The organism is Chitinophaga lutea, assembly GCF_003813775.1.
GTDB lineage: Bacteria > Bacteroidota > Bacteroidia > Chitinophagales > Chitinophagaceae > Chitinophaga > Chitinophaga lutea.
This window is the reverse complement of sequence record NZ_RPDH01000003.1, coordinates 115343-173013: the sequence shown is the minus strand read 5'-3', so window position 1 is coordinate 173013 and position 57671 is coordinate 115343. Positions and strand designations below refer to the sequence as shown.

At 57.0% G+C, this 57671-nt stretch carries 44 protein-coding genes (2 of these 44 running past the window's edge); 20 read left to right on the top strand and 24 right to left on the bottom strand.

What is annotated here, in order from left to right; genetic code table 11:
• The 8 genes from EGT74_RS23765 to EGT74_RS23730 all read right to left on the bottom strand — a co-directional run.
• Positions 1-798: the 5' end (the start) of a TonB-dependent receptor gene (locus tag EGT74_RS23765; RefSeq protein ID WP_123849116.1), read on the bottom strand. 2586 nt of this gene lie to the left of the window's left edge; only the first 798 of its 3384 coding nucleotides appear in the window; its start codon is at positions 796-798; its stop codon lies beyond the left edge, outside the window.
• Between the two features lie 123 nt (positions 799-921).
• Positions 922-2049 (bottom strand): FecR family protein, encoded by a 1128-nt coding sequence (locus EGT74_RS23760; protein ID WP_123849115.1) that lies wholly within the window; start codon positions 2047-2049, stop codon positions 922-924.
• A 78-nt stretch (positions 2050-2127) separates the two neighbouring features.
• Positions 2128-2718 (bottom strand): RNA polymerase sigma factor, encoded by a 591-nt coding sequence (locus EGT74_RS23755; RefSeq protein ID WP_123849114.1) that lies wholly within the window; start codon positions 2716-2718, stop codon positions 2128-2130.
• 192 nt (positions 2719-2910) lie between these two features.
• Entirely contained in the window at positions 2911-4545 is a 1635-nt protein-coding gene (locus EGT74_RS23750; protein ID WP_123849113.1) for an acyl-CoA dehydrogenase family protein, read from the bottom strand.
• A 151-nt stretch (positions 4546-4696) separates the two neighbouring features.
• Positions 4697-7780, bottom strand: coding sequence for a non-ribosomal peptide synthetase family protein (locus EGT74_RS23745; RefSeq protein WP_123849112.1), 3084 nt, complete (start codon positions 7778-7780; stop codon positions 4697-4699).
• A gap of 559 nt (positions 7781-8339) precedes the next feature.
• Positions 8340-9695, bottom strand: coding sequence for a DegT/DnrJ/EryC1/StrS family aminotransferase (locus tag EGT74_RS23740; RefSeq protein WP_123849111.1), 1356 nt, complete (start codon positions 9693-9695; stop codon positions 8340-8342).
• 36 nt (positions 9696-9731) lie between these two features.
• Entirely contained in the window at positions 9732-10508 is a 777-nt protein-coding gene (locus EGT74_RS23735) for an amidohydrolase family protein (RefSeq protein ID WP_123849110.1), read from the bottom strand.
• The gene (locus tag EGT74_RS23730; protein WP_246008293.1) at positions 10498-11430 is read right to left on the bottom strand and encodes an amidohydrolase family protein; all 933 of its coding nucleotides are present in this window, start codon (positions 11428-11430) and stop codon (positions 10498-10500) included. Before EGT74_RS23730 ends, EGT74_RS23735 begins: the two co-directional genes overlap by 11 nt.
• Positions 11431-11888: 458 nt before the next feature.
• Here EGT74_RS23730 and EGT74_RS23725 point away from each other — a divergent pair, with 458 nt between their 5' ends.
• From EGT74_RS23725 to EGT74_RS23645, 17 genes are read left to right on the top strand one after another with little or no spacing between them, the layout of a single operon-like run.
• A complete protein-coding gene (locus EGT74_RS23725; protein WP_123849109.1) occupies positions 11889-12158 on the top strand; it encodes a PAAR domain-containing protein in 270 nt (89 codons plus the stop codon).
• A gap of 6 nt (positions 12159-12164) precedes the next feature.
• Positions 12165-12707 carry a DUF4255 domain-containing protein gene (locus tag EGT74_RS23720; protein ID WP_123849108.1) on the top strand — a complete coding sequence of 181 codons (543 nt, stop codon included), beginning with the start codon at positions 12165-12167 and terminating at the stop codon, positions 12705-12707.
• On the top strand, positions 12707-13261 hold the full coding sequence (locus EGT74_RS23715; protein WP_123849107.1) for a hypothetical protein: 555 nt from the start codon (positions 12707-12709) through the stop codon (positions 13259-13261). Before EGT74_RS23720 ends, EGT74_RS23715 begins: the two co-directional genes overlap by 1 nt.
• 33 nt (positions 13262-13294) lie before the next feature.
• Entirely contained in the window at positions 13295-15220 is a 1926-nt protein-coding gene (locus EGT74_RS23710; protein ID WP_123849106.1) for a phage tail sheath C-terminal domain-containing protein, read from the top strand.
• 29 nt (positions 15221-15249) lie between these two features.
• Complete coding sequence (locus EGT74_RS23705; RefSeq protein WP_123849105.1) at positions 15250-15681, top strand: phage tail protein; 432 nt, start codon at positions 15250-15252, stop codon at positions 15679-15681.
• 11 nt (positions 15682-15692) lie between these two features.
• Positions 15693-16136: a phage tail protein gene (locus EGT74_RS23700; protein WP_123849104.1), complete on the top strand. Its 444-nt coding sequence runs from the start codon at positions 15693-15695 to the stop codon at positions 16134-16136.
• Between the two features lie 10 nt (positions 16137-16146).
• On the top strand, positions 16147-16338 hold the full coding sequence (locus tag EGT74_RS23695) for a DUF5908 family protein (RefSeq protein WP_123849103.1): 192 nt from the start codon (positions 16147-16149) through the stop codon (positions 16336-16338).
• Between the two features lie 21 nt (positions 16339-16359).
• Positions 16360-17043 carry a CIS tube protein gene (locus EGT74_RS23690; RefSeq protein ID WP_123849102.1) on the top strand — a complete coding sequence of 228 codons (684 nt, stop codon included), beginning with the start codon at positions 16360-16362 and terminating at the stop codon, positions 17041-17043.
• On the top strand, positions 17036-18772 hold the full coding sequence (vgrG, locus tag EGT74_RS23685; RefSeq protein ID WP_123849101.1) for a type VI secretion system tip protein VgrG: 1737 nt from the start codon (positions 17036-17038) through the stop codon (positions 18770-18772). The genes EGT74_RS23690 and vgrG overlap by 8 nt, the downstream gene beginning before the upstream one ends.
• Before the next feature lie 6 nt (positions 18773-18778).
• Entirely contained in the window at positions 18779-19225 is a 447-nt protein-coding gene (locus tag EGT74_RS23680; RefSeq protein ID WP_123849100.1) for a GPW/gp25 family protein, read from the top strand.
• A gap of 9 nt (positions 19226-19234) precedes the next feature.
• Positions 19235-22777 carry a baseplate J/gp47 family protein gene (locus EGT74_RS23675; protein WP_123849099.1) on the top strand — a complete coding sequence of 1181 codons (3543 nt, stop codon included), beginning with the start codon at positions 19235-19237 and terminating at the stop codon, positions 22775-22777.
• Positions 22778-22795: 18 nt separating this feature from the next.
• Positions 22796-26065 (top strand): hypothetical protein, encoded by a 3270-nt coding sequence (locus EGT74_RS23670; protein WP_123849098.1) that lies wholly within the window; start codon positions 22796-22798, stop codon positions 26063-26065.
• A 35-nt stretch (positions 26066-26100) separates the two neighbouring features.
• Positions 26101-29325 carry a hypothetical protein gene (locus EGT74_RS23665; RefSeq protein ID WP_123849097.1) on the top strand — a complete coding sequence of 1075 codons (3225 nt, stop codon included), beginning with the start codon at positions 26101-26103 and terminating at the stop codon, positions 29323-29325.
• Positions 29325-30773 carry a contractile injection system tape measure protein gene (locus EGT74_RS23660; protein ID WP_123849096.1) on the top strand — a complete coding sequence of 483 codons (1449 nt, stop codon included), beginning with the start codon at positions 29325-29327 and terminating at the stop codon, positions 30771-30773. The genes EGT74_RS23665 and EGT74_RS23660 overlap by 1 nt, the downstream gene beginning before the upstream one ends.
• 19 nt (positions 30774-30792) lie before the next feature.
• Positions 30793-34353 (top strand): eCIS core domain-containing protein, encoded by a 3561-nt coding sequence (locus tag EGT74_RS23655; protein WP_123849095.1) that lies wholly within the window; start codon positions 30793-30795, stop codon positions 34351-34353.
• Positions 34354-34358: 5 nt separating this feature from the next.
• Complete coding sequence (locus EGT74_RS23650) at positions 34359-34913, top strand: T6SS immunity protein Tdi1 domain-containing protein (RefSeq protein ID WP_123849094.1); 555 nt, start codon at positions 34359-34361, stop codon at positions 34911-34913.
• A 1-nt stretch (position 34914) separates the two neighbouring features.
• On the top strand, positions 34915-36231 hold the full coding sequence (locus tag EGT74_RS23645; RefSeq protein ID WP_123849093.1) for an ATP-binding protein: 1317 nt from the start codon (positions 34915-34917) through the stop codon (positions 36229-36231).
• 3 nt (positions 36232-36234) lie between these two features.
• On the opposite strand, the gene EGT74_RS23640 is transcribed toward EGT74_RS23645, so the two are convergent.
• The gene (locus tag EGT74_RS23640) at positions 36235-37902 is read right to left on the bottom strand and encodes a serine hydrolase domain-containing protein (protein ID WP_123849092.1); all 1668 of its coding nucleotides are present in this window, start codon (positions 37900-37902) and stop codon (positions 36235-36237) included.
• Positions 37903-37932: 30 nt separating this feature from the next.
• Positions 37933-39366 (bottom strand): serine hydrolase, encoded by a 1434-nt coding sequence (locus EGT74_RS23635; RefSeq protein WP_123849091.1) that lies wholly within the window; start codon positions 39364-39366, stop codon positions 37933-37935.
• Between the two features lie 99 nt (positions 39367-39465).
• Between EGT74_RS23635 and EGT74_RS23630 the strand changes: the two genes are divergently transcribed.
• Together EGT74_RS23630 and EGT74_RS23625 are read left to right on the top strand one after the other, a co-directional pair.
• A complete protein-coding gene (locus EGT74_RS23630) occupies positions 39466-39978 on the top strand; it encodes a methyltransferase domain-containing protein (protein ID WP_123849090.1) in 513 nt (170 codons plus the stop codon).
• Between the two features lie 43 nt (positions 39979-40021).
• Positions 40022-40744, top strand: a complete 723-nt coding sequence (locus EGT74_RS23625; RefSeq protein ID WP_123849089.1) for a DUF4197 domain-containing protein — start codon at positions 40022-40024, stop codon at positions 40742-40744.
• Between the two features lie 53 nt (positions 40745-40797).
• Here EGT74_RS23625 and EGT74_RS23620 read toward each other — a convergent pair whose 3' ends face one another.
• From EGT74_RS23620 to EGT74_RS23565, 12 genes are all read right to left on the bottom strand, one after another.
• Entirely contained in the window at positions 40798-41661 is an 864-nt protein-coding gene (locus EGT74_RS23620; protein WP_123849088.1) for a DUF4886 domain-containing protein, read from the bottom strand.
• A 110-nt stretch (positions 41662-41771) separates the two neighbouring features.
• Positions 41772-42323, bottom strand: a complete 552-nt coding sequence (locus EGT74_RS23615) for a DUF3347 domain-containing protein (protein ID WP_123849087.1) — start codon at positions 42321-42323, stop codon at positions 41772-41774.
• Between the two features lie 20 nt (positions 42324-42343).
• Positions 42344-43558, bottom strand: a complete 1215-nt coding sequence (locus tag EGT74_RS23610) for an efflux RND transporter periplasmic adaptor subunit (protein ID WP_123849086.1) — start codon at positions 43556-43558, stop codon at positions 42344-42346.
• Positions 43558-44745 (bottom strand): efflux RND transporter periplasmic adaptor subunit, encoded by a 1188-nt coding sequence (locus EGT74_RS23605; protein ID WP_123849085.1) that lies wholly within the window; start codon positions 44743-44745, stop codon positions 43558-43560. The genes EGT74_RS23610 and EGT74_RS23605 overlap by 1 nt, the downstream gene beginning before the upstream one ends.
• Entirely contained in the window at positions 44723-45976 is a 1254-nt protein-coding gene (locus EGT74_RS23600; RefSeq protein ID WP_123849084.1) for a TolC family protein, read from the bottom strand. Before EGT74_RS23600 ends, EGT74_RS23605 begins: the two co-directional genes overlap by 23 nt.
• On the bottom strand, positions 45960-47894 hold the full coding sequence (locus EGT74_RS27285; protein ID WP_123849083.1) for an efflux RND transporter permease subunit: 1935 nt from the start codon (positions 47892-47894) through the stop codon (positions 45960-45962). The genes EGT74_RS23600 and EGT74_RS27285 overlap by 17 nt, the downstream gene beginning before the upstream one ends.
• A gap of 1 nt (position 47895) precedes the next feature.
• Complete coding sequence (locus EGT74_RS27280) at positions 47896-49185, bottom strand: efflux RND transporter permease subunit (protein ID WP_123849082.1); 1290 nt, start codon at positions 49183-49185, stop codon at positions 47896-47898.
• Between the two features lie 127 nt (positions 49186-49312).
• The gene (locus tag EGT74_RS23585; RefSeq protein ID WP_123849081.1) at positions 49313-49690 is read right to left on the bottom strand and encodes an HYC_CC_PP family protein; all 378 of its coding nucleotides are present in this window, start codon (positions 49688-49690) and stop codon (positions 49313-49315) included.
• A gap of 115 nt (positions 49691-49805) precedes the next feature.
• Positions 49806-50018, bottom strand: coding sequence for a heavy-metal-associated domain-containing protein (locus tag EGT74_RS23580; RefSeq protein ID WP_123849080.1), 213 nt, complete (start codon positions 50016-50018; stop codon positions 49806-49808).
• Between the two features lie 91 nt (positions 50019-50109).
• The gene (locus EGT74_RS23575; RefSeq protein ID WP_123849079.1) at positions 50110-51126 is read right to left on the bottom strand and encodes an iron-sulfur cluster-binding domain-containing protein; all 1017 of its coding nucleotides are present in this window, start codon (positions 51124-51126) and stop codon (positions 50110-50112) included.
• A 4-nt stretch (positions 51127-51130) separates the two neighbouring features.
• Positions 51131-53386: a heavy metal translocating P-type ATPase gene (locus tag EGT74_RS23570; RefSeq protein ID WP_123849078.1), complete on the bottom strand. Its 2256-nt coding sequence runs from the start codon at positions 53384-53386 to the stop codon at positions 51131-51133.
• 77 nt (positions 53387-53463) lie between these two features.
• Positions 53464-54039 carry an AraC family transcriptional regulator gene (locus EGT74_RS23565; protein WP_123849077.1) on the bottom strand — a complete coding sequence of 192 codons (576 nt, stop codon included), beginning with the start codon at positions 54037-54039 and terminating at the stop codon, positions 53464-53466.
• A gap of 159 nt (positions 54040-54198) precedes the next feature.
• Here EGT74_RS23565 and EGT74_RS23560 point away from each other — a divergent pair, with 159 nt between their 5' ends.
• Positions 54199-55209: a helix-turn-helix domain-containing protein gene (locus tag EGT74_RS23560; protein ID WP_158618280.1), complete on the top strand. Its 1011-nt coding sequence runs from the start codon at positions 54199-54201 to the stop codon at positions 55207-55209.
• A 57-nt stretch (positions 55210-55266) separates the two neighbouring features.
• Here the strand turns inward: EGT74_RS23560 and EGT74_RS23555 are convergent, their stop codons facing one another.
• Both EGT74_RS23555 and EGT74_RS23550 read right to left on the bottom strand, forming a co-directional pair.
• Positions 55267-57249, bottom strand: a complete 1983-nt coding sequence (locus EGT74_RS23555) for an FAD-dependent oxidoreductase (protein ID WP_123849075.1) — start codon at positions 57247-57249, stop codon at positions 55267-55269.
• Positions 57250-57277: 28 nt separating this feature from the next.
• Positions 57278-57671: the 3' portion of an SGNH/GDSL hydrolase family protein gene (locus EGT74_RS23550; RefSeq protein WP_123849074.1), read on the bottom strand. Its footprint extends 323 nt past the window's final position; only the last 394 of its 717 coding nucleotides appear in the window; its start codon lies beyond the right edge, outside the window; the stop codon is at positions 57278-57280.

Sequence of the window (57671 nt, the reverse complement as noted above, 5' to 3'; positions counted from 1 at the left end):
GATCACGTACAGCGGCGAATTATCCTGCGTAACGGAGTTATTACCCCTGATCACGATTTTGGTGGCCGCGCCCGGCTGGCCGTCGGCGGAGCTCACCTGCACACCTGCCACGCGGCCGGCAAGGGCTTCCTCGAACGAACGCACGGGCGCTTTATGAAAATCCGCCATCTTCACCGATGCGATCGAGCCGGTGAGATCCCTTCGCCGCACTTCGCCATACCCGGTTACCACTACTTCGCGGATGGATTCGGGGGCGGGCGTGATTTTCACGAGCACTTCGGCGCCCGCCACCGTCACTTCTTTTTTTTCGTACCCCATGAAACTCACCATGATCACGGCGCCCTTCGACGCGACAATCTTGAAGCGGCCATTGTTATCCGTCACGGCGCGGGCTTCGCTGCCTTTCACCATCACGGATACACCCGGCACGGCCTCGCCCGTTTTATCATCCTCCACCCTGCCGGTAATGGTACTGTCTGCCCGTTGCGGCGGTTCGGCGGTTTCTTTTTTGCGGATTACGATCATCCGCTCGTCGATGTAAAAACTGAGCGGCAAACCGGCCAGGCATTGCTGCATGGCCTGCTGCACCGTGGCGTTCTTCACCTGCAGGTCCACCTTGTCTACCCGGCTGATCAGGTCTTTGTCGTACATGAAGTCGTACCCGCTCTGCGCGCGGATGAGCTTCAGTATTTTTTCCAGCGGCGCATTCTTTTCGTTGATGGTAATGTTTTGCGCATAACCGGAAGCGGCCGCGCTTTGCAGGGCGGCGGCCAGCAGCGCTGACAGCACCCATTTCATAACAGGCGGAAACCTCCAGGCATGGCATAGCCGTTTACCTGTTGCGGTAATTTCTGAGAACATTCAATTGCGGTATTTTAGTTGATAAATGCTCCGGCTGGAGCGCGTTGGTAATTTCCTGGCTTATCTGATCACTTTAACCGTTCTTCCTTCTACTGTAAATTTCACGTTGCCCGTTACTTCGAGCATTTTCAGCACTTCGCGGATGTTCCTGTTTCTCGACACTTCGCCGCCGATGCGGAACCGGCGCGGCTCGGTTTCATAAACCACATCCACGTCGTACCAGCGCGAGATCATGCGCATCACCGTTTTGAAGTCCTGCCCGGAAAAGATGAACTCCCCGTTTTTCCAGGCCGTTTCCACGGCTGTTTCCGCTTCGCGCACGCTGGTATTCCCGTTGTGCAATACGGCCTGCTGGCCGGGCCTGAGCGTGCTGCCGTTGACTTTTACGGCACCCTGCACCAGGGTGGTCTTTACATCCGGCTCGTCGTTGTATGCATTGATATTAAAAGCCGTGCCCAGCACCTCCACGGTATTGGCCTGGCTGATCACTTTAAACGGTCTGGCCGCGTCTTTGGCTACTTCGAAATATGCTTCCCCGCTGAGTTCCACGCGCCGCTCCGCCAACCCGGCAAACGAAGGCGGGAAAGTAAGCCTGGATGCGGCATTCAGCCACACGCGCGTACCATCGGGCAGATCTATCCGGTAATGCCCGCCCCTTGGCGTGCTGATCGTATTGGGTTTGGCGGTACCGGCAGCGGCACCCTCCTGTTCGTACAACAGCTGCCCTTCCTGTGTTTTCGATATGCGGGCACCGCCCTGTTGGGCGATCTCTCCGTTGGCGGCATCATTCAGCGAAATCACATCGCCATTGCCGAGCGTCAGCACGGCTTTGTTACTGCCGGGCAGCACCTGTGCGGGCGGCGTAACAGTAACTATTGCCGGAGAAGAAGTCGTCGCCCGGCCCAGGTAAAACATCAGTCCGCCCCCTACCGCCAGCAATACCGCCACTGCGGCAGCCACCCTGTACCAGGTGAGGCGGCGCACCCGCCCGCTCCGTTGCGGAAGGCCGGCCCTTTCGAGGGTGCCCGCCCAGAGCTCCGCGCCGAGATGCTCGAAGTCGCCCTCGCCGGACAGCTGTTTTTTAGCCGCTTCGGTCTCGTACCAGCGTTCTACCATGGCGCGCTCGGGGCCTGTGGCCGTGCCGTCGAGATATTTTTTCAGAAGTTCAGCTGCCTGTTGTTCGTTCATGGGTAGATGGTCCGGAGGACTGCTTTAGAAATAAGACAAATGGAAATCATGGAGGGAGTACCCGCGGAGAAAAAAAATTTATCCGCGCATGCTGGCCAGTATCACGATGGTCATGGCGCCGGCATCTTTCAGGTTCAGGCGAATCTGTTGCAGGGATTTATACATCTGCTTTTTTACGGTTTTATCCGAGATGCCCAGGCGCAGGGCGATCTCCTTGTAACTCAGGTTTTCTTTCCGGCTCAGCTCGAACACTTCTTTCATGCGCGGCGGCAGGGCCTGTATTTCCCGTTCGATGGCCGCGGCCAGGTCTTTTTCATCCAGCCGTTCGAGGGTGGCGGTGCTGTGATCGGCGGCGAAACCCGCCAGGCTGCTCAGGTAAGCGCTCTGGTATTTGTTCTTCCGGATGAGGTTGAGCACTTTGTGCCGCGCCGATACATACAGGTATCCGGAGAGGTTGGTATACGGCTGTTCCCTTTTTACCCAGATTTCGCTGAACACCTCCTGCAACACGTCTTTGGCTTCCTCTTCATCCTGCAGCATCTTGTACACGTGCCCGTAAATGACCCGCCAGTAACGGTCGTAGATCTGCGCAAAAGCAGACTGGTCGCCAGACTTCAACAAGTCTGCCAACGCCGTATCCGATAATGTGCTGTATGGCTGATCCATCATATGGTTGATAAAATTGCGGTGATGTAGCTGGCTGGTACCTGCAATATTAAAAAATTGTTTTGGTTCGCGGTAGTGGAAAATAATGTGACGGCAGCGTACGGTTGTTTAGTTGGCATGGCAGCTATCCCGGGTATTTCAATGCTTTCTCATAACGTGTATGCCCCCTTAAAAATTATCCTGCCGCGCATTCGCTCAGCCGTTAAAACACCTTCCCGTTATTTCATCCGCCAGCCGTTCGTCCATCAGCGTGCCCCAGCTCAGGTTACGCTGATCGGCGAGCCTCGCCGAACAGAACATTTCGGCAACGGCCACGGGCGCCGTGTCAAAGAGGGCGATGGCCTGGAGGCACAGCGCTATCTTTTCCGTGATGATACGGGCGCGGTATTCGAATTCCTCCGGCTGCGACAGCAGCTGCTGCAGCTGGCGCAATTGTCCGTCGAGCGCGTTGTGCCGGCCTTTGGCCGCATGCAGGTGGTTCATCAGCGCTTCCACCGCGGCGGGTTCCTTGCGCATCGCGCGCAGCACATCCAGCGCCTGTATGTTTCCCGAGCCTTCCCAGATCGCATTCACCGGCACGTCGCGATAGAGCCGCGGCATGATGGATTCTTCCACGTAACCATTGCCGCCGGTGCATTCGAGCGCTTCCCCGAGCACGAGCACCGCTCTTTTGGTATTCCAGAATTTCCCTACGGCGGTGGCGATGCGGGAGAAGTGCAGGGCCTCTTCGCTGGCAGCGGCATCGTCGAATGCTTTGGCGAGGCGCAGGGCCAGGGCGGTGGCGGCTTCCGACTCGAGGCACAGATCCGCCAGCACGTTTTTCATCAACGGTTGTGCGATGAGTTTTTTGCCGAACGCCTCGCGGTGCCTGCAGTGATGCACCGCTTCCGCCACGGCGCGCTGCATGGTGGCGGCGGATCCGATCGCACAATCGAGGCGGGTATGACGCACCATCTCCATGATGTTGGCGATACCGCGGCCTTCTTCGCCGATGATGCGGGCCCAGGCGCCATGGAACTCCGCTTCGCCGGAAGCGTTGGATCGGTTGCCCAGTTTATCTTTCAGCCGCTGGAAATAAAGTTTGTTCTTGTCGCCGTCCGGCGTGAACCTCGGCACGAGAAAACAGCCGAGGCCCTTTTCGGTTTGCGCCAGCACCAGGAAGGCGTCGCTCATCGGCGCACTGCAAAACCATTTCCTGCCGGTAATGTGGTATACGCCGTTGCCGGCCGGTTTCGCATACGTGATGTTGGCCCGCACGTCGCTGCCGCCCTGCGGTTCCGTCATCGCCATGCCGAAGGTGCAGCCTTTTTTATCATAGTAGGGAATGTGGCGTTCGTCGTATTCGGTCGATAACACACGGGGCAGCCATTCGTCCGCAATGCCGGGCGCTATCTGCAGCGAGGGCACCACGGCAAACGTCATCGTCAGCGGGCAACTGCTGCCTTCGTCGATCTGCTGTTTGAGGTACGAGAGCACGGCATGTTCGAGGTAACTGCCGCCGGGCGTCCACGCGCCGGTATGCACGCCATGCCGGATCGCAACGGCCATCATCTCGTGGTAGGCGGGATGAAATTCCACCACATCGAGGCGGTTGCCGAAACGGTCGTGCGTTTTTAGTACCGGTGTGTGTTTGTTGGCGAGGTGCCCTGCCTGCTGCATCGCGCGGCTGCCCATGATGGCGCCGAAAGCGGCGGCACGCATGGCCGTCTGCTGGCTGCCGTACACGGCAGTCGCCTGCCGCAGGGCGGGATGGGAAGTAAATGAATTGTAGTCTTCCAGCACCGGCGGCTGGTTGGCGGCGTGCGTGAAATCAAAACCGGAAGTATCCATCTCCTGCGTATTTGATATACACGAATTTAATGTATTTAAAAAGACCGGAGCCGCAGTATGCGGGCTCCGGTCTTTCCGGCGGCCTGTTATGTAACAGGCATGCCTGGGTATGCAGGTACCGGTTGTGCCGGACAGTAACCGCTGCATGCCGTCATGACACAGGAATGCCGAGATATTGCAGGTACTGGTCGAGCAGTTGTTTGTCGAACACCGGCTCCCGGATATCACTGTCCTTCAGGAAATTCACCACGTTTTCGCAATCCCAGACGTAGGTGTGCTGGTAAAGCTCTACGGTCGACAGGCCTTCGTGCATGTTGTCGCGGAACAAACTGGTGAGCGGGTACAGGCGGTTGCTGCTGTCGTTTTCCCAGATGGCCCTCCACTCGCGGTACGGCAACCCTTTCAGCTGGAAAGGATAGTGCTTCTGGAGCAGGGCGAAAAACGCTTCGAGGGTGAGATTGGTGTCGGGTGAGGCGATGAGGTTGAACTTGCGCCCGATCGCATCTTCCTTCCGCGAAATATGCACCATCGCGCGGGTCATATAATCGACCGTGATCAGTCCTTCGCGAAGCTCCGTCAGTTGTGGGTATGCGCCGAACTCGATGCAGTTCCGAACCAGGCCCGACCACCACTGGTAATCCGCGCTGGCGCCGCTGGTGCTGTGGCACATCGCGTAACCGAGGCGGTAAGTGATCACCGGCAGGCCTTCCGCGGCGGCGAGATCGGCAATGGCTTCCATCACCCATTTGCTGCGCACGTAACCGATGTCTTTGCTCACCGCCAGCAGGTTCTGGGCGATGTCGTCGGTTTCCTTCATCACCGTTTTGTGGGTGAACACATGGCCCCAGCTGTACACGGAGATAGTCGACAATAAAACGAGGCACTTCAGTTTCACCGCGCCGGCCAGCCGGATGATCTCCCGGATGCCGGTCACATTCGGCGCTTTCATGTAAGAATAGGGCTCGATGAAATTCACCGAACTGCCGGAGTGATAGATCACGTCGATCTTCTGCGAGAGGAAGCGGTACTGTTTTTCCGGCAGGCCGAGGAAAATCTTCGACAGGTCGCCCGTTACCGGGATGATCCGCTTCTGCAGTTCAAGCGCCACATCGATGCGGTACCGCGAAAAACACTGCATGATCTTTTCCATCGCCTGGTATTCGTCTTTCGCCCGCACGAGGCAATAGATGTCGGCCGACGTTTGTTGCAACAGGTCGGCCAGCAGGTGAATGCCGACGAAGCCCGTAGCACCCGTCAGGAAGATCGCGGAAGGTTTACTGAGCACGGAAGCATCGAAGGTGCCGGCAAACGAGGTGCCGGGCGCGAGGAACACATCGTTCTGCAATTCCACGTAAGGCTCCACGTCTTCCACGGGCAGCTCCTGCTCCCCTTCCGTAGCGCGACCGATCAGCATCGCCGCCAGATCCTGCAGCACGGGATATTCGTAAATGTCACGCATATACGTTTTTACCTGCAGATGGTGACGCATGGCTGCGGTAACCACCGCCACGAGCAGCGAATCGCCGCCGATATCGAAAAAGTTATCGGTCATATTGATCACCGGGCGCTCCAGTTCCCTCGCCCATATTTCCGAAATCACACGTTCGGTGTCGTTGGACGGCGGTTCGGCGAGCACGGTATCTTCCGCGTGCTGCGCGGCCAGCTCCGCCAGCCGGGCCTTGTCCGCTTTCCCGTTGGGCGTTAAAGGAATCGCAGCCACCGGGATGAACTGCGCCGGTATCATATAGCCGGGCAGTTCGGCCCTGAGCTCCTGGCGGATGGTGGCCAGATCAGGGGCGCCTTCCTGCACATAAAATGCGATGAGATATTTCTGGTGCCGCGTATTTTCTTTGGCGATCACCACGGCGTTGCTGATGCCGGGTATTTTCAGCAGGCTGCGTTCGATCTCTCCGAGCTCGATCCGGAACCCCCTGATCTTGACCTGGTTGTCGATACGCCCGAGAAAACGGATACTCCCGTCCGGCAGCCGGCAGGCGAGGTCGCCCGTGCGGTACAATTTTTCGCCGGGGATAAACGGATGCGGGATGAACTTCTCTGCCGTCAGCGTTTCGTTGTGCAGGTAACCCGGCGACAGGCAAATGCCGCTGATGCAAAGCTCTCCCGTTGCACCCACGGGCAGGAGCTCATCCTGCTGCCCGATCACATAGGCCTGGGTGTTGGCCACCGGCGTGCCGATGGATGATACATACGCGCCGTTTTTATCTTTCACCAGCCGGTAGGTGGCGAAGATGGTGCATTCCGTGGGGCCGTAATAATCCACGAGCGTGTAAGACAGGGAGCCCGTCAGCACCGGCTGCAGCTGCTCACCGCCCGTGAAGAGATACTCGAGCTGCAACGATTTGTCGCCGCTGCTCCGCTCCACGATACCGGGCGCCAGCACGGCCGGGGTAAAGGCGTGCGTGATGCGGTTGCGGCGGTAGAATTCCAGCAGGGTCTGCGCGTGGGTGCGCTCTTCATTCCCCGCAATACAAAGAGTAGCACCGGATAACAGGGCCGACCATATTTCCCAGACGGAAATGTCGAACGCAAGACCGGCCACCAGCGTCAACCGGCTGGCGGTGCTGACGCCGAACCGGTGAATATGCCAGGTAATGAGGTTCACCACCGCCTCCTGCCTGATCATAACACCTTTGGGATTGCCCGTGGAACCGGAGGTATAAATGACATAAGCCAGTTCATTGGCCGGCGTTGCGACCGGTGTTGCGTCGAAGGCAGCCATGTCTTCGATGTACAGGATTTTCGTTCCGCCGCCCTGCTGCAGCGAAGCCCCGTGGGTTTTGCCAGTGATGATGAGCGCCGCGCCCGCATCGGAAAGGATGTACTCCACCCGTTTGAGCGGGTAAGCCGGGTCGATGGGAATGTAGGCCGCACCCGTTTTCAGGATGCCGATCACGGCTGCGAGCCATTCGATGGAACGGTCGAACCAGACGGGCACAAACTTGCCTGCACCCGCATCGTGCGCGAGCAGGCAATTGGCCACCCGGTTGCTTTGTTCGTCAAGCTCCTGGTAGGTGATGCTTCTCCCCTGGCATTCCACGGCGGTATGCAAAGGAGTTTGTCGCACCTGCCGGGCGAATAGGGACATCAGTGTTTCGTGGGCCGGGAATTCGTGGCGGGTGTCGTTGAACAGATGGAGGAGCGTGTGTTTTTCATCTGCGGTCAAAGCGATGCCTGAAACCGGGATGTCGTCGGTCTGTAGATGTGAGGTTTTCATTGGGTGTATCGGGTTTACAATAAATAATACGCTGCGGCCGCCGGGCCGCGAGGCTGTGTCTTAATGGAAAAGCAAATATGAAAGGAGCCACTGCAGTCGGAGGAGCAGTGGAATAACTCTTTGGGGGGATGGGGAAAACTCACTCAACCGACTGATAATCAACTAAAGGGAGCATACATAGGGGTTCATTGCAGGTTCCTTTGTTCCGGAATAGCCTGAAAGTGTTGCTGGTAGGGTCTTTACATGGGGTTGCGTCATATCTCCGCCATATCTCCGTTATATTAGCGCCATAGTTCCGTCATCCTATTAAAGATATGAAGTAACTCTGGCTGAAGATTAGTGAAAGTCCAGGGTTAATATATCGGAATTTAAAGAATTCACAATAGTGGTAACCGTTCAAGCCTATAGGCTCATCCCTGTTTTACCAAAGAAAAACGCCGGGCGCTTTACATCTTTCATGATGCAAAGCGCCCGGCATAGTTGAGCGGGAACGCAATCAGGTTTGTGAAAATCGACGGGGTACTGGGCGGGCGGGCACGGACCGGCTGCCGGACGTCTTTTACAAAGCCGCCAGCTTGTCGCGGTGGTCGTACACTTTCATGATGGCTTTCACCACATCGTCCATATCGGCGGTGCCGGCGATGAGAGTGCCGCAGCCGTGCATGGCCACCATTTCATCACACACCTGGTCGCAGCCGGGCAGCTGGCGCGCCGCTTCACGGAAAGCCTGCAGGCGGGCGGGACTGTACATCTTTTTATAATCGGGCTGCTCCACGAGGTAATCCACCCAGGGCTCGCGGTGCATGCCGCGGGGGATGTAGCCGCTCATGGCGATGCCTTCGGCGGCCAGCGCCTTGAGGAATTGCGCGCGGGTCGCGTTGTTGAAATGTTCCTTTTTGTAACTCATCGCGTAGTTGTAATAACTGCCGCTTTCGGTGCCGGCGTATTTTTTCTGCGGCACGAGCCCTTTGAAACCTTTGAGTTTTTCCGTGAGGTAATCGGCGTTCCGGTTACGGAGTTTGAAGCGCTCCACAACGGTGGGCAACTGGCCGAGCAGCACCGCCGCCTCGAATTCGTTCATACGGTATTTCGGGCCGATGGTCACGTGTTTGCCGGCTTTGTCGGTGCCGTGATTGTGCACGGTGAAACAGGCGTCCATCAGCGCGGCGTCGTTGCAGATAATGGCCCCGCCTTCGCCGCAGGCGATCTGTTTGCTCGCCTGGAAACTGAAACAGCCGAGCTCGCCGATGCTGCCCAGCGTGCGGCCGCGGTGGGTGGCCAGTACGCCCTGGCAGGCGTCTTCGATCACTTTCAGTTTGTGTTTGGCGGCAATGGCCATGATGCGGTCCATGTCCGCCGGCAGGCCCATCATATGCACGGGCATGATGGCTTTGGTGGCCGGGGTGATTTTGCGCTCCACATCCGCCGGGTCGAGCTGATAGGATGCGGGATCGAGATCGGCCATCACAGGCAGCGCCCTGTTGGTGATGATGGCGGAGATGGTGCCGAAATCGGTGTAGGGGGACGTAATCACTTCGTCGCCGGGCCCGATGCCCAGCGCCGCCACGCAAATGGCGAGGGCCTGTGTGCCGGAGCCGGTACCGAGGCTGTATTTTGCGCCGAGCAAGGCAGCGAACCGCTGCTCGAAGGTGGCCACATTGCCGTTGGTGCGCGCCTGTATCCTGCTCCAGATGCCGCTCTTCGTCGTCTTCACCACTTCCTCCACCATCCGGTCGTCTACATACGGCCACTTCGGCCACGTTTTAGGCGCGGGCCTTACCGGCCGGCCGCCCAGTGCTGCAAGACTGCTGCTGTTCCCGGAAAAAGCCAGCAGCGGGGAAGGGATCATACCGGCGAGGGTAACGGCGGTGAGCTGGCCGAGAAATTGACGGCGGCCCCGGTTGTTGTTCGTCATACGATACAGATTTAGTCAGGTGTTATGGAGATATGATTACAATTGCAAAAAGCGTTGCGCGTTTTTATACCGGAGGGCCTCCCTGTCGCCTTCCCCTTCCCGCATCGATTCGATCCGCAGCAGGCCGGTGTAATAATCCAGTACGGGGAAGTGGGTGCCGAAGGCGAACCGGTCGTTCCCGAAACGTTTGATAAAATTTCCCATGTGCCCGATGTGGCGGCCGGAGGTGTCGAACAACACGTCCGCTTTTTTGACCAGCGCCTCTTCTTCCGGCGTCAGCACCACGCCGGTGCTGAGGTTCAGCAGCATGTACTTCGCGTCGGGCACGGCCTGCACCAGCGGCAGGTAATCTTTCAGCGACCATTCCGTGGCGAGGTCCATCCAGGAACGCTGCCGCTCGTCCACGATGCGCATCGTCAACGCTACCGGTATGCCCTTGTCGCGCGCCATTTTCACCAGCTCGATCAGGGCCGGTTCGGTCATCGTATAATCGTGGTAATTGGGAAACACGCGGATGCCCTTCATGCCCAGCTTTTCCGTACAGGTTTTGAAATCGTCTTTCCAGCCGGCGTAGATCGGGTTGATCACGGCGAAGGGCATAAAACGGTCACGGAAGGCCCGCTGGGATCGTATTTCATCGTACAGTTCCTCGTTGGCCGACTGGGTATTTTTGTAAAATACGCCCTGCAGGTTGGTGATCACCGACAGGTCCGTGCCGTATTCGTTCATCCTGTCGAGCACGCCCCGGCAGGTATTGCCGCGCAGGCGTTTGAAGGGCCAGTGCCCTGTATATGCATTGATATCAATCAACATGGTAGCCTCCTTTTCTCAGGATGTTGTTATAGTTATCGAAAAAGATCTTGCGTTTCTGCGCGTCGGTCAGCCGGGCGTCGATGAGTTTGCCCACGCCGTGGTAATACATGTTGTCGGTGCCGAACAGCACACGGTCTTCCCCCACATGTTCCACCGCAAACTCCACCATGTTGTTTTCGTTGTTGCTGCCCGAAACATCCACGTACACATTGCGGTAGTTGCGGAGCGCCTTGCAGGCATATTCCCAGTCGGGCCCGCCGCCGGTATGCGCGTACTGGAACATCGCCTCGGGGTAGCGGGTGGCGATGGCGATGAAATCTTCCGGGGTCGACACGTTGGGTTTGATTTTCCGGTCGTATTTCATGCGGTAACCGCCGATGCCCAGCGAAGCTTCCGCGTGCATGAGCATGATCATCTTCAGGTCGATGAGTTTTTCCACGATGGGATAAAAGAGCGGATCGCTGATTTTCACCTGGTAATACACCTTCACCCCTACCATGCCTTCGCCGGTGCAGCGTTTGATTTCTTCCAGCGACTCTTTCGGGTATTGAGGGTTAAGAGTGGTCATGCCCACCAGTTTACCCGGGTAACGTTTCATACAGTCGAGCATGAGGTTATTGGCCGCCCTGAAATCGTCCGGCGTGGCGGTGGGTTTGGCGATCGGTTTGGAGATGTACATGCGCTCGATGCCGAGGCGGTCCATAAAGTCCACGTTCACTTCCGGGCCGTCTTTCGACAGTCCCACGTGCACGTGCGAATCCAGTTTCCGGTAACGCATCATTTCCTTTATCCGGTCTTTCACCGGGGAGGGCGGCCTCTCTTCGCCCGCGGCGGCGAGCAGGCGGTTGCCCAGCAGCATGCCGGAGGCCGATGCGGCTATATTGCGCACGAAGTTCCTCCTGTTGATTCCATTTCGCATCATCAGATATTTAACAAGCCATAAAAATTATTGTCATGCGGCGCCGTGGATACGCCGCTTTGTATGGTGATGAAACCTCCCTGCACACCGGTTGCCGTCCGGCCCCGGAAGGCCGGTTTCCGGTAACGTTACCATGATACATATTACTGCCGTAAACTGCTGAATGATCGCTTTCACCGGTAACGTACCCGAAAATAATACTTAATTATTATTTTTGCAACAGGCAGCCCCTTCCGGCAAAAAAATAATTTGGACCCAATGTTTTTTTTCTCTAACTTAATCGTGAAATAAGTTTTTAACCTCAAACTATCCGGATCTTTTCCTGACGATTAGCAGCAAGACCTCAAAAGAAGTGTAAACCTCAAAAGCGACGCAGAATTATCCCCGGAACGCGCATTGTCAGGAGTAAAATCACAATAGTTTATTGAGCACTATCACACAGCACTGTTAAACATCTGGTTATGTCATTGCCAGCAGCAACCATTGGTGACATGCACGTATGTCCCCATGGCGGCGGCCCCATCACCGGACCAGGATGCCCTACTGTACTCATCGGCGGTAAACCCGCCGCAGTACTGGGTGATACCTGCGTTTGCCCGTTGGCGCCGGACGCCATCATTACCGGATCCGCTACCGTGATGATCGGCGGCAAACCCGCGGCGCGACTGAGCGACAGCTCGGCGCATGGCGGTAGCATTATACTGGGTGTGATGACCGTGCTGATAAGTTGACAGCATATGTTAGCAGAAGCCTTAAACAGCATCAAAAGTGCGATCAGCCCCGAGTTCGCGGGCGGAGAGTTCGACATCGGCAACATTGCCAACCCGCCCGCCAACGCAGCGCCCGTGCTGCTTTCCCTCGTCAACCTGAAGGAGGAAAGCGCCATGAAGAACTCTGCGTATTCGCGGGTGAACAGCAACACGCTGAAGACGGAGTACTTCAATCCCTTCGTGTACCTCAATGCGTACCTGATGTTCAGTTCCCGCCGCACCGCCTATGCCGGCGCCATTGCAGACATCGCGAAAGTGGTGCGTTTCATGCAGGGGCAGAACGTGTTTGATGCCACCTACGACGGCGTGGACTATAAAACGGTGGTGAACCTCTATTCCCCCACGTTTGAAGACCTCAACCACATCTGGGCCATCCTCGGCGGGAAAATCTATCCCAGCATCATGTACATCATGCGCGTATCGGAACTGAAGAGCAACAAGGTCACCACCGGCGACGGCATCATCGAAACCATCGAAAACAAATTCAGCGTTATACAACCAAAACCCTGATGGAAAGCATCGTTACGGCATATCAGCATTTATGCGAAGTGCGCTTCCGCCACCAGCACCTCACCGGCAGCACCGCCGCGTTACCGGTGCCGGAGTGGCTGGTGTTTTACCCGGACGAAGAAACCAACGTGAAACTGCAGCGCAAACACCTCGTGATCAGGCCCTCTGCTACGGGCTTCAGTATCGCCGCGCGGGTGAAAGCGAATAAGGAGCCCTTTGCGGAGCTGAACGGCACGCGGCTGAAGATCGGTTTCTCCCTCGGCCCCGCCGTAGCCCGGCACACCAAACTGGCCGCGCATTTCCTGGTGACCGGCAAAGAAGGGCGGTATGTGTTCGGCAACTCCGTGGCGAGGCTCGCCGGCAGCACTTTCCCGGATATTTCCAAAGAGAACAAAGTAACCGCAGACCCCACCGAAGCGGTCAGGGTATTCGGTTATATCGAAATAGACATCCTGAAGAGCACCAGTCCGTACGACCTGCTCGACGCCGCCGGGAAGATCAAGTATACGAAAGGCGCGCCGGACAGTAAATTCCAGTTACTATTTGAAAAATAACACTGCATTCCATAACGAATTAAAACCCCACACATGTTAAATCTCACCTCCATCAAAACGCCGGGCGTGTATATTGATGAAGTACCAAAGTTCCCGCCCTCCATCGCCGCTGTGGAAACGGCCATTCCGGCCTTCATCGGTTACACGGAAAAAGCGGACCGGCTGGCGCCGCAGGACCTTCACATGGAACCGCTCCGCATCGGCTCCATCGCCGACTACGAACAGTTTTTCGGCGGTGCGCCCAAACCCACGGTGGCCGACATCCAGCTCGACCTCAGCAATAATTTCGTGAGCGCCAAGATCACCAACCAGAAGTTCCTCTACGATGCGCTCCGGCTTTTTTACGCGAACGGCGGCGGGGATTGTTACATCGTGTCGATCGGCCTGCATACCGATACGCCCGACAAAACGCACTTCACCGACGGCCTCAAGGCGCTGGAGAAATACGACGAGCCGACCATCATCCTTTTCCCCGACGCTCCCCTGCTGGCGGTGAACGGGCTGTACGACGTGCAGAAAGCGGCGCTGCTGCAATGCGAGCTGCTCAAAGACCGTGTGGGCCTGTTCGACCTGAAACAGAAAGATTACCAGGGCGTGGACTTCCGCAACAACATCGGCATCAACAGCCTCAAATACGGCATGGCCTACGCCCCGTGGATACAGGTGACGCTCAATAAAAACGTGACCTATAACGACGTCAAAGGCAAGGTGAACAAGGTTGGCAACCCGGTGCCCGATCTGAAAACGCTCACCACCGACAATACCATCAAGGCCGTGATCACGGACCTCGACAACCTGAATACGGACGCCGCCAAAATCGTGACCGACACCAATACCCTCACCGGCAACACCAACCTGCTGGCGGCATTCAACAAAAAGGTGGCAGACGTGCTCACCACGCCCAACGATACGAACCTCGAGGCCCTGTTCAAATATCTTTTCGCGGTGGCGCAAACGCTCAACGGGTACAGCGCCTTTACCAACACCGACCTGAAAACCAGTGCGCAAACCACCATGAGCAACCTGGCCGCCCGGTTCACCGATATCATCAAATACGAGGAAGAGGTGACCGCCGCCGGTACCGGTGTTACCAACTACACGGCGCAAAAACCCGCCGGCGCTTCCGTGAACGCACCGGAATGGGGCACCGTATTCACCGCCAGTCCCGGCCCCTCCGCCATATTGGTGGGCGCTACCGACACCGAAAAGATACAGAGCCTGATCCCCTATCTCGAAACCAGCTTCGGCTTCCTGCTGTCTGCCTACCAGAGCGGCGTGCAGAATGCCGCCGTACAGCTGGCGCGCACCAAAAACGACGCGCTGATCGCAGGGTTCCCCGTATATAAAAACATCATCTCCGGCATCAACAATACTTCCACCGCCATACCGCCGAGCGGCGCCATTGCGGGCATCTTCGCCTTCACCGACAACAACCGCGGCGTATGGAAAGCCCCGGCCAACGTGAGCCTGGCGGCAGTCGACAAACCAGACTTCATCTACACCAACAGCCAGCTCGACCAGCTGAACGTGGACGTGGTATCCGGCAAATCCATCAACGCCATCCGCCCCTTCACCGGCAAAGGCACGCTGGTATACGGCGGGCGCACGCTGGCCGGTAACGACAACGAATGGCGGTATGTGAGCGTGCGGCGGTTCTTCAACATGGTGGAAGAAAGCACCAAAAAGGCCACCGAACAGTTCGTGTTCGAGAGCAACGACGCCAATACCTGGGTGCGCGTGCAGGCCATGATCGAAAACTTCCTCACCACGCTGTGGCGCCAGGGCGCATTGCAGGGCGCTACCACCGACAAAGCCTTTTACGTGGCCGTGGGCCTCGGTAAAACCATGACCGCCCTCGACATCCTCGAAGGCCGCATGATCGTGGAAATAGGCATGGCAGTTGTTCGCCCCGCAGAATTCATCATCCTCCGGTTCTCGCACAAAATGCCGGAAGCATAATCCATCATTCAACTTAAAACACTCATACCATGGCTGAATATCCAATTCCAAAGTTTCATTTCGAAGTCAAATGGGGCGACGCCACCATCGGCTTCACGGAGGTAACCGGTCTTGACCGGCAGGTAGACGTGATCGAGTACCGCGAAGGCCAGAGCAAGGACTATAACAAAGTCAAAATGCCCGGCCTGCAGAAAAGCAGCAACATCACGATGAAGCGGGGCACTTTCCCCAACAAGACCGAGTATTTCGACTGGTTCAAGGAAGTGAACAACCTCGGCAAGATCCAGCGGCGCACCATCACCATCAAGCTGCTCAACGAGGCCCATCAGCCCATCTTCACCTGGTCCGTGCTCAACGCATTCCCCGTGAAAGTGCAGGCCAGCGACCTCAAGGCGGACGCCAACGAGGTGGCCGTTGAAACCATCGAAATCGCCCATGAAGGCATCAGCCTCGTGAAATAAAACTGTTCCTTATGGCCGGTTATTACCCGCCGGTAGGCTTTCACTTCAAAGTGGAGTTCACCGGCCTCGACAAAAACGATAACGACACCCGCTTTCAGGCCGTGACGGGGCTGGCCGTGGAATATGAGACCGAAACGGTGAAAGAAGGCGGCGAGAACAGGTTTGAGCACACCCTGCCCGTGCGCACCAAGTACCCCGACCTGACGCTGAAGCGCGGCATGCTCCACCTCGATTCGAAAATATTCGAGTGGTGCATGAAGGCCTTCCAGGACAGGGAGTTCAAACTCTCCGACGTGATCATCACGCTGCTGAACGAGGAGCACGAGCCCATCCGGACCTGGAACATCGTGGGCGCCTGGCCCAAGAAGTGGACGATTACCGAGCTGAACGCCGAAAACAGTTCCGTGGTGGTGGAAAGCCTCGACCTGCGGTACCAGTATTTTACCATCAGTTAAACGCAACGCAATGCCCATCCAGATCAGGGAACTGCATATCAAGGTGGTGGTGAACGCGGCCGAAAGCCCGCCCAGCAGCACCTCCGCCGACGCCCAGCAGCAAACCGCGGCGGGCGGCGGCAGCGATACCGACAAAGACCTTATCATTTCCGAATGTGTGGAGCAGGTGATGAGCATCCTGCGCGAGAAAACCGAAAAATAACCCCGGCTAAAATGTAACCCCATGAGCTTAGATAAAGGCAAGCTGGAGAAAGTCAAGATCATCGCGTACAAAAAGCCCGAGATGGACGATGCGTCCAAAGCAGGCGAGTTCGACGCGTTCATCAACCCCGAAAGTTACCAGCTCAACTACAAGATCGAATACGCCGAAGGCCAGGGCCAGGGCACCAGCGGCAAGCAGCAGAAATTCAAGGCCATCGCGCCGGACGAGCTGGTGCTCGACCTGCTGTTCGACTCCACCGGCATTGCGGACGGCAAGGCGAAAGACGATATCTGGGACGACATCAAGAAGTTCAAGAAGCTGCTCACCGATTACGAAGGCGAAGCCCACGAGCCGCGCCACTTCCGCGTGATCTGGGGGCCCATGCATTTTGCCGGGCGCATGACCTCGCTCAACATCACGTTCAAACTCTTCAAGCCCGACGGGCACCCCACGCGGGCGCTCGCCAAAGTGGCGTTCAAAAGCAGTGTGGACGACAAGAAACGCGTGGCCAAGGAAGATCCCCTTTCGCCAGACCTCACCCACAAACGCGTGGTGAAACCCGGCGATCATATTTCGCTGAAGTGTTTCGAGCAGTATGAGGATCCCCGTTATTATTTCGACATCGCACGGGCCAACAACCTGACCAATTTCAGGAAGCTGCAGCCCGGCGCCATTCTCCAGTTTTTACCCCTGAAAGATGCCTGAGAACCGCGACATACAAACCTCCGCAACGCCGTCCGTAGCAACGGTCACCCTCCTGTCCGGCGGACAGGCCGTGCCGCGCACCTACCAGATAGCGTCCGTCACCGTTACCCGCGAGATCAACCGCATCCCCGGGGCCGTAATTATTATCCAGGACGGTGAGGCATCCAGACAGACCTTTCCCGCTTCCGACAGCGACGACTTTATTCCCGGCAAGGAAATAGAGATCAAGGCCGGTTACCGCGGGCAGGACGAAACGATTTTCAAGGGCGTGGTGGTGCGCAACAGCATCAAGATCCGCAAAAACACTTCCCTGTTTACCGTGGAATGCCGGGATAAGATATTCCCCGCATCGCTTACGCCCGTCAGCAAATATTACAAGGAGCAGAAAGACAGCGAGATCATCGAGGATATTCTCGGCAAATACCAGCTGCAGAAGGAAGTAGGCGCGACCAGTGTGAAACATAAAGTGGTGGCGCAATACAACCTGAGCGACTGGGACTTCATGCTGCAGCGCGCGCAGGCCGCTGGGCTGTTCTGCGTCATCGAAGACGGCAAGGGCATCATTAAAAAACCCGACCTCGGCGCCTCGCCGGTGGAAACCGTGCAATACGGTTCTTCCCTGCTGGAGGCCGACCTCGAGATGGATGCGCGCACGCAGCCCGATACGCTGAAGGCCTACCTCTGGGACCACTCCGGGCAGGAGCTCAGCGAAGTGGAAGCCGCAGAACCTTCCGGCACGCTGAACGGCAACATTTCCGCCAAAGACCTCGCGAAGAGCGCCGGTTCCCCCGCTCCCCTGCTGCGGCTGAACAGTAAAACCAATGTGCAGGAATTGCAGGCGGCCGCCGATGCGCTGCTGCTCGTGGCCCGGCTCGCCAAAATCGTAGGCCGCGCCAATTTCCAGGGCACCCCGAAAATAAAGCCCGGCACCATCGTGACGATGAAGGGCACCGGCAAACGTTTTGAAGGCAACGTGTTCATCCAGGGCGTGCGCCACCAGATCGCCAACGGCAACTGGACCACCGACGCACAGATCGGCTTTCAGCCCAACGTACCGCTGGCGCCGATGCCTGCCGGGCTGCGGCTCAGCCAGGGCATCACCTCGCTGCACGTCGGCATCGTGACGCAGCTGGAAAGCGACCCCGAAGGCGAAGACCGCGTGCAGGTAGTGCTGCCCTTCATCGACGGTAAAGAAACCGGGATGTGGGCGCGCGTAAGCACGCTCGACGCGGGCAACAAACGCGGTTCGTTTTTCAGGCCCGAAATAAAGGACGAAGTGCTGGTAGGCTTCATCGACGGCAACCCCAATGCACCCGTGATACTGGGCGGCCTCAACAGCAGCGCCCTCCCGGCGCCGCTCCCCGGCAAAGACGATAACGATGAAAAAGGTTTCGTGACCCGCAGCGAGATCAAGATGCTGTTCGACGACGCGAAAAAAAGCTTCCGGCTCGAAACGCCCGGCGCCAACAAATTCGCCATTTCCGACGACGATAAATCCATCAAGCTGGAAGACCAGCACGGCAACAAGATCACGATGAACAGCGACGGCATCAGCATCGAAAGCCCCAAAGACATTAAAATAAAAGCGACCGCCGACCTGAAGGCGGAAGGCAAGTCGGCCGACATCAAAGCCACCATGGGCTTCAAGGCGGACGGCGGCGGCGGTTGCGAACTGACGGCCGGCAACGGCATTACCGCCGTAAAAGGCGGGCTTGTACAAATAAACTGACGGACGATGACAGACACCAATTTTCTCGGCAGGGGCTGGAGCTTTCCCCCCACCTTCAACAAAAGCGGCACGGTAGAGATGCTGGAAGACGTGCAGGACATTTACAGCAGCCTGCACATCCTGCTCACCACGCTGCCCGGCGAGCGCATCATGCAGCCCCGCTATGGCTGCAACATGCAGGAGTTCGTATTCGAGCCGATGGATACGGGGCTGCAAACACTGATGCTGGAGAAAGTGGAAACCGCCATCCTTTTTTACGAGCCCCGCATCAAGATAGATTCACTGAGCATCGACGGCTCGCGGGAATGGGAAGGCGTGCTGTACATCAAGCTCGACTTCACCGTGAAAACGTCCAATTCCCGCTTCAATTTCGTGTACCCCTTCTACATCAGCGAGGGGTCCGAGATCAGCAGTTTCCTGTACGCCCCGGTTAACATCAACGATACATTGTAAACACGCAACATGTCAAAGGATTGTCCACTTGTATTGAACCCCTTGTTCCTGCAACGCAGCGGAACATCCCAGAAGGCCCGGGTGCAACCGGCGCTGGCGCCTTCTTATGCGCCGGTGGACCATCACCAGCCTGAACACGACCTGGTGTTCACGCACCAGCTGTCCGGCCTCATCCGCTACTTCTCCACCCTGAACCAGCCCGACGGCAACTGGCAGGGATTTTTCCGGAACGACGTTACCGTGCAGCTGGCGCTCATCGCCACGCAGGATACCACGGCGTTTACAGACGAACTGAAGGAGCACCTCACGATTCTGCAGGAAGGTAAAATCCCCACTGTACAATCCGCCAAAGCCAAAACACATTTCGGTAAAATATACAGCGCCCTTTATTCGCTGGCCTGGCAGATAGAACAGCTTTCGCTGCACCTTCCGGACGGCCTCGTGCTGAAGTCGGTGATCACGTCGCTGATCGGCACGCGGCTGAAAGACCAGCTCGAAAAGCTGCGGCAGTACAATGCCTCGCCTTCCTCCGCGGTGGATAACGATGCCAATATCGAGCTGAACATCTTCGGCGAGGCGTCCGAGAGTTTCAACCAGGTGATCACGCATACTTTCAGCAGCGCCTGGGCCAGCACCATCGTGGCCGACACCAACATCTACGGCAGCGGCCCGATCGTACGCAGGCTGTTTTTCGCCACCAACCACAACTTTTTCAAGGATGCCGTGGATGTATTCATCAAGGCGCTGTCGCGCATCACCGAGGAAGCCAAAAAGGAACTGCAGCGTACGCTGGGCGAATGGGGCACACATGAACCGCACACCACGCTGTTCCTGTCGTTCCTGAAGCTGCTCTCCTATTCGCGCGAGCACCTCAATACCCTCACCCGCGAGCACCTCGAGCTTTATTATACCGACATATTGCAGCTGGCGAAGAAAGGGCCTGCACCGAACCAGGTGTACATTACCTTCGAGCTGGCGAAGTTCGTGAACGACCACCTCGTGCAGAAAGGCACCCGCCTGAAGGCCGGGAAATTCGCCAACGGCGCGGACGCCTGGTATACCGTCGACGAAGATATCGCCGTGAACACGGCGGTGGTGAGTCACCTGCAATCCGTATTCGTATCCAACAACGAGGATACCGTTGCGACAGTTTCCTCCAACCGCATCTATGCCTCCCCCAAAGCGGATTCCGCCGATGGCGCGGGCGCGCCGTTCGAGGCGCCGCTGACGCCCTGGCATCCCTTTGCCAACAAAACGCGGGTGGACTATGAAAGCATTCAACAGGTCAATATGCCGGCTGCGCGCGTGGGTTTCGCCTTTGCGTCGCGCTTCCTGTTCCTGCGGGAAGGCAACCGCAGCATCCGGCTCATCATCCGCACCGGCAACGACGTAACGGGGCTGGAGCCAGGCGATTTCCAGCTGCATATTACCACCGCCAAAGGCTGGGAGCCCATTCCCATCACCCAGTTCCGCATCAATCCGGACGGGGTGCAGGGATTCGAGATCACCGCCGCCATGCTGGCCAAACAGCCCGGCACGGCGCCGTACAATGCCACCATACACCAGGCGTCGTTCGATACCGTATTGCCGGTGCTGCGCATCACGCTCGTGCACCAGCCCATGCGCGCCTTTGCCTGGCAGTTGCTGAAAAATACCATCATGACCCGCTTCGACCTGACGGTGGCGTCCGATAAACTGAAGAACATTTACGTGCAGACGGATGCCGGCGTGATGGACCCTTCCAAACCGTTCCTGGCGTTCGGGGCCATTCCGCATAAAGGGTCGATGCTGCTGATCGGGTGCGACGAGATATTCCAGAAACCCGGCGCTACCGTTAAACCCGTGTTCGTTTGGCGGCCCGGTACGGTCGATAACCTGGGCGACGTGCCCGAGCTGCACATCCTCCGTCATAACGACGGCTGGAAGGTGATACGCCACCCGCTCAATATTTTCGATACGGTGGACGCCACTTCTTCCAGCGGCAAACTGAAGGAACATTTTTATGTGGATGAATACACGGATATCCCCGCGATATTCAGCGATGTGAACAAGCCTTTCAGTCCTGCCAGCGTAAGCGGCTACGTACGCTACAACCTCACGAACGATCTGAAGTACCAGGAAACGCTGGCCAAGCGCGTCGCCTATTTCGCCGATATCGCCAAAACGGGCAATCCCGCCAGCAGTAAAGAGCCCGGCGTGTTCATACCGCCCACCCTGCAGGAAATGTACCTGCAGTACGAGGCTACGACCAGTGTGGAAGCGGAATTCTTCCATCTGTATCCTTTCGGGGAGAAAAAAGAAAGCGGCGCGGGCGGAACATTGATGCCGCAGTTCAGGCACAATGCCGCGGCGGTAGTGAACAGTCTTGCCGAATTCTACATCGGCATCCGGCAATTCGCCCCGCCGCGCAAGCTGAACATGCTTTTCCAGATCGATGAAAGCACCGCCAACCCGCTCGTGGCCAAACCGGAAGACCATGTGCGCTGGCATTACCTCGCCGGCGACAGCTGGGTGCCGCTGGCCGCCACGGACGTAGCCGACGGCACCAACCAGCTCGTACAGAGCGGCATCATCGCGTTCAGCATTCCGCGCGAAGCCGATACGGCGCATCATGTATTGCCCGGCGGCACCATCTGGCTGAAGGCCACCGTGTCGCAGGACGATGAGGCGGTTTGCAGGATAGTCTCCATTTTGCCGCAGGCCGTGTCCGCCACTTTCGTAACACCCGGCGACCCTTCGCTATCGTTGCCCAATCCCCTTGCCGCGGCCACCATCGCCAAACTGGCCGAGCCCGTGCCCGAAGTGAAAAGCGTGCAGCAGCCGTTCTCTTCATTCGGCGGGTTCCCCGGTGAAACGGAGCAGCAGTTCCACATCCGGGTGAGCGAACTGTTGCGGCACAAAGACCGCGGGATCAACATCTGGGATTACGAGCACCTCATCCTGCAGCAGTTCCCCGGGCTGTACCGCGCCAAATGCATTCCGCATACGCGCCTGGAGCCCGGCAAGTATAATGAGCTCGCGCCCGGCCACGTGACGGTGATCACCGTGCCCAATCTCCAGCGGCGCAACGGCATAGACCCGCTGCGGCCGTTCACCTATGTCAGCGAGCTCGAAAAAGTAAAAGACTACCTGCGCACGCTCATTTCGCCTTTTGTGCAGCTGCACGTGTGCAACCCCGAATACGAACAGGTGCGTGTGGAGGCCAGCGTGCATTTCCATCCGCAATACGACAAAACCCTTTTCCGGGCGCGGCTGCAGGAAGAGATCACCCGGTTCCTCGCTCCCTGGGCTTACCAGGAAGGCGCGGAGCTGCGTTTCGAATCCCGCATCACCAACGCCATGATCGTGAACTTTATCGAAGAACAGTATTACGTGGATTATGTGACCGATGTACGGCTCTATCATGCCGGGGTGGAAAAAGAAACGATCTCGCCCGACCGGCAGACGGCCATCATCGTACCGGTCAAGGCAGCGCAGCATGTGATCACGGTCATCAATCAGAACATTCCCGTACCCGCGCCTGATAACACAGCAGGCTGCGGATGCCCCTAAAAAAGAAGTATCAGCATAATGGAACAGACGCCCTCCATACCCAAAACCCCGAAGCTTCGACCACCGGAAGATTTTTACTTCCTGCGGCAGCAAGGCATTCAGTACATCCAGCAGTTGGGCAGCAAGTTGTGGACCGACTACAACTTCCACGACCCCGGCATCACCACGCTGGAACTGATGTGTTTTGCCCTTACCGACCTGGCGTACCGGACCGGCTTCAGCCGCAAAGACATCTTCGCCGCCTACCTGTCGCAAAGCCAGCTGCACAGCCAGGCGTTTTTCGAGGCCCACGAGATACTCACCATCAATCCCCTCACTATCCGCGACTACCGCAAGCTGCTGATAGACCAGGCCGGCATCCAGAATGCCTGGTTGATACCGCGGGTATGCCATTGCGACGACACGCCCGCCGCCGATGAGCCCTGCGGCGACCACTGCAACTGCGAAACAGAGTTTTACGCGGACGAAAAGGCCGGCAAACTGACCTATCAGCCCAAAACCAGCGGCAACCTGCAGCCCAACGAAAAAGTCAGCGTAAAAGGGTTGTACGACGTGCTGATCGAATTCGAAAGCGACCCCGTGTACGGCGACATCAACGACGGCCGGGTGTACCAGACGCTCATTTACGATAACGACGAGCGGAAGGATGCCGTGCTCGAACTGCGCCTTCCCGACTATACCATCGTGACGCAGCGCTGGGACGAACTGCAGCTGCTCACCGACCCCGCCCGCAAAGTGACGCAGGTGGTGGTCAAATCGATTCTCGGAAAAGACGGGCTGCCCGTCACCAACGCCAACGTGGCCAAGGCCGTGCGCCAGGCCATACAGATAGACCTCGATGTAACGCTCGATAACGGCGTCATCATCGCCCTCACCTCCGCCGTCCTGAATGTGTATATCCCTTCATCCGGCGCCGCCGTGCTGAAAGCCGACGATATCACCAAAGCCATCCAGGACGCCGCCGGCATCGTGCACACGTATAAAAAGAACATCGAAAAAATCCACGTGCTGCTCGGTGAAACGCGCAAGAACCTCCATGCCCACCGCAACCTCGATGAAACGTTCTGCAACGTGAGCCTGGTGCCGATGGAAGACGTAAGCGTCTGTATGGACATCGAGCTGCAGCCCGATGCGGACATCGAAAAAGTGGAAGCTGAAATCATCGTGCGCATCGAACAATACCTGAACCCCACCATTCCCGTATATACCCTCGCGCAGCTGCTCAACGAAAAATACCCGGTGACGGCTATTTTCAACGGGCCGTTGCTGCAGAACGGGTTCATCCGCAACGAAGACCTCGACAAGGCCACGCTGCGGAGCGAAGTGTATGCCTCCGATATGATCAACGAGATCATGGACATACCCGGCGTGATTTCCGTCACCAATTTCCTGATGACGAGTTACGACAGTCGCGGCGACGTGATCTACCACAGCCGCCCCTGGGCATTGCCCATCACCGAAGGTCACCAGCCCCGGCTGTACCTGCAGCGTTCCAAGTTCCTCTTTTTCAAGAACGGTTATCCCTTCCTGAAAGCCAGCAACGAGGAGCTCAATGCCACCCTGCAGTTCCTGCGCGGCAACCGCGAGCACATGAAAACGGCCGGCGTCAAAAACACGCTCGACCTGCCTGTGGGCGAGGTGCGCGACTTTGAAGACTACTACCCCGTACAATATTCCTTCCCGGCCACTTACGGCATCAGCGAAAGCGGCCTGCCCGACGGTGTTTCCGACCTGCGCAAGGCACAGGCCCGGCAGATGAAAGCTTACCTGCTGTTCTTCGAGCAGATACTGGTGAACTACCTCGCCCAGCTCCAGCACATCGGCGAGCTGTTCATACTCGACGAAACGAAAACGCGGAGTTATTTCACCCGCCTGCTGGGCAATGCCGACGTGGAGAACATCACCGACCTCTATTTCCCTACGCTGAACGCCGCGAAGCTGCAGGACCTGAAAGAGCCCGGCCAGAGCGGTCTTGCCCGCCGCAACCAGTTCATGGACCACCTGATGGCCCGCTTTGCCGAGAATTTCACGGACTATGCGCTGCTGCAGTACAGCGAGATACAGGCCAACAAGGAAACCGCGCTGGCCGACCTGCTGAAGGTCAAGACCAATTTCCTGAAAGCGTATCCAAAGGCCAGTCCCAACCGCGCCCGGGCCATCGACCATACCATTGCATCGCCCTGCAACATCCTCAACATTGCCGGGCTGCAGCTGCGGCTGAGCGCCATGCTCAATATCCCGGATGTGGAAGACATGGTGATCATCGAGCACCTGCTGCTGCGGCCCCGCATACCCGGCCAGCTGCTGCTGCCCATTTGCCTCGACGACGGCTGCCACACCTGTTACGACAACGACCCGTATTCTTTCCGGCTCACGTTTGTGATGCCCGGTTGGCATGTGCAGAACAAAAAGATCGAATACCGGCGTTACGCCGAAAACACGATCCGGCTCGAAACGCCGTCGCACCTGCTGCCCAAGATCTGCTGGGTTGCCAACGAGGCATGCCCCGGCACTTTGCTCTGCGACCTCACCGACCTGTTGTGGAACGCGCAGAACCCTGTGCCCGCCAAAACCGGCGTACTGGAACATGAAATGTGCCTGCGCACCGTGGCCATCATCGCCGCCATGAACGAAGCCTACCGCGACAAGATGCAGGAGAAGGGGCATTCCCCGCTCGTGCAGGCAGAAGCCGAGGCCGTTTATGATGCAGCCGTGGCGCCGCTGGTGGCCGCCATCAGCACCATTCCCGCGTCCGCCCATGCCGGTATCCGCACCTGGGTGGTGAACTACTGGCTGAACAATTCCGCCTGTTTCATTTACAGCCGCCTTAAAAAAGCCTGGTGCGCCTGGCTGGTGGAAAACGCCAAACTCCAGCCCAAAGACGCCTATCTCGAAAAGCGGCTGCGCAGGCTGCTCACGTTGCAACCGGCCAACAAGAACGTACCGGAGAAGGAGCTGTGCAAATGCGTGACCGGCATCATGCAGCAATACACGCACGCCATCCACCAGTGGGTGAAGATCCACTACGCCGCCGGCTTGCAGAAGGTATCGTTCGACGCCATGATCAATGCCCTCACGCCCACCTGCGCCGGCATCGATACCGACGCCGTGAACGCCCTTTTCATCAGCTTTTACGACAACGATAAAATACAGCTGCTGCAAACGCATGCGGTGCTGATACAATTGTTATACGAACTGAAGAGCATTTATCCGCCAGCCACCCTGCACGACTGCGAGGATGGGAACGACACGAACCCCGTACGCCTTGGCGCCACCGCTTTAGGTTAAGGTATATTATTCAATCATTGAAGCCCATAACAGATATGATACCGTTAATTGAAAACTACCCGCAATTTGAAGTGAACCAGGTGCTCACGAAAGACCAGCTGAACACCCTCTTTGCCTATACGGACGAGCAGGGCCGCCTCACGCGCAGCCACCTCATCGGCGTCGGCATCGTGTGCGGGCTGAACGTGGTCACGGCGGCCAACGGCACGTCCATCACCGTTACACGCGGCTGCTGCGTCACCTCCGAAGGCTACCTCGCCATCCAGGATGCAGACATCGTGCATAAATTCCAGCGGCCTTACAAAGTGCCGAAAGATGTGAAGTATCCCCCGCTCGACGTGAACGAGGCGCAGCACCCCATCATGGAGCTGCTGCCGGCCGCACCGATCGGCGACGGTACGGTGAAGCCGATCGACAACGTGAATAACTACCTCAACGGTAAAGTGGTGATACTGTTCGTGGAGCTGAGCAAAACGGCGAATAAAAACTGCCTGCCCAATTCATGCGACGACAAAGGCGCCACCATTTCCGTAACCGTCCGCACGCTGCTGATCAAAAAGGAGCTGGCGGACCTGCTGAAGACCAACATCCCTTACTATACCACCAAAAATAACCTGCCCGATCTGCGCATGCCGCGGTTCGACGTACTGTCCACCAACCTGCGCACGACCGACGATGTGGTGAACGCCTACCGCAACATCCTCACCAAAACCTTCATCAGCGATGTGGTGGCGGCTAACCTTACGAATGCCGTGGCTGCTTTCGGTTTTCTCGGCATCCCGGTGAACGACCTCAATACGGCCATCCAGAAAATAAAGGCCTTCCCGTTCGACGGGACCAACAAACTGCAGCTGGCGCGGCAATACTATTACCAGTACTATTATGATTTCATCAGCGACCTCATTGAAGCTTACAACGAAATAAAAGACCGGGCGGCGCCGATACTGGCCGCCTGTTGTCCTGACCCTGCCTGGTTCCCGCGGCATGTATTCCTCAAAGAAGCCATCAACCCGCCGGAGCCCAGCCAGTATCGCCATTATTTTATCCCTTCGCCCGTGCTGGCGAAGGAAGGGCAAAGAGCCGAAGAGATCGTGCAATTGTTTAACCGGTTGTACCTGATGCTCGGTTCTTTCCCTGAGATTGTGGCGCCGACGATCCTCAACGGGAACGGGGTGCTCAATTCCGACCTGCGGGTAACCCCTTCCCTGATGGGCGGCAGCCTGTCCGTGAAATCCATTCCGCACTACTATGCGCAAACGGTGCAGGGGAACGGCAAGCGGCTGTTCGAGCACTGGAACTACAAACTCACCAAAGCCGGGAGGGCCAACCAGAATCTGTCGTACCGCGCCGTGGAATACCCGGCCGTGGCCGACTTCGTGAAAACGCCGTTGCGGTACGACCTGGAACCGTATAACTTTTTCAGGATAGAGGGTCATGTGGGCAAAAACTACAAGGCCGTGCTCAAGTACCTGACCAGCGTGCGCAAAAGCAACCGGCTGCCGTTCGACATCGTGGCCGTCAAGACCGGCAACAAGGCGGACAATGTCGATATCGCCTCTTTTACCGCGCATTTCGACGACCTGGAAACGAATTACCTCCTGCTGCGGGAAAACGTGCAATGCAAGGGCGCGACCGTGCTCAATCCCATCACCTCCCTGTCCCAGGTAACGCCGCAGATCATCCAGGCCCTCCGGAACATTACCGCCGCCAATTACAAATGCGAGGCGGACGAACTGGAAGAACTGGTGGCCGCCTACAAGAAACGCCTCGATGCGCTGAAAGAAGCTTTCCTGCTCAGCAACTACGCCGAAAAACACGTGGGCCTGCAACATAAAGGCGGCGTGCCCGTGGGCGGCACCTTTATACTGGTGTACCATGGCGATATGGTAGCGCCTCCGCCGGTGGGCGGCAATTCCAACCTGCTGACGGTGGTGGAGATCGACGCCGGCGCCAATGCCTACAACAAATACACCGTGAACCAGCAGATGGCCAAGCTGTACAATGTAGACGCCAAGGCGCTGCAAACGTACACCACGCTGGTGGAAGCCCTCAACCCCGACGACCCGAAAACGAAGAAGATCGCGGAAGATGCGTTCATGGCCATGATGCCGAAAAACACGATCGGCAGGAATCCGAACAACCGGTTCGTCCGCGACATCCTGGCCGGCACCACCGTGGAAGTGACGGAAGGCATCGTGTTCGCCGACTTCTTCCTGCCCTACATCATCAGCAACGACGGCACGCCGGTGCAGTACATCATACAGGAAGCCCAGCAACCGCTGGAACTGATCATCGAAGACGAAGAATGCAAGGAAAGCGTCAACGTGGTGACGTTCCGCATCAACGGCGGTATTGCGCCGTATTATCAGAACGGGGTGGAAGTGAAAAGCAAATTCACCCGCACCTTCGGCTCCAACCAGGGCGGGCAGGTCACCGTGCTCGACAGTACGAACGCTTCTTCGTCCGTGACCGTGGCCCCCAAAACATGCGAGCCCGCCTGCGACAGGCCCTGCAACGGCATTACCTACGCCTGCAAATACCCGATGTGGCTGGCGAAACCGGCCGATACTTACCAGGAAGGCGCTATTGAAGTGTCGTTTGCCTACGTCACCATCGAAGACGGCGATTCCGCGGTGATCTACGACGAAGATTTTACGGAAGAGATGAAGAATGCCCTCCAGTTCAAACAGATCAGCAACGCCAATTACGACGAGGTGATCACCGAGCTGTGCAACATGATCACGGAAGACATCATGAAACGCCTGCGCGGCACCGGGCGGGTGCAATTCGAATACGACATACGGTCCGGCAGAGAGGGAACGGGCTTGCTGCAAATTACGTCCCCGCAGTGTTACAAGGTGGAGTTTTCCGTATCGCTCCAGGTGAACGGTGTTTTCTACGAATACCGTTATACCAACACCGGCGTGTACATCACCGCGCGGTACAAGGAGCGGCAGTTCCAGACCCGCATCCCCAAATTCGGCTGCCTCATTACCGATTGCGACGACAAACCGCTGAACGATCCCTGCATGGCCGATGAATTCGACATTGGTACCGACGGCAACCTGCTGGTGATTTCCAACCCGGAAAGTTACAAAGCGATATACTGGATCGTCAACGACGCCGTGCCTGCTTTCGGGATAGGCGCGCAGCTGGAGCTGGAGCAGACATTGAGCAATCCGGTGAACGTCCGCGTGATCGTGCTCAGCGAAAACGGTTGCTGGAATTATCATGACATCACGAAAACCATGGACTTCTGATGGCGATGCATCTGATACAGAAGCAGACCGTGGAGGTGATCCTGAACGGCACTGAAGCGCAGGCGCTGGAATTGCAGCGGCTCGTGGCTTCATTGTGTGAAAGCAGGTTGACTGCGGCCATCGAAAAAGTCTTGGATTTATATGACAATGAAAACATCATAATTGATTATCTTAGTATAAATGTGGACGGCCTTGATGCCGGCAACCTCGAGGAGGCGATCACCGCCTCGGTTGCCACCCAGCTGGAGGCCGCCCTTTCCAGCAGGGCCCAGCCCAAAAGGAGCGCGGCCCCTGCCCCTGCGAACGACGGTAATTTGATAGTGTATAAAAGAGATGCACAAAGTGTAACAGAAAGTAGGGTTGAGTTGGTACTTTTTCATTTTTTGCGGACAGGCGTCCTCCTCTGGTGGGCATCCCCTGACCAAGTCAAAGTTTGGGAAGCTGCTTTACTCAACCTTCTTTCCGCATCTCCCGGCACGGCGCAGGAACTTCGCACCCTTCTTTACCAACATCCCGCCGCAAGGCAACGTTTCCTTTTACAGTTTTCACGTCCGTGGCAGCAACAGATATTGCCGTTGCTGCATGATACGGCCTATGCCCGCACGCTGGCCGTACGCCGCATTTTGCTGGCCCTCTCTCCCATCACGTTTGCCGCTGCGGAGCGGCAGTTTTTCAGCTGGCAGTTAAAGGCGGTCGTGCAGGGCGATGCCCCCCTCCTGTCTATGGCTTCCGGTGCAATGACGCAGCTGGCCTATGCTGCCGTGCCCGAATTACGGACATTGTCCGCCGCCGGCATACGGGAACGCTTACACGGGATCAGCACCGGTGAAGCGATGCAAACGGCGGAGGAAAAGGAAACCCTGGTGCAGTGCGTATTGTCGACGCTGCAACAAACACCGGCCGCAACACCTGCGGAAGAGATGCTGCCGGACGATGAATACGATTCCTATTACATTCACAACGCCGGCCTCATTTTGCTGGCGCCGTTCATTGCCCCGTTTCTCCGCAATTGCGGCGCGGCGGACGGCAATGGCCTGCTGCGCGAAGGATATGCCGCGGCCCTGCTGGAATACCTGGCCACGGGCCGTACCGGCGTGGGAGAACATGAAATGGTTTTCAACAAAATATTATGCGGCATCCCCGTGCAGCGCCCCATCGAAAAGATCAATTCGCTGGAAGCGGCGCACATCGGGGAAGCCGAGGATTTACTGCGCTCCGTGATCGGTAACTGGCCGGTGCTGAAAAACACCAGCATCGACGGGCTGCGCAGCAGTTTCCTGCAGCGGGCCGGCAAACTGTCGGCCAAAGACAGTGAAGGCAACTGGCTACTGCAGGTGGAAAGCCTGAGTTACGACGAATGGCTGCTGGGCGAACTGCCCTGGGGATACCAGGTCACCGCGCTGCCGTTCGGCAAACCCAAAAAACTGATCTGGACGGAATGGATTTAAAACGTTAAACCCCGGATGCATGAAATCAGGTGCAGATACGGCTGCTAAAACCTCTGTCGCCAACCCGCCGCAGAAAAAATCATCTTCGCAGAAAAGCGAGGAAAAGCCGTTTTTTGCCTCCTCCTCCACCCCCGTCCAGGCCAAACTGAAAATCGGCGCACCCAACGACCCCGCTGAAAAGGAAGCCGATCAGATGGCGGACAAAGTGATGCGCGCGCCGGTTACAGACGGTAAAAAAACCGCCGATAAAGACAAGAAAGTACAAACGAAAGCCGCGCCCGAAAAAGGCCCTAAAAAGCCGCCTGTAAAACCGTCGCCAGCGCCTGAACAGCCCAAGCCCGCCGCGGCGAAAATGGACAAGGTGCAGATGAAAGCAGCACCGGCGCAGGAAGAGAAACCCGCGATGAAAGAGGCGCCCCCGAAAGACGACAAGGTGCAGAAAAAAGAGGCGCCGCCTGCGAAAGATGAGAAGGCGCCGGTGAATACCGCTCCATCGAAAGAAGATAAAGTACAGAAAAAAGAAGCCGCCAAGGACGAGAAGGCGCCCGCCCCGGCGAAGGAGGATAAAATACAGAAAAAAGAAGCCGCTCCCGCGAAAGACGATAAAGTGCAGATGAACGCTGCGCCGAAGGAAGACAAGGTGCAGCGGAAAGGGGAAGGCACACCATCGTCCGCCATCAACGACCTCGGCGAAGGCATCCGCCAGCAAAGCGGCGGCGGCCATGCATTGTCTGACGACACGAAAAACTTCATGGAGCACCGCTTCAATGCCGACTTCAGCAACGTACGCATCCACAGCGGGCCCGACGCGTCCAAACTCAGTAATGAAGCCGGCGCCAAGGCGTTCACTTACCAGAATCACATCTTCTTCAACCAGAACGAATACCAGCCCGGCACCTCCGGCGGTAAACAGCTGCTGGCCCATGAGCTGACCCACGTGGTGCAGCAGGGCCACAGCGTACAACGTACGGAAGCGCCCGCAGCGCCGCGCGTTGAGCCGCAGGTGCAGCGCATCGAACTGCGCATTCCCTCCTGGCAGGATGCGCTCGACTGGATGTCTGAAAAAGCGCACACCTATGTACCCGGTTTCCGGATGTTCACCATCGTGGTGGGCACCAACCCCATTACCGGCGCCAGCGTGGATACCAGCGCCGCCAACATCCTGCGGGCCATCGTCGAATTCCTGCCCGGCGGCGGCCTGATCACCCAGGCGCTGGAGAAATACAGCGTGTTCGAGAAAGCCGGCAGCTGGGTGGAAGGCAAACTCAAGAAATTCTCCAACCTCGTCAGCCAGATCATCAACGGCATCAACCAGTTCAGGAGCGAACTGGATCTGTCCGATATCATATTCTCTCCCGGCCAGACCTGGGACCGGGCCGTCAGCATTTTCAGCACGCCGGTGAACGACGTGATCAGCTTCATCAAGGGGCTGTTCGAAGAGATCATGCAGTTCATCCGCGACGCCGTGCTCAAACCGCTCGCCGCATTAGCCGCCAAAGCGCCCGGTTTCGACCTGCTCTGCGCCGTGATCGGTTTCAACCCCATCACCAACGAATCCGTGCCCCGCAATGCGGACACGCTCATCGGCGGGTTCATGAAAATGATCGGGCGGCAGGACATCTGGGACAATATCAAGAAAGGCAACGCGGTAGACAAAGCCTTCGCCTGGTTCCAGAAAGCCATGAAGGGGCTGATGGACATGGTAAAATCTTTCCCGCAGGATTTCATCGCCATGCTGAAATCCATCGAGGTGATGGACTTTATCATCCTGCCCAACCTCTTCTCCAAAGTATTCAAGGTATTCGGCGGTTTCGCGGCTTCGTTCGCGGACTGGGCGATGAATACCATCTTCGACCTGCTGGAGATCATCTTCTCCGTGGTAGCCCCGGGCGCCATGCCTTACCTGCAAAAGGTGCGCGGCGCGTTCAAGTCCATTCTCGAAAAGCCGATGGTGTTCGTAGGCCACCTCGTCAACGCCGCCAAACAGGGCTTCAACCAGTTCAAGAACCGCTTCGGCACCTGGCTGAAAAAAGGCCTGATCGACTGGCTGCTGGGCTCGCTGAAAGGGGCCAACATCTACATTCCACAGGCGTTCACACTGAAAGAGATCATCAAGCTCGGCCTGTCCGTATTCGGCCTCACCTGGCAGAACGTTCGCGGCAAACTGGTGAAAGCCATCGGCGAAACTGCCGTGGTAGCCATGGAAGCCGGCTTCGACGTGGTGCAGACGCTGGTGAACGAAGGGCCGGCGGCGGCATGGGACAAAATGCAGGACAAAATCGAAGAACTCAAAGCACAATTCATTTCAGAGGTTACTACCTATGTGACCGTTACCGTGGTGCAGGCCGCCATCGTGAAACTGCTCAGCAGCCTCAACCCTGCGGGAGCATTCATACAGTCCATCATCTCCATTTACAACACCATCATGTTCCTCGTGCAGAAAATACAGCAGATCGCGCAGGTGGGCATGGCGGTGATCGACAGCATGGTGGAAATTGCCGGCGGCGCCATCGGCAAAGCGGCGAACAAGGTGGAAAGCGTGCTGGGCGGCATGCTGAGCCTGGCCATCAGTTTCCTCGCCAACTTCCTCGGCCTCGGCAAGATCTCCGACAAGGTGGTGACCATCATCAAGAAGCTGCGTGCGCCGGTAGACAAGGCGATCGACAAGGTGATCGACTGGGTGGTGAAAGTAGGCAAGAAGTTCCTCGCCAAAGCCAAGGAAAAACTGATGGGCTGGCTGAAGATCCGCAAAACCTTCACAGGCGGCGATCAGAAATCACACTCCGTGTATTTCAAGGGCAAAGACGAAAGCGCGGAAATTTACATCGCTTCCACCCCAACCCTGGCCAACGACTACCTGACGCGGCTGCAGGGCCTCGACCCGGCCAATGTGGGCCCGGTGAACACGGCCCGCGGCATCCTGAGCAAGATCGGGCAGATCAAACGCACACCCGCAGACACGCCCCCCGAGGCCGCCAAAAAACAGGCCGACCTCGATACGCAGTTCACCCTGCTGGCCGGCGTACTTTCCCAGCTCAAAGGGACGGACAACCTGAAAGACAAAATGGACGTGGTAGCCCTTACCTTTGTGAAGAATCCCGCGCATCCGGCCGGGGAGTTCCAGCATCAGCTCAAAATGCAGGAGGTGGCCATCAACAATATGAAGATCGCGAACTGGCTGGCCAACCGCTACAACTTCGAGAAACTGGGCAGGGACACGCCGGGCCTCGACCGTGGCAAGCGAATGGAACGGCAGAAGCTGTTGTCGAAATACCTGAAAGAATCGTACGACGAACTGAAGATCACGTCGCCCACCCTGAAACCGCCCGCGCTCGACATCAAGGCGAAGAGCATGGCCGAAAGCAAAACGGACGCGTTCCTGTCCGGCAAGGCATTGCTGCATGAAGTGGACCAGGTGGCAGGCGGTGAAGGCGACAAATTCGGCGGGCACGGCGCCACCAACGTCAACTCATCGCTGGGCAGCCAGTGGAAAACGCAGGTGCCGCTCATTGTACAGGGCGTGGAAAAAGTGAAACCCGCCAAACATTCCAGTGAAAACGTGAAGATCAAAATAAACTGACGACCATGGACGAAATAGATATCTTCCTCCGCAAACACCCGAAAGACGAGGGAACGTTTACGCCCGCGAGTGAAGCCACCATCCGTAAATACACCGGCAAAGTACCGGACTTCCTGATAGAGATGTGGAAAGCCGACGGCTTCTGCTCTTTCAATAACGGATTTTTCTGGCTGGTGGACCCGGACGACCTGCGGCAGGAAACGGAACAGGCCGCGGATTTACAAGGTGTGACGCCGCTCGTGCGCACGGGGCTCGGCGGGGTCATTTTCGAACAGGGCGGCACACATCACTCTTTCGATCCCGCGTACCTCGATGTAACGACGTATGAGGAGTTCGGTCTTGCCGACCTGCTCAACTTCTCCGTTACCGCCGATGAATCGCTGAACGAATACTATTATTTCAACCTGTACGAAAAAGCGCGGAAGCGGCTGGGGCCCATTACGTACGAAGAATGTTACGGTTTTGTGCCGGCCATCGCACTGGGCGGGGAGCTGAACGCCAACAATCTGCAAAAAGTGGAGTTAAAATCCTATCTGCAAATCCTTTCACAACTCGAATAACATGACCCCGTATTCTTTTCATATTCCCCTCCAATACCTGCGCAGTTACATCTCCGGCCGCCTGGCGCTGCACTTCGGCAAAACCGACGACGTAACGGTAGATGCCGATGCGTACTGGCACGACGGGAGCCCGTTCGCCCTCTGGATGGAAGAGCAGCAGCCGGACGCCGATGAATACGTGTGCCTGCTGCTGGCCCTGGCGCCTCATCTGCAACCCTCCTTTTACGACGACATCATCAAAGAATACCTGCCCGACGGCAGCAATTTCATCGACTTCGGCGGTTCCAAAAGCCTGCACCACCGCGGCACCCTGCCCACCGGCGAAACCCTCCTGTTCATCCTGGCCGGCAACGACGTGAACCGCCGGGTAGAGCTGCAGCACCGCCTGCTGCATGGCAGCGTATTTTTCAGGAAAGGCATCCTTTCCATCGAAACGGTCCCCTACGGCGAACCGATGATGGGCGGGCGGCTCGTGCTGGCCGAAGAAACACTGGAGTTCTGGCTCACCGGGCAAATCAGCCACCCCCGTTTTTCCTCCGAGTTTGCGGCGGAATACATCAGCACTTCCCGCGAATGGGACGATCTTGTACTGAACGGTTACACCCTCCAGCAAATCCGCGAAATCGAAGAATGGATCAAACACCACCATACGCTGCTGCACGAGTGGCAGTTCGGACAGCGGATGAAACGCGGCTACTGCGCGTTGTTCCACGGCCCTCCCGGCACGGGCAAAACCATGGCGGCCACGTTGCTGGGCAAATCCACCGGGCTCGACGTGTTCCGGATAGACCTGTCCAAAGTGGTATCGAAATACATCGGTGAAACGGAGAAAAACCTTTCAAGGATATTTGACCGGGCGGAACAGAAAAAGTGGATCCTCTTTTTTGATGAGGCGGATTCGCTGTTCGGCAAACGCACCGAAATCCATGACGCGCACGACAAATACGCCAACCAGGAAGTGGGTTACCTGTTGCAGCGCATCGAAAGCTACAACGGCCTCATCATCCTCGCTTCCAACTTCAAAGCCAATATGGACGAGGCTTTCCTTCGGAGGATGCAGAACGTGGTGTACTTCCCGGTGCCTTCCGCAACAGAACGTTATATTCTCTGGGAACGGTCGTTCCCCGAACGGGTGAAGTTTGCCAGCGACATTTCGCTCGAGCATATTTCGAACGAACACGAGCTCACCGGCTCGAACATCAACAACATCGCCTATTTCTGCTGCCTGAAGCTGATCAGCAACCAGAAAGAAGAAATCACTTCGCCGGAGCTGCTCTACGCCATCCGCCGGGAACTGGTGAAGGAAGGAAAGGGATAAGCCCTATTGTATTTTGTTGAACTTCAAATGCAGCACCCTCCCGTCGTTGACCTCAAAACCGGTCACTTTGCCGCCATCGCGGAGCACATGCAATTTCGACATCCACCACCAGTTCGACAGCAGGTGATCGGGCCCTTCGAAGCGCAGCGGCATGTCGTTATACTTGCTGCTGGTCATCACCAGCCCACCGTCTTTCACCACAATGCGGTAGCTGCATTCCAGCTCCGGGCTGTAATAGGTACCCGCATAAGTGTTCAGTACCTCGCTGGTTTTCGGCACGGGCACGGATTTTTTCAGCAGCGCCGTTTCTCCCGGGGAAAAGGTCACCAGCGCTGTAGTGTCTCCGCTGCCGGAGGCATTGAACACATATGAAACGGCGGGTGTGCCCAGCGTATAAAAAGTATCCTTTTTTTGCTGCAGCAACTCCGATCTGCCGAAGGCATCGGCGTAGAATTTGTTATCGTTCAGGCGGAATTTCATCTGGGTGCCTTCGTCCGAAATATAACTGCCTTCGAACGGGCGTATCAGCGCGGCGTTTTTCAGCATGGCGAGACTGCTGTCCGGCTTCGGTGCGGGTTTTCCTTTTTCCGGGGCGGGTATAAACAGGGCGGCCAGTTCCATGGCCCTTTCTCCCGGGTTAAAATCCGCCCGGTTCGCCAGCACGATGAATCCCATTTTCAGGTCCGGGAAAACCGTCAATGTGGTACGGTAACCGGCATCGGCGCCGTTGTGCGCCAGTCCCTTCCGCCCCCGGTAAACAACATGGCTGATGCCAAGGGCATAGTCGATTTCTTTCCCGTTGTTGAGCCGTGTTTTTTGTGCGAGCCGTTTGATATCTTCCGCAGTGCCGGCTTTCGGCGCATAGAAGTTCATCACCCATTTGGCCAGGTCGTTGATATTGGTGAACAGGCTTGTGGCGCCGGCGTTGGAATAACTCAGCACCGCGTTATGGAATTTGCCGTCGTCGCCACGGAAGTAGGAATAGGCGCGGTTGTACACTACTTCGGTATAATCGTCGTGAAAGTGTGTGTCCCGCATGCCCAGCGGTTTGAAAATGGCCGAGTCGGTGAACTGGCGGAGCGTTTTCCCCGTCACCGCCTTAACGATCTCCGCGGCCATGGTGTAGCCGCTGTTGCAATAGTTAAATCGTTCACCGGGTTTGAAATTAAGCGCCTGCTGGCGGCTGAGTATCTTGATGATCTGTTCCTGCGTGATCACATCATCGAGCCGGGTGCCGGCGGTGGCCAGCAGCTGCCACTGGTCGCGGATACCGCTGATGTGATGCAGCAGCTGCGCGATGGTGATCTTTTCTTTCAGGTCGGGGAACCAGGGCAGGTATTTTCGTACGTCATCATCGAGCTGCAGCCTTCCCTGCCTGGCCAGCAATACGATGGCGTAGGCGGTGAATTGTTTGGACACGGAAGCGACGTGAAATATGGATGCGGGGGTATTCTGCATGTTGTATTCGAGGTTCGCCATACCGTAGCCTTTGCTGAAAATCAGCGAATCGTTCCTGACGATGCCGACAGTAAAGCCGGGACTGTGATCGTTATCCCATTTTTCGAAAAGACGGTCGATTTTCCGGAGCGTACTGTCCGGCAGTCCGGCTGTTTGTGCTCTTCCATTCAGAAAGGCAGCGCATAGCATAAGGAGAATAATACAGGGTTTCATGATGATACATTTTTTGGGATGATGCCGCTGTTATGGCCGCAGTTTCTTCAGCTGGTCCACAGCGTTTTTGTTATCGGGATTCAACGCCAGTGATTTTTCGTAGTACTGAATGGCCGGGGCTTTGTCGCCGTTTTCCATCAGGGCTTCCGCCAGGCTGTCCCACACATTATACGACGCCGGGTAGTCCTTGGAGTTCTGCGTGAACACGGCGATGGCTTCCGGGTATTTTTTTTCGCGGAGGAACATGTAGCCCATGTTATTCATCACATCTTCGCTGAGGGTGTGTTGACGGTCGCGCAGATAAGCCGCCAGCGCCGCCGCCGCTCCTTTGCTGCGGATGGCGTCTGCCAGCTGCACCGCAGCCGGGTCAAATTCCGCGTATTTCACATAAGCAAGGATATCGCGCGGGCCGTTGCCCAATGCCAGGCCGGTCATCTCCGGCGCGATGGCGAGGCCGTTGGCGCTGTTGGTGAAATACACCAGGCCGTTCCGCGTATCGATATCCGCCACGAAGAGGGCCTTTGCGTCGCCCTGGTCGCCCCAGTGCCAGCAGTAACGCCTTTTGGGCGTTATTTCCAGCCCGATGCCGAGGCCCCAGGCCAGTTGCGGCTTTGCGGTATCTACTTTTACCTGGGATGCGAACATTTGCCGGCGGGAAGATTCGGATAACCCCGTGCCGTTGAGCACGGCCGCCAGGAAGGTGGCATAATCCATCGCCGTGGTACGCAGGCTGGCGGCCGCGTTGGCGTTGGGATAATCCGCCAGCCACGAGGGTTTGCCCAGCCAGCTGTGACGGGTAGCGTATAGCTGCCGCTGCGCCGGGTGAAACACCATGCTGCTGTGCGTCATACCCAGCGGCACGAACACCGATTGCTGCAGGAGCTGTTCCAGCGGCATGCCGGTGATTTTCTCCATCACTTTTGCCAGGAATACGAACCCTTCGCCGGAATACCCGAAGCGGGATCCCGGATCAAAATTCACGGGCAGCAAAGAATCGCCACGGTTGCGCCAGTTCGGGAAACCCGCGGAATGCGAGAGTACGCGGCGTGCGGTGATGCCTTTGATGCGCGGGTCGTCGCCGATCTCGTAGTTGTTGCCGAGGTATGCGTACAAGGGCGTATCGAGATGCAGGCGGCCCGCATCCACGAGCCGGAGGGCCGCGTAGGCTGTGGCCACTTTGCTCAGGGATGCGGCCTCGAATATGGTGGAGTCGGTCACCGGCGTTTTATCCGTCGCCTGCGCCGTTCCGAAATGGGCATGCCAGACAGGTTTACCTTCGCGGATATACGCAGCGGAAAGCGCCGGGATGTAGTTATCACGGATCAGTGAGGGGATGTTCTTTTCGAGGCGGCTGACGGCAGTGCGGGCCGCGGGCTCCTGGGCATGAACAGAAACAGTCAGGGCGCAGGTGGCGAAAAGAAGAACGGTCTTCACGATAGCGGCAGGCAGGTTTGAAACGCGCATGTGGAAGGGGGTTTAATCCGTGTACGTAATTTAATCAATACACCGCTAAAAAACAATCCGCCATTTATCTTATCTTTTCATCTTGGCAACTTCCTCCTCATGAAACTGAAAGACGCGATTTCCCTCCTGCTACCTGCAGGCATTGAACAAACCACGCCGCAGCAATGGGCCGACCTGGGCAGCGGCGAATACCTTTTCACCCATGCGCTGGCTACCCTGCTCGCCCCCCGCAGCCGCATCTACGCCGTCGATAAAATAGCGATGCCGCCGGAAAAGGGCGAGGTCGACATTCTGCCCGTAAAGGCTGATTTTGTGGCCGACGAACTGCCCCTGGAGGCGCTGGACGGCATCCTGATGGCCAATTCCCTGCATTATGTGGCCGACAAACCCGCTTTTCTCAAAAAAACAGCCGCTTTTTTCCGGAAACAGCCGCTGTATATCGTGGTGGAATACGATACCGAGGTACCTGTGCCTGTTTGGGTGCCTTATCCCGTGTCATACGCCAAACTCGAAGCATTGGCCGCTAAAATGGGGTATAACCGGGTGCAACGGCTCGGCAGTTATGAATCCTTATATGGTGGCACGATGTATGCAGCAGTGATACAGGGATGACGTTTAACGCCAGTTTATATATTTGCACCAAAATACACCTGTCATGAGACGCATTTGTTTTGCCAGCTTTTTATCCATCATCGTGCTTAGCGGTTGTGAAACCACCCAGCAGATCATCAACAACCTGCCCACTACTACAAGCGGGCAGCCGAACAGTTTCCAGATCGCATCCGGGTTGAAAGAAGCGCTTACCATCGGTACCCAGAACACTGCTAACCGCCTCTCTGCGCCGAACGGCTTTTTTGCGAATGCCGTGCTGAAGATCCTGATGCCGCCGGAAGCGCAGAAAGTAGAGAATACCCTGCGCAGCGTGGGATTGGGCAATGTGGTCGACAAAGCCATTCTCGCCATGAACCGCGGCGCGGAAGAAGCGGCCAAATCCGCGGCGCCCATCTTCATCAACGCCATCCGGCAGATGAGCATCACCGATGCCATCGGCATTCTTCGCGGGGGCGATTTCGCCGCCACCAATTATTTCAAACAGAAAACCACTTCGGCGCTCACCACTGCCTTCCAGCCGGTGATCAGCGCGGCGCTGAAAAAAGTGGACGCCACCAAATACTGGGCGGACGTGTTTACCGTGTACAACCGGTTTTCATCCAAGCCCGTGAATACGGACCTGACGGCATATGTCACGGAAAGAGCCATCAGCGGTATTTTCCATGAAGTGGGGCTGGAAGAGCAAAAAATCCGCCGCGACCCTGCGGCCCGTGTAACCGAATTATTAAAGACCGTGTTCGGCAGTTCGCTGGCACAAACGAGATAACAAAAAAGGCGGGAGCATATGTGCTCCCGCCTTTTTTTATCGCATGCCGTCCGTTACAGGGCGGCCACTACTTTCCTGAATTCCGCGGCCATCGCATCCGAAACCGGCACGGGCTTGAACTTCACTTCTTTCACATTCCCTCCCAGCAGCGTACGGTACCATACCAGTGAACCGAGGTAACAACCGGCCGTATTCGCGTGGTTGGCGTCGAAAGTGAGTTTGTCGTTGTTCCATTTGTAACCGACGTGCAGGGAGTTGGTCTGGTCGGGCAGTTGCGGCGGTTTGGGCGTTGCAAAATCATAGGCCGCATCTCTTTTGTAGCCCCATGTTTTGTCGTCGTCCATCGCCCGGAAGGCATCGCCGGTAGGGATAACCGTCAGGCCCAGTTCTTTGGCGATCCGGTGATAGGCGGCCCTTACATGACGGTGCATCTCCTGAGCGGTTTTAGCTCGCTCCTCTCCTTTTATTTTCCCGAATGCTTCCGCATCGTTGCGGTAAGCCCAGGTTTGATGGATATAGATTTTTGCTTTCGGCTGAAGGGATTTGATCAATGCCACCAGCTGGCGCGCATAAGGTTGATAAGTAGCCGGGTCGCCGGAGAGCAGGGAATACTGCTGGATGGTGACCATGTCCCAGCTGCCTTCGCCCAGCATTTCGCGCAGCGATTTTCCTTTATAGGCTTTTTCATCCGCTTCGGCCAGTTTCCAGTGGCGTTCCAGTGAACAACCGCCCAGTTCCGCGCGGCCGATCTCGAGGTCGATGCCGCCTTCTTTCGCCAGCTGGGGCAGGAAGCTTGCCGCGTTACCGGAAAAACTGTTGCCGATGATGAACAGGCGTGTCTTTTTACCATTCTGCGCCTGTACGGTAAGGCATATGCTCAATAGCACATACAGGCAAATTCTGAATCTCTGTAGCATGATGTTCGTGTTTAAGCGAACGGTTAAATTATCATTTCGCTGCTAATAATCCAAATAACAAAGGCTGCAGGCCCCCCGCCCGCAGCCTTCCGGATGGCCTCCTTACCCTGCTACTGCACCGTTTCCTTCACTTCCCCGCAGGTCAGCATGGCGTCGCCGAAATACGGGTTTTTGATGTCTTTGGAGGCGCTTATCCAGTATCCGCCCTTGTCGTTCATCGCCATCGGGCAGAAATCCACGTACAGCGCGCCGCTGCTGAGGCCCGATTTTTTCACCAGCCCGATCATCTCATTGCTCAACGAGGAATACGCCGTGCGTTGCGCGTCGATATCCGCCGCCGCCATGATTTTAGCCGCATCCGCCGCGAGTTTGTCCCCGCCGGTCACTTCCTTTGCACCCGTTTCGATGGCATTGCCGGCGATTTTGGCTTCCGCCGCGTCACCTTTCACGAGGGCGTTGGTGAGGTGAACGTAATGCTGGTAAACGGCATTCAGTTTGTCGTCTTTCAATTGCACGGCTGCCGGCGCCGCCGGTGCGGCGGCATGATCGTGGCCGGCGTGATCTTCTTTGGCGGCTGTTTTTTCGGAGGTTGCGCTGCCGCCACAGGCTGCCAGCAGTACCGCCGCAGCCAGGGGACATGTTACTTTCAGGAATTGTTTCATGATGATGCGTTTATTGTTGATTAATGTTTATGATTCGCCATCGGATCGGCGCCTTTTTTTAGGATGTATTCGCTGTATAGCAGGTAAGCTCCGGTCACCACCACTTTATCGCCGTTTTTAAGACCGCTGGTGATTTCCACGGCATCGAAGTTCTCCACTCCCGTTTTCACCATGCGCGGCGCGTATTTCCCTTTGGCGGTTTCGAGCCACACATGGGTGCCCTTACCATCCCTGATCACGGCATCCACCGGTACGCTCAGTACATCGCCCTGCGTGCCCGCCGGCAGCAGGATGTTTGCCTGCATACCGGGCTGCCAGCGGTTACCGGGGTTGGCGACCGTACCCCGCAGCTGCATTACCTGGCTGCCGGGCTGCAATGCGGGATTGATGAACTGCACCGTCATCTGCTGCGGTTCCTGTTCCCAACCGGCCACTATCACTTTCACGGATTGCCCGGGTCTGATGGCAGCCGCTTCCGCGGGATACACGTCCGCTTCCACCCATAACTGCCCATACCCTTCGAGGCGCATGATGGCGCCGCCCTCACCCACGTATTGCCCTTCGGCTGCAGAAAGCTCCGCCACCACACCGCTCACCGGCGAAGGATAAGTGATGTAGGGATCGGTTTTCCCCGCCTGTACGAAACGGTTGATCTGCGCATCCGACTGGTCATACAGCACCAGCTTCTGCCGCGCCGCCTTTTCGATCTGCTGGAAGCGCGCGTCGCCGGGGAACTGCGTAGCCTGCGCTACGGCCAGCAGGTACTCCTGTTGCAGCGAGGCGAGCTGTTCCGAATAGATCTTATACAACGGCTGCCCTTTGCTGACGGCCACGCCGGTTTCCTTGACGTACAGCTTTTCGATGCGGCCGGGCACACGACTGGAGATCACCGCCGTTTTTTCCGGGTCGATGGCAAGGCGGCCGTTGAGCTGTTTGAAATTATGCAGCGCGCCCGCGCCCACCGTGAGCGTGGTGATATTGCCCAGCGCCACCTGGTTTTCACCGAGCGTCAGCGACAGATCTTTATTGTTTTTATCGAACGGCACCAGGTCCATCGCGCAAATGGGACAGGTCCCCGGTTTATCCTGCACGATCTGCGGGTGCATGGGGCAGGTGTAGGTTTGCTTCACCGCCGCATCCGCCGTTTTTTTATCTGTTCCCCCGCAGGCGGCCAGCACCAGTGCGGGTGCAATGGCGGCCCATGCGATGGCTTTGATGAATTTCTTTCTTTCCATTACGGTTGGGTTTTAATAAAACTTTCACTGTCTACGAGGTAGGCGGCGTTGGCGGCCAACTGCCATCCGCTGATGTCCGTACTGATGCGCACCATGCCCTGCACGGCGCCGTCCGCCTGCACCGCTACCGGTACGAACGAGCCGTTTTCCCTGCGGAATACCACTGCCTTGTTGCCGAGGCGCCATACCGCTTTTTCCGGCAGCCACCATCCGGATGTGTAGACGATGGGCACGTGTGCGGTGAGCAATTGTCCCGGCCTGAAGGCGTTGTTTTCCGGGTACACTCTTGCCAGCGTAAAATTCTGCCCGTTACGGAACACGGGCTCGATCAAACCGATGTTGCCCGACCGCAACGCCGCTTTTTCCGACACGGGGTGGAACAATAATTTCTGGCCTGGCCGCAGATAAGCCGCCTGCGATGACGGAAAAGAAAACTCCGCCACCAGGTTATGCGCCTGGTAAATGGTGAACAGCGATTGACCGGCGCCGACGTACTGGCCTTCCCGCAGCATCACAGGGCTGGCTGCAGGCGCGGCGGGAGCGGGCGCGGCACTGCTTCCTCCCGCACCCATCTCTCCCATTCCGTCGCCGGTTGGCACGGCAGGCGCAGCGGCTGAGGGTGCTGCGTTGGCTGCCGCCGTTTTTTCAAGAATGTAACCACTAGCCGGACTGTATACCGGCACACGATAGATGATCTTTCCTGTTTGCAATACGCTGTTGATTTGTGCCGGTTGCATACCGAGCAAAACCAGGCGTTGCCTGGCGCCCGCCAGCATCTCCGGGCTTTTTTGCGCCACGAAGAGCAGTTCCTGTTGCGCGGCAGCGAGATCGGGCGAATAGATCTCCATGATCAGCTGCCCCTTCTGCACAGGCTGGTAGTTGTACCGGATCAGCATCCGTTCGATGCGCCCGCCTACCCTGCTGGCAATGCCGGTCTGGTTGCGCGTATCGTATGCGACAATGCCGCTGGCCTGGACCGTAAAAATGCGGGTGCCCGTTTCCCCCGTCACTACCGGCATATCGGTTACCACCCGTACGTTGACGGGTTGCGCCAGCGCCGCCACCGCACTGTCTACCCGCTCTTCCTGGTGACCTTCCTTGGCCGCAGGAGCGCCGGGTTTGGTGTTGCAGGCGGCTACCGTAAAGAGCAGCCCGCACAATATGCTAACGATATAATTCTTTCTCATAGTCGACGATCATTTCGTAGAGTTTCAGTTTTTCATCCAGCACGTTCAGCTGCATCATGGTGAGTGCCTCCCACGCGTCGATGACGTTCGGCAGGGCGAGTTTGTTTTCCTGGTAGTTCAGGAAGCCCGCGTCGAGCGTTTGCCGCAGCGAAGGGATGATCTTTTCTTCCATGGCCGTCACCCGGCGCTGCATGGTTTGTATTTCATACTGCATCCCGTACAGCATGCCCTGCGTTTCCTGCAGCATGGCGGCCCTTTCCTTTTCCATGGCCTGTATATCGTACTGCATGGCTTTGATGCCGGATTTGTACATCTTCGACGACCAGGGCGCGATGGGAATGCTGACCATGCCCATGGCGCTGTAAGCCTTGGGCATCATATCGCCCAGCGGCCGCATATGATCGAAGCGGATCCGGAAATCGGGTTTCTTTTCGCGCTGCATGCTGGTGATGTTCAGCTGCATCGAACGGATGGTCGCATCCATTTTGAACACGTCTTTCCGCACGGTGGCCAATGCGGCGGTATCGTAAGAAGCCGCTGCGTCGAATGCCGGCACCAGCATGCTGTCTATTTCAAACGGCGTATTGCCGGGCATGTTCATCAGGCTGTTGAGCCAGGCGCGGGCTTTGGCGATGGTGCCTTCCTGCATGCGCACCATGTTCGCGTTCTCCTCTATTTTGGCGTTCGCTTTGAATACGCCGCCCAGCTGCGATTGGTTGTACGGGTAGCGCACCTCTTCGATCTTCTTCATGGTGCGCATGATCTTGTCGTTCTCTTCCAGTACGGCTATGCGCTGCCGCGCCACGAGCCAGTTGTAATAAAGGCGTTTGGCCTGCGCCCTGAAATCGTTGAGCGTTACGGCGCGGCCGGCGCGTTCCACATCGCCCTGCGAGGCGATGTACCGTTTTTTGGCCTGCAGTTTCGCCGGGTTGGGAATGTCCTGTTCGATCTGGAGCATCAGGCTGCCTTTGTCGCGGTCGTCCATCACCATTTTCCTGGAGTAAGGCGTCATAAAAGTGCCCACGCCCACCATCGGCGCCATCCAGGCGGTGGCGGCATCGGCGTTGTAACGGAAGCTTTCCGCTTTCAGCTGGTACGACTGCAGCAGGATGTTGTTGCGATCGATCCGCTGCAGCACCGTGTCGAGCGGCAGCACCGGCGCTTCCTGCGCCCGGCCGATGCCCGGCAGCAGCAACAGGAGCAGCGGGATATATTTAGTGATTCGTTTCATGTATTTCAAGTTTACCGTACTTGCGTAATTCATATTCCTTCGTCATTAAAAAGATGAGCGGCGTCACCAGCAGGATGTGGGTAGAGGATGTCAGCACCCCGCCGATCATCGGCAATACGATGGGTTTCATCACGTCCGTGCCCACGCCGGTTGCCCAGAGCACCGGCACCAGGCCGAAGAGCGACACGCACACCGTCATCAGTTTGGGCCGCAGGCGTTTCGCCGCGCCGTGAATGACATATTCCCTGAGATCGTCGCGGGTAATGGTGGCCGCCGAATTGCCTTTCAGCTTCACCAGCTGCTGCATCGCATCGTTGAGGTAAATCACCATCACGATGCCCGTTTCCACGGCTATCCCGAACAGGGCGATGAATCCCACCGCCACGGCTACCGACAGGTTGACGCCCCAGAACCAGATCAGGTACGCGCCGCCGATCAGGGCGAAGGGTACGGTGATGAGGCTCAGGAAAGCTTCGCGGATGGAATGAAATGCGAAATACAGGGAGAAAAAGATGATCACCAGCACCACCGGCGCAATCCACATCAGGGTTTGCTGCCCGCGGATGAGGTTTTCATATTGCCCGCTCCATTCGAGGTAATAACCGGCCGGCAGAATGCCGCTGGCCTGGTTCATCTTGTCCACCGCCTCTTTGACGGTACTGCCGAGGTCGCGGTCGCGCACGTTGAACAGCACGGCCCCGCGCAGCATGGCGTTTTCGGAAGTGATCATGGGGGGACCGTTCTCAAATTCCACATCAGCCACGGCCGACAGCGGCACCTCCCCCATGGCCGGCGACATCACCGGGATGCGGCGGATACGCTCCACGCTGTTGCGGTAATCCTGCGCCAGCCGCACGCTGATCGAAAAACGCTGCCGGCCTTCGATGGTGTTGCCGATGGGCGCACCGCCCAGCGCGGTTTCCACCGTCTGGTTCACGTCGTCCACATTCAGCCCGTAACGCGCCAGGTCCGCGCGGCGGACGGCGATGTTGAGATATTTACCGCCCGTCACCGGCTCCACGTACAGGTCGGCGATGCCCGCCGTGCCTTCCAGCGCCTGCTTCACGCGCTCAGACACTGCGGCGATGGTATCGAGGTTCTGCCCGTACACTTTCACGCCCACATCCGTACGGATGCCGGTGGCCAGCATGTTGATGCGGTTGATGATGGGCTGCGTCCACCCGTTCACCACGCCGGGGATCTGGAGTTTCGCATCCAGCTCGTTGATGATGTCTTTTTTGGTGATGCCTTCGCGCCATTCGGATGCCGGTTTGAGCATGATGATGGTTTCGATCATGCTGATGGGCGAATTGTCCGTAGCCGTACTGGCCCGCCCTGCTTTGCCCAGCACCTTTTCCACTTCGGGCACGCTGCGGATGATCTTGTCCTGCACCTGCAGAATACGTTTCGCTTCCGCGTTCGATACGTCGGGCAGGGTCACGGGCATGAACAGGATGCTCTGTTCGTCGAGCGGCGGCATGAATTCGCTGCCGAGACTTTTCAGCAGGGGGATGGTGATCACCAGCGCCAGGATGTTGATGGCGATGGTGGTTTTCCGCCACTTCAGCACCGTGCGGATAATGGGCTCGTATATTTTTTCGAGGAAGCGGTTCACCGGGTTGGCATTGTCTGGCCGGAACTTCCCTTTCATGAAAAATGAAATGAGCACCGGCGCCAGCGTGAGCACCAGCAAGGCGTCCACGATCATGATGAACGTTTTGGTGAAAGCCAGCGGGTGAAACAGTTTGCCCTCCTGCCCGGTAAGCATGAATACCGGCAGGAAAGACGTGATGATGATGATGGTGGCGAAAAACACGCCGCGCGACACCTGCTTGCTGGCCCCTTCAATCACTTTCAGGCGCTCTTCTTCGCTGATCCACTGCGGCGGTTTTTTAAATATGTTCCTGAACCATTTCATGTTATTGCGTTTTTTGTTGTTCCTGCCACAGCGCGTAGCGTTCGGCCAGGTGTTTATAAGCGTTTTCGCTCATGATAATCCCGTTGTCGACGATCACCCCGATGGCGAGCGCGATACCGGTGAGCGACATGATATTGGAAGAGATGCCGAAGGCGTTCAGTAAAATGAAGCTGGCGGCGATGGTGATGGGGATCTGGATGATGATGCTCAGTGCGCTGCGCCAGTGAAAGAGGAATACGATCACCACGAGCGACACCACGATCATTTCTTCGATCAGCGTGTTTTTGATGGAAGCCACCGATTCCCTGATCAGCTCGCCGCGATCGTACACGATATCGAACTTCACGCCTTCCGGCAGGCCTTTGGACACTTCCTTCATACGTTCTTTCACTTTGGTGATCACCGCGTCGGCATTTTCGCCGTACCGCATCACCACGATACCGCCCACGCGTTCGCCTTTACCGTCCTGGTCGAAGATGCCGAGGCGCGTTTCGCCCGTCATCTGCACGGTGGCCACGTCGGCCACCCGTACGGGAATGCTGTTCTGGTTGGCCACGGGGATGTTGGCGATCTCTTCGGTGGATTTTAAATACCCGGATGTTTTGATGATATACCCGATATCGCTCAGTTCGAATTTCCGGCCGCCCGACTCGTTGTTGTTCGTGCGGATGGCATTGATGACCTGCGGTACGGTGAGGCGGTAATAGAGCAGTTTATTCGGGTCGACCGTGATCTGGTATTGTTTCTGGAACCCGCCGAAGGAAGCGATCTCGCTCACGCCCGGCACGTTCTGGAGGGCGAATTTGATGTACCAGTCCTGCAGGGCCCGCTGCTCGCCGAGGTCCATCTGCGGCGCATCGAGCGTATACCAGAGGATGTGGCCCACGCCGGTGCCGTCGGGGCCCAGTTGCGGCGTAACGCCATCCGGCAGGGTGCTGGATACGGTGCTCAGCCTTTCGAGCACTCTTTCACGGGCCCAGTACACATCCACGTCGTCTTCAAAAATCACGTAGATGAAACTCATGCCGAACATGGAGGAGCCGCGCACGTATTTGATGCGGGGCAGGCCCTGGAGGTTGGTCACCAGCGGGTAGGTCACCTGGTCTTCTATCAGCTGCGGACCGCGGCCCATCCATTCCGTAAATACGATGACCTGGTTTTCGGAAAGGTCGGGGATGGCGTCGATGGGGTTCTTTTTCACCGAATACACGCCCCAGGCGAATAAAGCGGCGCCCATCACCAGCACTATGAACCGGTTGCGCAGCGACCATTCAATCATACGATGTACCATAGTAGTTGTTTTCAGCGGGAGGCATACAGTATAGCACTGCAGTGGCCAGCATATCAATTAGTCAGTGTTGTAAAAAGAGGAATCGGGCGTACGGGGAGAAAAATGTACGCGGTAGAACCGGGGAACGTCAGATACGGAAAATGCAATGCAGGATATTGGGATGCACCTTGCCCTGTGGCGGCGCATGGCTGGCAGGCCGGTGCGCGGCCATCTGCACGGGAGCCGCCGGCGCCATCAGCAACAGCGGCGTAGCCACTTCGGCCTCGGGCAACGTCCAGGCAGCGCTCCCGGCGGCTTGCTGGTCTTTATCCAGCTTGACGGTTTTGTGCTCGCTTTTGCAGCAGCTCCCTGCCGTAGCGGCGCCGCACATCGTGCAATGCCCGTCGGCGCCGGCAGTGAGCTGCACTTCAACGAGGCGGCCCTTGCAATAATGCATGCGGAGGGTGGCGCCCGTGGAGGAGCCCATGTAAAGCGTGAGTAAAACGAGTACCAGGAACTTTTTCATTGCGAAGTAAAGATAGCGGCCCGCCGTGGCGGGATTGTTACATAATTCGGGTATTCTTTTACATTTATCGGAACAGGGGCATCAAAAAAGGGCGGAATGCACCGCCCTTTATTCGTTAAGCAACCTGCTCCGCCTTGTACCCGGCCTTTTCGATGGCCTCTTTGATCTTTTTCCCGTCTGTTTGTTCCGTTGATACGGTGAGTATCTTGTCCGCGCTCTGCAGGTCCACTTCCCAGTTATCTTCCCCCGCCAGTTCGTTCAGCGAAGGGGTTACTTTGGCGATACAGCCGGAACATTTGATGTTCGTCCTGAATTGAATCGTATCCATGATGTTTGAATTTTTTCGTTGATGATGTAAAATTACTTCGATTGTGCCCGGCCGCTGTTATACAATTGGCCATACGTTTTATATAATTTAATTACCCGATCTGCACCGTTACGTCGGGCGTCAGGGGGTAACTCTGGCAGAGCAGCACCATGCCCTGTTCCACCTCGCTGTTCCGCAGGGCGTAATTATTGGCCATGCTCACCCTGCCGGCCGTTACACGGGCCGTACAGGTGCCGCAGGTGCCGTTGTTGCACGAATAAGGCACGGGAACGTGATCGGCAAGGGCGGCGGAAAGGATGGTCTGGCCGGGCTGCACTTCAAGCAGGTTATACTGGTCATAAAAATGCATCAGCACCTCCTGCATCTGCTGCGGCAGTTCCGGCGCGGGCGCATCGGCCTCCGGTTGAAAATACTCCTTGTGAATATGCGCTTCCGGCACACCCAACCCCGACAATACCTCCAGGTGCATTTTCATCAGCGCGGCGGGGCCGCAGATGAAATAATGCGTATTCTCCTGCGGTTGCGGCACGGCGTTTTTGATCAGTTTTTTGACCACCAGTTTGTTGAGGCGGCCGCCGAATCCTTCCGCCGGCTGCGACAAGGCATGATAGGCCTGCACGCCGGAGGTTTCGATGGCCTCGCGGAAAATGATATCGTTTGCCGTCCGGCTGGAATACACCAGTGACAGCTGCGGCTGCGGTGTAAAGCGGCGGATGGCGCGTGCGATGGACCACAGGGGCGTGATGCCGCTCCCTCCCGCCAGCAATACCACGTTCGTTGCGGCATAGGCGTTATCCGAAGGCGTAAACGCGCCGTGGGGACCAGCTACCTGCCATTCCTTGATGTCCGCTGCCTGCTGCACGATGAAGGTGCTCATCAGGCCGCCTGTTACCTGTTTGACGGTAATGGCGGGATGGGCGTCCTCACCCGGACAGGAGCTCAGCGAATACGAACGCGTTACGCGCGCGCCGTTGATGGTGAGGGTGAGATTGATGAACTGGCCGGGCCTGTATGAAAAGGGCGTGCCGCCGGTATCAAAGCGAACGGTCACGGTATCGTGGGTTTCTCTGATAAGGGCGGCGGTACGCCAGGTATATGTATTCGTCATATGATTAAAGGGATGCTGCTTTTAAACGGAGGCTGTTGCCTACCACGCTAACGGAACTGAGGGCCATGGCCGCGCCTGCGATCATCGGGTCGAGCAGGAAGCCGTTAACGGGGAAGAGCACGCCCGCCGCCAGCGGTATGCCGATGATATTGTAAATGAATGCCCAGAACAGGTTCTGTTTGATGGCGCTCACGGTTTTGCGCGAGAGTTTCAGGGCTTTGGGTATGCTGGTGAGATCGGACGTGATGAGCGTCATTTTCGCCACATCCATCGCGATATCGGAACCTTTGCCCATCGCGATGCTTACATCGGCCTGCGCCAGCGCCTGGGAGTCGTTGATGCCGTCTCCCACCATCGCCACCACTTTCCCGGCCTTTTGCAGTTCTTTGACGAACTCGGATTTATAGGCCGGCATTACTTCCGCCTTGTAGGTGGTGATGCCCACCTGTTTGGCGACAGCGGCCGCCGTATGCTGGTTATCGCCGGTAAGCATGTACACCTCGATGCCGCTCTTACGCAGCGCCGCGATGGCAGCGGCCGACGTGGCTTTTATTTTGTCGGCAATGGCGATGATGGCCAGCAGCGTATTGCCTGCCGCAAAATAGATCACGGTTTTAGCCTCTTCCTGCAGGGAACCCGCCTGGTAAGCCAGCTGCGGCGGAATGGCGATCCTGTTGGCATCCATCAGCCGTTTGTTGCCAACATAAAATTCGGTTTTATCATAGCGGCCTTTGATACCCTGACCGGTGATGCTTTCAAAACCCTGCAATGCGGCGGGTTGTACGCCGCCTTCCTTCAGGTGCGTCACCACGGCTTCCGCCAGCGGGTGTTCAGACTGCTGCTCCAGCGCGAGCAATACCCCGGCATATACGGTATCATTGTTCCACACGATATCGGTCACTACCGGTTTGCCTTCCGTGATGGTGCCGGTTTTATCGAGGATCACCGCATTTACTTTATGCGCCTGTTCGAGGCTTTCCGCGTCTTTGATGAGGATATTGTTTTCGGCGCCTTTGCCTACCCCTACCATGATGGCGGTGGGTGTGGCGAGCCCCAGGGCGCAGGGGCAGGCGATCACCAGCACCGTCACCGAAGTGAGCAGGGCGTGGGTGAAGGCATGTTCTCCCCCCAATACCATCCAGGTAATGAAAGTGAGTATCGCAATACCGATCACCACGGGCACGAATATCCCGGCGATCTTGTCCACCAGTTTCTGCACGGGCGCTTTACTTCCCTGCGCTTCCTGCACCATTTTGATGATCTGCGCCAGCAGGGTGTCTGTTCCTACTTTTTCGGCGGTAAACTGGAAGCTGCCTTTCTGGTTGATGGTGCCGGCAAATACGGCGTCCCCGTTCTTTTTGGCTACGGGCACCGGTTCCCCGGTGATCATGCTTTCGTCTACATAAGAGTCGCCGGCAGCCACCACCCCGTCTACCGGGATTTTTTCACCCGGTTTCACCAGCAGGCGGTCGTTCACCTGCACGGCCGAAATGGGCACTTCCTGCAGCTGTCCGTCTGCTTCCACCCGCAGCACTGTTTTAGGCTGCAGGCCGATGAGTTTTTTGATGGCGGAAGAGGTATTGGATTTGGCTTTCTCTTCCAGCAGTTTACCCAGCGAAATAAAAGCGATCACCACGGCGGCGGCTTCGAAGTATACGTGAGCGTGCAGGCCGCGCTGGTGCCAGAATTCAGGGTAAAAAGTGTTGAAAGCACTGAACAGATATGCGATGCCGGTGCTGAGCGCCACCAGGGTGTCCATATTGGCTTTACCGTGGCGGGCCTGCTTCCAGGCGTTCAGGAAAAAGTTGCGGCCGAAGATGAATATCACAGGGGTGGCCAGCGCCATCATGATCCAGTTACCGTAGGGCATGTCCATAAAAAACATCCCGATGATCACGATGGGCAATGAGAGCAGGGACGACCAGATGGTCCGTTGTTTAACCGCCTGGAAGTGTTTGCGCTGCGCTTCCTCTTTGACTTCGTCCTGGTTCTCTTTATCGATCACCAGGTCGTACCCGATGGAGCGCACGGTGTTCTGCAATGCGGCGGGCGTTACGGCGGCGGGGTCGTATTGCACCCATGCCGTCTGGTTGGCGAAGTTGACACCCGCATCCTGCACGCCCGGCGTGTTTTTCAGCATCGATTCCACGCTGACGGCGCAGGCGGCGCAGGTCATTTCCAGAACCGGAAAAGTATCCTTCGCGAGGCCCGTTTTTTTATTCCCGGCAGCCGGTGGCTGCACTGCTATAGCTGATGACATATGATGTAATTTTCAACAAAGCTACGGCAGGTGCGGGGGGCGGGTGTTACACTTTTAAAGGGGAATTGTATATAATTTTACGGTTTCCCGCGGCCGGCCAGCTTCTCCCGGCGGATCTCCTTGAAGTAAGAGGCGTTCAGGCCGGTGATGGACTTGAACTGGCGGCTGAGATGGGCCGTGCTGCTGAAGCCCAGCTTGAAGGCGATGGACGACAATGGTTCGTCCGTATACACCAGCAGCTCCTTCACCTTTTCAATCCGGTATTCCATGAGGTATTTTTCGAGGGTGATGCCTTCCACGGCGGAGAAGGTCTGGCTGACGGTACTGTAGTCCCGGTTGAAATGGTCCACCACCACATCCGAGAACCGGAAGTCGTCGGGAAAATCGTATTCTCCGGAATAGACCTGTTCCACGAGCATCTTCACGTCGCGCACCAACCGGGTGCGTTTGTCTTCCACGAGAGTGAAGCCCAGGGGCTCCAGTTTGCGGGCGATGGCTTCCATATCCGGTGGGGTCAGCGCCGATACGGTCGTCACCTCTCCCAGCCGGATGTCGGTCACCGGTATGTGCAGTTCCTGTAATGCCTCCCGGATGGCGGCAACGCAGCGGTCGCAGACCATTCCTTTTATCTGTATTTTATATTCGCTCACCATAAGGCCTGGCTGTTTGAATGTACAAAGATGGGGCAAACAGGGCGGTATTTGTTACATAATTGGGGGGAAGTTGTACATAATTATGCCGTTTTTCCGGATCCCGACAATTCTTTTCCCGATCCGATACGGGCGGCCGCCCCGTACCGCGTAATTTGCCGTATGAACGGATCAAACGCTGTTCCGATACCTGATTATTTTTATTATTTCCCAAAACCTAACGAACAGCGGACAGTAACGGAAACCAGGCAAAGCGCCATACATTCGGGAAAAGAGGAAACCATCCATGAACTGCATTCGTCAGACGGCATTTTCATCTGGTATGGGAAGGTACAGCTCGCGGAAAAAAAGCGGATGCTGGTGGAATACCCGTCCCCATTCATACACATCAACTTTTCCCTGCGATGCAGCAGCCGGTATACGAGCCATGAAGCGGCGCCTCCCTTTGCCGTCTTTCACCCGCGGGAATACAACATCGTTTGGCTGCCGCCCCGGCAAACCGTGGTGGAATGGCTGCCTGGTGAGGCGGTGGAAACCTTCGAGATCAATATCACGCCGGACTTTTTCCAGCAGCAACTCCCGGAGAGGCATCCTTTCCTGGCCGCCATGCAGCACCATACGGAGCCGGTAACCCTCAGCCCGCAGAACCTGCCCATCACACCCGCCATGCTCCGCATCATTTACGATATGCTGCACTGCAAAATGGAACCGGCGCATAAAAGGGTGTTCCTCAAAGCCAAAACACTGGAACTGATTTCCCTGCAATTGCTGCAGCTGTCTGAAATGCAGGCGCAGCTTATCCCGAACAGCGAAGGCGTCAGGCCGGCGGATGTACAGAAGATGCACCTCGTGCGCGACATCATCCTGCAACACCTGCACAATCCCCATTCGCTGCCCGTGCTGGCCCAGATGGCGGACACCAACGAATGTTACCTGAAGCGCCACTTCAAAAAAATATTCGGCACCACGGTGTACGGTTACATCCAGCAAACCCGCATGGAAAAGGCCAAACACCTGCTGCTGCACGAAAGGAAAAAGGTCAGCGAAGTGGCGCTGCTCTCCGGGTACAGCCATATCAGCCATTTCAGCAAAGCATTCCGGAAACACTTCGGGTGCTCACCGCAGCAGATCAGGCTCGGCCAGCCGGCGCGCGAAGCAGGCCAGGTACTGTAACCGCAATAAAAAAGGCGCCGTTACCGGCGCCCTCTTATTGAATCGGTCTCGTTTCATTTATCTTTTTTCCGGCACGAGCAACACCGCATCGGCAATCACAATCCCGTCCGAATCTGCTCCGGCCGATACTTCCACTGCCGCACCGCTGCCCTTTTTAAGCGGGAAAGTGCCCAGTTTCACCCATTCGCCGGAGGTTTGCCCCACCACTTTCACATCGTCCTTTTTAACCGGTACATTATGCGCTTTCGCGCCCATCCGTACAGTTACCGGTGTTACGGTAGCATTGTCTTTCACGTGCGGGTAATACAGGTAGATGCTGTAATTGCCCGATTTACGGATTTCGGGGCGGAAAGTGGCTTTGGCGTTTTTCTCCGCCGTGAGCATATCGGGGCCGTAACCGCCTTTGCCTTTTTGCGTTTTCCAGGAGCCTTCCAGCACCGGGCCCGCGGTGTTGTCCATCAGGATGTCACCGGTGCGGCCGTCGGCCAGGGGATTGTCGCGCAGCGTATTGATGATGCGCGCGGCATCCACCTCCTGCACGGGCACTCCGGCAGCGATCGCTTCGTGGGCGGCTACGGCCGTGGCCTGCGCCAGCGCCATGAATACGGGCTCCATGCGGATGGAACCGTACGCGATGTGGCTGGCGGATAAACACACCGGCACCAGCAGGTTTTTACAATCTTCCGCTTTCGGTATCAGCGCACGGTACGAAACGGGATACGGCGGAAATCCGCCCACTTCCACGTTGCCTTCGTTCTTCACCATCTTTCTGCCGTCTTTTTCGATCACGATGCGCTCGGTGTTGTGGGAGTCCATCGTGTAAGCGGCCATGCCCACGCCATCGGGCACTACTTCCTTACCGGTGCAGTTGGCCTGCGTCATCACATAGGCGCCCACCATCCGCCGTGCCTCGCGGATGTACAGCTGGGGCGACCAGTTGCCGTTGTTTTTATATTCGTCTTTCGGATATCCCCACTGCCGTATTTCCTGCTGCGCCTCCTGCGGCACGCGCGGGTCGCTGCTGAAGAAATAAAGCAGGCCTTTCGTATAGTCTTCATGCGCCTTGATGATCTCGGCGCGTTTCTGATAATCCGCCTCCGGGTATTCATAATTCATCCCGATCATGTCCGTAGAAAAACCGTTCCGGTTGTTGATATCGGTTTTATTGTTGGGCATGCGGCTCCAGATAAAATAATCGTTCAGTTTCGTTTTGGCCGGCTGCGCCTTGAAAAGCCGCGCCAGCAGCTCATAGCGGGCCGGGTCGTAATTGGCGGGCCGGGTGATGGGCACCCTGTTGGCGGGGTTGTTGGTGAGGCAGATGCGGTAGTTGTAGGCCTGCACCTGTTTGTCGCCGCTGCCCTGCGGTTGCAGTGCGGCAGGACTGATACCCCATAACAGCCCGCTATTCGGGTCGCCGGGCGTTTTGTAAGGGTCCACACCGTCGGGGAACTGGTGGCCGTCCAGCAGCTGCACGCCGTTGTACGTTTCGTTGTACAGGCTGTTCGCTTCCCTGCCTACGGTATAGCTCACACCGGCTTTCGCCATCAGGTCGCCTTCGTAGGTGCAGTCGATGAACATCTTCGCCGTCACCTTTACGGCCACGCCGTTGGCATCCAGCTGGATGCTTTTGATGTAGCCGTTCTCTTTTTGGGCCGATGTGATCCGGTGGTGATAGAGCACCTGCAGTTTGGCGCGCTGCAGGTAATCGGTGAAGAGGCTTTCGGCTACGTGCGGCTCGAATATCCATTGTTCGAACTTGCCGTAGTGCCGGCCGATCTGCCGGTAAAATTCCAGCGACAGCCCGCGGATAGCGTATTTATTCCCGATGTCGGTATATCCCAGCCCGCCGGAAGTAAGGCCGCCCAGGTGCCTGCCCGGTTCGAGCAGCAGCACGGAATGGCCCGCTTTTTTTGCGGTGTAGGCCGCGATCACCCCTGCCGAGGTACCGCCGTAGATACAGATATCCACCTTGTAATCCGCCCGTGCCCCGACAGCCAAACCAAGCACCACCAGGGCGCAGATCAGAAATTTACATTGCATGATGACATTCTTTTTTTCCTATAAACAATTAGGCCGGCTGCAGCAAACGCAGCAACCAGGCCGGATAACTTTCTTTCTGCACGCCGCCGTCGGCCGCCGTGATACTGTCCCCGAAACATACGATGCGGCTTTGCGGCAGGTGATTGTACACGATGTGCTGGTACACCGCCAGCCCGATAAAACGGTAACCGTCGGGCGTGGGATGCACGCCGTCGGTTTTATTCGTGTTGGCTTCGTTCTGTATGAGGGAGTTTTTATCCAGCCCCACTTTCCCGGCTTTATCGAACAACGCCCCGAGGTCGAGGAACGACGTTTTGTGCTCCTCCGCCAGCGCCTTGATGGTGCGGTTCACTTCCGCCCTCCTGCCCGCCGGTCCCTCTGTGCCATAGTGCGCTTTATCGTGCCGGGTAAACAGGTATTCG

Excerpts from the sequence above, each read along its gene's own strand:
- EGT74_RS23580 (WP_123849080.1), bottom strand. The coding sequence starts at position 50,018 with ATGGATACGATTCAATTCAGGACGAACATCAAATGTTCCGGCTGTATC.
- EGT74_RS23705 (WP_123849105.1), top strand. The coding sequence starts at position 15,250 with ATGGCTGAATATCCAATTCCAAAGTTTCATTTCGAAGTCAAATGGGGC.
- EGT74_RS23570 (WP_123849078.1), bottom strand. The coding sequence starts at position 53,386 with ATGTCATCAGCTATAGCAGTGCAGCCACCGGCTGCCGGGAATAAAAAA.
- EGT74_RS23700 (WP_123849104.1), top strand. The coding sequence starts at position 15,693 with ATGGCCGGTTATTACCCGCCGGTAGGCTTTCACTTCAAAGTGGAGTTC.
- EGT74_RS23760 (WP_123849115.1), bottom strand. The coding sequence starts at position 2,049 with ATGAACGAACAACAGGCAGCTGAACTTCTGAAAAAATATCTCGACGGC.
- EGT74_RS23575 (WP_123849079.1), bottom strand. The coding sequence starts at position 51,126 with ATGACGAATACATATACCTGGCGTACCGCCGCCCTTATCAGAGAAACC.
- EGT74_RS23560 (WP_158618280.1), top strand. The coding sequence starts at position 54,199 with ATGAACGGATCAAACGCTGTTCCGATACCTGATTATTTTTATTATTTC.
- EGT74_RS23750 (WP_123849113.1), bottom strand. The coding sequence starts at position 4,545 with ATGGATACTTCCGGTTTTGATTTCACGCACGCCGCCAACCAGCCGCCG.
- EGT74_RS23695 (WP_123849103.1), top strand. The coding sequence starts at position 16,147 with ATGCCCATCCAGATCAGGGAACTGCATATCAAGGTGGTGGTGAACGCG.
- EGT74_RS23665 (WP_123849097.1), top strand. The coding sequence starts at position 26,101 with ATGATACCGTTAATTGAAAACTACCCGCAATTTGAAGTGAACCAGGTG.
- EGT74_RS23600 (WP_123849084.1), bottom strand. The coding sequence starts at position 45,976 with ATGAAACGAATCACTAAATATATCCCGCTGCTCCTGTTGCTGCTGCCG.
- EGT74_RS23555 (WP_123849075.1), bottom strand. The coding sequence starts at position 57,249 with ATGCAATGTAAATTTCTGATCTGCGCCCTGGTGGTGCTTGGTTTGGCT.
- EGT74_RS23620 (WP_123849088.1), bottom strand. The coding sequence starts at position 41,661 with ATGCTACAGAGATTCAGAATTTGCCTGTATGTGCTATTGAGCATATGC.
- EGT74_RS23585 (WP_123849081.1), bottom strand. The coding sequence starts at position 49,690 with ATGAAAAAGTTCCTGGTACTCGTTTTACTCACGCTTTACATGGGCTCC.
- EGT74_RS23610 (WP_123849086.1), bottom strand. The coding sequence starts at position 43,558 with ATGGAAAGAAAGAAATTCATCAAAGCCATCGCATGGGCCGCCATTGCA.
- EGT74_RS23630 (WP_123849090.1), top strand. The coding sequence starts at position 39,466 with ATGAAACTGAAAGACGCGATTTCCCTCCTGCTACCTGCAGGCATTGAA.
- EGT74_RS23615 (WP_123849087.1), bottom strand. The coding sequence starts at position 42,323 with ATGAAACAATTCCTGAAAGTAACATGTCCCCTGGCTGCGGCGGTACTG.
- EGT74_RS23690 (WP_123849102.1), top strand. The coding sequence starts at position 16,360 with ATGAGCTTAGATAAAGGCAAGCTGGAGAAAGTCAAGATCATCGCGTAC.
- EGT74_RS23680 (WP_123849100.1), top strand. The coding sequence starts at position 18,779 with ATGACAGACACCAATTTTCTCGGCAGGGGCTGGAGCTTTCCCCCCACC.
- EGT74_RS23735 (WP_123849110.1), bottom strand. The coding sequence starts at position 10,508 with ATGTTGATTGATATCAATGCATATACAGGGCACTGGCCCTTCAAACGC.
- EGT74_RS23640 (WP_123849092.1), bottom strand. The coding sequence starts at position 37,902 with ATGAAACCCTGTATTATTCTCCTTATGCTATGCGCTGCCTTTCTGAAT.
- EGT74_RS23635 (WP_123849091.1), bottom strand. The coding sequence starts at position 39,366 with ATGCGCGTTTCAAACCTGCCTGCCGCTATCGTGAAGACCGTTCTTCTT.
- EGT74_RS27280 (WP_123849082.1), bottom strand. The coding sequence starts at position 49,185 with ATGGTACATCGTATGATTGAATGGTCGCTGCGCAACCGGTTCATAGTG.
- EGT74_RS23740 (WP_123849111.1), bottom strand. The coding sequence starts at position 9,695 with ATGACGAACAACAACCGGGGCCGCCGTCAATTTCTCGGCCAGCTCACC.
- EGT74_RS23745 (WP_123849112.1), bottom strand. The coding sequence starts at position 7,780 with ATGAAAACCTCACATCTACAGACCGACGACATCCCGGTTTCAGGCATC.
- EGT74_RS23605 (WP_123849085.1), bottom strand. The coding sequence starts at position 44,745 with ATGAGAAAGAATTATATCGTTAGCATATTGTGCGGGCTGCTCTTTACG.
- EGT74_RS23565 (WP_123849077.1), bottom strand. The coding sequence starts at position 54,039 with ATGGTGAGCGAATATAAAATACAGATAAAAGGAATGGTCTGCGACCGC.
- vgrG (WP_123849101.1), top strand. The coding sequence starts at position 17,036 with ATGCCTGAGAACCGCGACATACAAACCTCCGCAACGCCGTCCGTAGCA.
- EGT74_RS23625 (WP_123849089.1), top strand. The coding sequence starts at position 40,022 with ATGAGACGCATTTGTTTTGCCAGCTTTTTATCCATCATCGTGCTTAGC.
- EGT74_RS23715 (WP_123849107.1), top strand. The coding sequence starts at position 12,707 with ATGGAAAGCATCGTTACGGCATATCAGCATTTATGCGAAGTGCGCTTC.
- EGT74_RS23650 (WP_123849094.1), top strand. The coding sequence starts at position 34,359 with ATGGACGAAATAGATATCTTCCTCCGCAAACACCCGAAAGACGAGGGA.
- EGT74_RS23725 (WP_123849109.1), top strand. The coding sequence starts at position 11,889 with ATGTCATTGCCAGCAGCAACCATTGGTGACATGCACGTATGTCCCCAT.
- EGT74_RS23645 (WP_123849093.1), top strand. The coding sequence starts at position 34,915 with ATGACCCCGTATTCTTTTCATATTCCCCTCCAATACCTGCGCAGTTAC.
- EGT74_RS23675 (WP_123849099.1), top strand. The coding sequence starts at position 19,235 with ATGTCAAAGGATTGTCCACTTGTATTGAACCCCTTGTTCCTGCAACGC.
- EGT74_RS27285 (WP_123849083.1), bottom strand. The coding sequence starts at position 47,894 with ATGAAATGGTTCAGGAACATATTTAAAAAACCGCCGCAGTGGATCAGC.
- EGT74_RS23730 (WP_246008293.1), bottom strand. The coding sequence starts at position 11,430 with ATGATGCGAAATGGAATCAACAGGAGGAACTTCGTGCGCAATATAGCC.
- EGT74_RS23655 (WP_123849095.1), top strand. The coding sequence starts at position 30,793 with ATGAAATCAGGTGCAGATACGGCTGCTAAAACCTCTGTCGCCAACCCG.
- EGT74_RS23710 (WP_123849106.1), top strand. The coding sequence starts at position 13,295 with ATGTTAAATCTCACCTCCATCAAAACGCCGGGCGTGTATATTGATGAA.
- EGT74_RS23720 (WP_123849108.1), top strand. The coding sequence starts at position 12,165 with ATGTTAGCAGAAGCCTTAAACAGCATCAAAAGTGCGATCAGCCCCGAG.
- EGT74_RS23670 (WP_123849098.1), top strand. The coding sequence starts at position 22,796 with ATGGAACAGACGCCCTCCATACCCAAAACCCCGAAGCTTCGACCACCG.
- EGT74_RS23755 (WP_123849114.1), bottom strand. The coding sequence starts at position 2,718 with ATGATGGATCAGCCATACAGCACATTATCGGATACGGCGTTGGCAGAC.
- EGT74_RS23660 (WP_123849096.1), top strand. The coding sequence starts at position 29,325 with ATGGCGATGCATCTGATACAGAAGCAGACCGTGGAGGTGATCCTGAAC.